General features: G+C 59.5%; 46 protein-coding genes, 2 tRNA genes and 1 pseudogene. 19 read left to right on the top strand and 30 right to left on the bottom strand.

Translation table 11 applies throughout. From position 1 onward, the window contains the following. Together J4D52_RS24505 and J4D52_RS24500 are read left to right on the top strand one after the other, a co-directional pair. The coding region (locus J4D52_RS24505; protein ID WP_207272164.1) for a heme-copper oxidase subunit III family protein at nt 1–612 on the top strand (612 nt) is incomplete at its 5' end. 21 nt (nt 613–633) lie between these two features. Further along, entirely contained in the window at nt 634–951 is a 318-nt protein-coding gene (locus tag J4D52_RS24500; protein WP_016702591.1) for a cytochrome C oxidase subunit IV family protein, read from the top strand. Between the two features lie 30 nt (nt 952–981). Here the strand turns inward: J4D52_RS24500 and J4D52_RS24495 are convergent, their stop codons facing one another. The 6 genes and pseudogenes from J4D52_RS24495 to J4D52_RS24475 form a co-directional block, all read right to left on the bottom strand. Further along, complete coding sequence (locus tag J4D52_RS24495) at nt 982–1,536, bottom strand: hypothetical protein (protein WP_102677366.1); 555 nt, start codon at nt 1,534–1,536, stop codon at nt 982–984. A gap of 404 nt (nt 1,537–1,940) precedes the next feature. Beyond that, nucleotides 1,941–2,540 carry an NAD(P)H:quinone oxidoreductase gene (gene wrbA, locus J4D52_RS24490; RefSeq protein ID WP_063427812.1) on the bottom strand — a complete coding sequence of 200 codons (600 nt, stop codon included), beginning with the start codon at nt 2,538–2,540 and terminating at the stop codon, nt 1,941–1,943. A 624-nt stretch (nt 2,541–3,164) separates the two neighbouring features. Continuing rightward, entirely contained in the window at nt 3,165–3,701 is a 537-nt protein-coding gene (locus J4D52_RS24485; RefSeq protein WP_063427813.1) for a hypothetical protein, read from the bottom strand. A 30-nt stretch (nt 3,702–3,731) separates the two neighbouring features. Continuing rightward, nucleotides 3,732–4,289 carry a hypothetical protein gene (locus J4D52_RS24480; protein WP_124304504.1) on the bottom strand — a complete coding sequence of 186 codons (558 nt, stop codon included), beginning with the start codon at nt 4,287–4,289 and terminating at the stop codon, nt 3,732–3,734. A 122-nt stretch (nt 4,290–4,411) separates the two neighbouring features. Next, nucleotides 4,412–4,645 (bottom strand): annotated as a pseudogene (locus tag J4D52_RS30665) (hypothetical protein); the annotation flags it as partial. A 128-nt stretch (nt 4,646–4,773) separates the two neighbouring features. Continuing rightward, nucleotides 4,774–5,790, bottom strand: a complete 1,017-nt coding sequence (locus J4D52_RS24475; RefSeq protein ID WP_102677364.1) for an AraC family transcriptional regulator — start codon at nt 5,788–5,790, stop codon at nt 4,774–4,776. An 822-nt stretch (nt 5,791–6,612) separates the two neighbouring features. Between J4D52_RS24475 and J4D52_RS24470 the strand changes: the two genes are divergently transcribed. Genes J4D52_RS24470 through J4D52_RS24455 form a run of 4 tightly spaced genes read left to right on the top strand, consistent with a single transcriptional unit; the run spans nt 6,613 to nt 9,668 of the window. After that, nucleotides 6,613–6,915: a DUF4031 domain-containing protein gene (locus tag J4D52_RS24470; RefSeq protein WP_082098029.1), complete on the top strand. Its 303-nt coding sequence runs from the start codon at nt 6,613–6,615 to the stop codon at nt 6,913–6,915. A gap of 26 nt (nt 6,916–6,941) precedes the next feature. Then, nucleotides 6,942–7,895: a thymidylate synthase gene (locus J4D52_RS24465; protein ID WP_158246972.1), complete on the top strand. Its 954-nt coding sequence runs from the start codon at nt 6,942–6,944 to the stop codon at nt 7,893–7,895. 1 nt (nt 7,896) lies between these two features. Then, on the top strand, nt 7,897–8,736 hold the full coding sequence (locus tag J4D52_RS24460; RefSeq protein ID WP_102677362.1) for a hypothetical protein: 840 nt from the start codon (nt 7,897–7,899) through the stop codon (nt 8,734–8,736). After that, entirely contained in the window at nt 8,700–9,668 is a 969-nt protein-coding gene (locus J4D52_RS24455; RefSeq protein ID WP_207272163.1) for a hypothetical protein, read from the top strand. The genes J4D52_RS24460 and J4D52_RS24455 overlap by 37 nt, the downstream gene beginning before the upstream one ends. Here the strand turns inward: J4D52_RS24455 and J4D52_RS24450 are convergent, their stop codons facing one another. From J4D52_RS24450 to J4D52_RS24395, 12 genes are all read right to left on the bottom strand, one after another. After that, complete coding sequence (locus J4D52_RS24450) at nt 9,669–10,754, bottom strand: ImmA/IrrE family metallo-endopeptidase (protein WP_158246971.1); 1,086 nt, start codon at nt 10,752–10,754, stop codon at nt 9,669–9,671. Next, the gene (locus J4D52_RS24445) at nt 10,747–11,085 is read right to left on the bottom strand and encodes a hypothetical protein (protein WP_146018005.1); all 339 of its coding nucleotides are present in this window, start codon (nt 11,083–11,085) and stop codon (nt 10,747–10,749) included. The genes J4D52_RS24450 and J4D52_RS24445 overlap by 8 nt, the downstream gene beginning before the upstream one ends. Nucleotides 11,086–11,580: 495 nt before the next feature. Continuing rightward, complete coding sequence (locus tag J4D52_RS24440) at nt 11,581–11,856, bottom strand: hypothetical protein (RefSeq protein WP_102677360.1); 276 nt, start codon at nt 11,854–11,856, stop codon at nt 11,581–11,583. Then, on the bottom strand, nt 11,853–12,833 hold the full coding sequence (locus tag J4D52_RS24435) for an integrase domain-containing protein (RefSeq protein WP_102677359.1): 981 nt from the start codon (nt 12,831–12,833) through the stop codon (nt 11,853–11,855). The genes J4D52_RS24440 and J4D52_RS24435 overlap by 4 nt, the downstream gene beginning before the upstream one ends. Before the next feature lie 906 nt (nt 12,834–13,739). Further along, on the bottom strand, nt 13,740–15,068 hold the full coding sequence (locus J4D52_RS24430) for a phage integrase central domain-containing protein (RefSeq protein ID WP_102677358.1): 1,329 nt from the start codon (nt 15,066–15,068) through the stop codon (nt 13,740–13,742). A gap of 164 nt (nt 15,069–15,232) precedes the next feature. Further along, nucleotides 15,233–15,308 (bottom strand) — tRNA-Thr (locus J4D52_RS24425). Nucleotides 15,309–15,387: 79 nt separating this feature from the next. After that, nucleotides 15,388–16,209 carry an FkbM family methyltransferase gene (locus J4D52_RS24420; RefSeq protein WP_102677357.1) on the bottom strand — a complete coding sequence of 274 codons (822 nt, stop codon included), beginning with the start codon at nt 16,207–16,209 and terminating at the stop codon, nt 15,388–15,390. A 354-nt stretch (nt 16,210–16,563) separates the two neighbouring features. Next, complete coding sequence (locus tag J4D52_RS24415; RefSeq protein WP_102677356.1) at nt 16,564–17,775, bottom strand: methyltransferase; 1,212 nt, start codon at nt 17,773–17,775, stop codon at nt 16,564–16,566. Between the two features lie 125 nt (nt 17,776–17,900). Continuing rightward, entirely contained in the window at nt 17,901–18,590 is a 690-nt protein-coding gene (locus J4D52_RS24410; protein ID WP_007922607.1) for an ABC transporter permease, read from the bottom strand. Then, nucleotides 18,587–19,282 carry an ABC transporter permease gene (locus J4D52_RS24405; RefSeq protein ID WP_092306006.1) on the bottom strand — a complete coding sequence of 232 codons (696 nt, stop codon included), beginning with the start codon at nt 19,280–19,282 and terminating at the stop codon, nt 18,587–18,589. The genes J4D52_RS24410 and J4D52_RS24405 overlap by 4 nt, the downstream gene beginning before the upstream one ends. 77 nt (nt 19,283–19,359) lie before the next feature. Further along, entirely contained in the window at nt 19,360–20,115 is a 756-nt protein-coding gene (locus J4D52_RS24400) for an ABC transporter substrate-binding protein (RefSeq protein WP_009046513.1), read from the bottom strand. A gap of 13 nt (nt 20,116–20,128) precedes the next feature. Then, on the bottom strand, nt 20,129–20,902 hold the full coding sequence (locus tag J4D52_RS24395) for an ABC transporter ATP-binding protein (protein ID WP_009046514.1): 774 nt from the start codon (nt 20,900–20,902) through the stop codon (nt 20,129–20,131). 565 nt (nt 20,903–21,467) lie between these two features. Between J4D52_RS24395 and gabP the strand changes: the two genes are divergently transcribed. Beyond that, the gene (gene gabP / locus J4D52_RS24390) at nt 21,468–22,865 is read left to right on the top strand and encodes a GABA permease (protein ID WP_063427824.1); all 1,398 of its coding nucleotides are present in this window, start codon (nt 21,468–21,470) and stop codon (nt 22,863–22,865) included. Between the two features lie 306 nt (nt 22,866–23,171). On the opposite strand, the gene J4D52_RS24385 is transcribed toward gabP, so the two are convergent. Both J4D52_RS24385 and J4D52_RS24380 read right to left on the bottom strand, forming a co-directional pair. Next, nucleotides 23,172–23,570 (bottom strand): hypothetical protein, encoded by a 399-nt coding sequence (locus J4D52_RS24385; protein ID WP_009046516.1) that lies wholly within the window; start codon nt 23,568–23,570, stop codon nt 23,172–23,174. A 104-nt stretch (nt 23,571–23,674) separates the two neighbouring features. After that, nucleotides 23,675–24,643 carry an alpha/beta fold hydrolase gene (locus tag J4D52_RS24380; protein ID WP_102677355.1) on the bottom strand — a complete coding sequence of 323 codons (969 nt, stop codon included), beginning with the start codon at nt 24,641–24,643 and terminating at the stop codon, nt 23,675–23,677. 350 nt (nt 24,644–24,993) lie between these two features. Between J4D52_RS24380 and J4D52_RS24375 the strand changes: the two genes are divergently transcribed. Continuing rightward, nucleotides 24,994–25,452 carry a hypothetical protein gene (locus tag J4D52_RS24375; protein ID WP_025808289.1) on the top strand — a complete coding sequence of 153 codons (459 nt, stop codon included), beginning with the start codon at nt 24,994–24,996 and terminating at the stop codon, nt 25,450–25,452. 88 nt (nt 25,453–25,540) lie between these two features. Here J4D52_RS24375 and J4D52_RS24370 read toward each other — a convergent pair. The 5 genes from J4D52_RS24370 to J4D52_RS24350 form a co-directional block, all read right to left on the bottom strand. Continuing rightward, nucleotides 25,541–25,616, bottom strand: a tRNA-Phe gene (locus J4D52_RS24370). Nucleotides 25,617–25,719: 103 nt separating this feature from the next. Then, complete coding sequence (locus J4D52_RS24365) at nt 25,720–25,992, bottom strand: oxidative damage protection protein (protein ID WP_007921798.1); 273 nt, start codon at nt 25,990–25,992, stop codon at nt 25,720–25,722. After that, complete coding sequence (mutY, locus tag J4D52_RS24360) at nt 25,989–27,056, bottom strand: A/G-specific adenine glycosylase (RefSeq protein WP_102677354.1); 1,068 nt, start codon at nt 27,054–27,056, stop codon at nt 25,989–25,991. The genes J4D52_RS24365 and mutY overlap by 4 nt, the downstream gene beginning before the upstream one ends. Beyond that, nucleotides 27,053–29,281, bottom strand: a complete 2,229-nt coding sequence (locus tag J4D52_RS24355; RefSeq protein ID WP_102677353.1) for an AsmA family protein — start codon at nt 29,279–29,281, stop codon at nt 27,053–27,055. Before J4D52_RS24355 ends, mutY begins: the two co-directional genes overlap by 4 nt. Nucleotides 29,282–29,349: 68 nt before the next feature. Beyond that, nucleotides 29,350–29,760, bottom strand: a complete 411-nt coding sequence (locus tag J4D52_RS24350) for an acetyl-CoA sensor PanZ family protein (protein WP_102677352.1) — start codon at nt 29,758–29,760, stop codon at nt 29,350–29,352. 401 nt (nt 29,761–30,161) lie between these two features. Here J4D52_RS24350 and J4D52_RS24345 point away from each other — a divergent pair, with 401 nt between their 5' ends. The 7 genes from J4D52_RS24345 (at nt 30,162) to J4D52_RS24315 (ending at nt 35,972) form a co-directional block, all read left to right on the top strand. Then, complete coding sequence (locus J4D52_RS24345; RefSeq protein WP_102677351.1) at nt 30,162–31,823, top strand: OFA family MFS transporter; 1,662 nt, start codon at nt 30,162–30,164, stop codon at nt 31,821–31,823. A gap of 277 nt (nt 31,824–32,100) precedes the next feature. Continuing rightward, nucleotides 32,101–32,694 carry an imidazoleglycerol-phosphate dehydratase HisB gene (gene hisB / locus J4D52_RS24340; RefSeq protein ID WP_007921806.1) on the top strand — a complete coding sequence of 198 codons (594 nt, stop codon included), beginning with the start codon at nt 32,101–32,103 and terminating at the stop codon, nt 32,692–32,694. Continuing rightward, nucleotides 32,694–33,332, top strand: coding sequence for an imidazole glycerol phosphate synthase subunit HisH (hisH, locus tag J4D52_RS24335; RefSeq protein WP_025808284.1), 639 nt, complete (start codon nt 32,694–32,696; stop codon nt 33,330–33,332). The genes hisB and hisH overlap by 1 nt, the downstream gene beginning before the upstream one ends. Next, the gene (locus J4D52_RS24330) at nt 33,333–33,593 is read left to right on the top strand and encodes a DUF2164 domain-containing protein (RefSeq protein ID WP_097306028.1); all 261 of its coding nucleotides are present in this window, start codon (nt 33,333–33,335) and stop codon (nt 33,591–33,593) included. It begins immediately after the preceding gene. A 42-nt stretch (nt 33,594–33,635) separates the two neighbouring features. After that, nucleotides 33,636–34,373, top strand: a complete 738-nt coding sequence (hisA, locus tag J4D52_RS24325; RefSeq protein WP_007921811.1) for a 1-(5-phosphoribosyl)-5-[(5-phosphoribosylamino)methylideneamino]imidazole-4-carboxamide isomerase — start codon at nt 33,636–33,638, stop codon at nt 34,371–34,373. A gap of 9 nt (nt 34,374–34,382) precedes the next feature. Further along, entirely contained in the window at nt 34,383–35,153 is a 771-nt protein-coding gene (gene hisF, locus J4D52_RS24320) for an imidazole glycerol phosphate synthase subunit HisF (RefSeq protein WP_007921812.1), read from the top strand. 63 nt (nt 35,154–35,216) lie between these two features. Then, the gene (locus J4D52_RS24315; RefSeq protein WP_025808281.1) at nt 35,217–35,972 is read left to right on the top strand and encodes an ABC transporter substrate-binding protein; all 756 of its coding nucleotides are present in this window, start codon (nt 35,217–35,219) and stop codon (nt 35,970–35,972) included. Between the two features lie 131 nt (nt 35,973–36,103). On the opposite strand, the gene J4D52_RS24310 is transcribed toward J4D52_RS24315, so the two are convergent. From J4D52_RS24310 to gpmI, 4 genes are all read right to left on the bottom strand, one after another. Further along, complete coding sequence (locus J4D52_RS24310; RefSeq protein ID WP_063427829.1) at nt 36,104–36,862, bottom strand: divergent polysaccharide deacetylase family protein; 759 nt, start codon at nt 36,860–36,862, stop codon at nt 36,104–36,106. A gap of 166 nt (nt 36,863–37,028) precedes the next feature. Next, a complete protein-coding gene (locus tag J4D52_RS24305; protein ID WP_025808279.1) occupies nt 37,029–38,339 on the bottom strand; it encodes a S41 family peptidase in 1,311 nt (436 codons plus the stop codon). A gap of 31 nt (nt 38,340–38,370) precedes the next feature. After that, nucleotides 38,371–39,657, bottom strand: coding sequence for a murein hydrolase activator EnvC (locus J4D52_RS24300; protein ID WP_102677350.1), 1,287 nt, complete (start codon nt 39,655–39,657; stop codon nt 38,371–38,373). Nucleotides 39,658–39,793: 136 nt separating this feature from the next. Continuing rightward, complete coding sequence (gene gpmI / locus J4D52_RS24295; RefSeq protein WP_025808276.1) at nt 39,794–41,323, bottom strand: 2,3-bisphosphoglycerate-independent phosphoglycerate mutase; 1,530 nt, start codon at nt 41,321–41,323, stop codon at nt 39,794–39,796. Between the two features lie 151 nt (nt 41,324–41,474). On the opposite strand from gpmI, the gene J4D52_RS24290 reads away from it, so the two are divergent. Genes J4D52_RS24290 through secB form a run of 3 tightly spaced genes read left to right on the top strand, consistent with a single transcriptional unit; the run spans nt 41,475 to nt 42,683 of the window. Next, nucleotides 41,475–41,888: a rhodanese-like domain-containing protein gene (locus J4D52_RS24290; protein ID WP_102677349.1), complete on the top strand. Its 414-nt coding sequence runs from the start codon at nt 41,475–41,477 to the stop codon at nt 41,886–41,888. A gap of 1 nt (nt 41,889) precedes the next feature. Further along, the gene (gene grxC, locus J4D52_RS24285; RefSeq protein WP_007930824.1) at nt 41,890–42,144 is read left to right on the top strand and encodes a glutaredoxin 3; all 255 of its coding nucleotides are present in this window, start codon (nt 41,890–41,892) and stop codon (nt 42,142–42,144) included. Between the two features lie 56 nt (nt 42,145–42,200). After that, nucleotides 42,201–42,683 carry a protein-export chaperone SecB gene (gene secB, locus J4D52_RS24280; protein WP_023970073.1) on the top strand — a complete coding sequence of 161 codons (483 nt, stop codon included), beginning with the start codon at nt 42,201–42,203 and terminating at the stop codon, nt 42,681–42,683. A gap of 219 nt (nt 42,684–42,902) precedes the next feature. Here secB and trmL read toward each other — a convergent pair whose 3' ends face one another. Further along, a complete protein-coding gene (gene trmL, locus J4D52_RS24275; protein WP_007930832.1) occupies nt 42,903–43,358 on the bottom strand; it encodes a tRNA (uridine(34)/cytosine(34)/5-carboxymethylaminomethyluridine(34)-2'-O)-methyltransferase TrmL in 456 nt (151 codons plus the stop codon). Between trmL and J4D52_RS24270 the strand changes: the two genes are divergently transcribed. Beyond that, nucleotides 43,357–43,797 (top strand): hypothetical protein, encoded by a 441-nt coding sequence (locus J4D52_RS24270; protein ID WP_025808273.1) that lies wholly within the window; start codon nt 43,357–43,359, stop codon nt 43,795–43,797. The two genes, trmL and J4D52_RS24270, sit on opposite strands and share 2 nt — an antisense overlap. Nucleotides 43,798–44,509 lie beyond the last annotated feature (712 nt).

Here is a 44,509-nt window from a genome sequence, read left to right as displayed (position 1 = left end):
GATCAGGATGCGTTCAAGCGGGTGCCCTGGGGCAAGGCGATGATGTGGATCTTCCTGCTCAGCGACACCTTCATCTTCACCTGCTTCCTGACCGGCTACATGTCGGTGCGCATGAGTGCCACCGCTCCCTGGCCGAACCCCAGCGAAGTGTTCGCCCTGACTATCGGTGGCGTTGAAATCCCCTTGATCCTGATCGCCATCATGACCTTCGTGCTGATCAGCAGCAGCGGCACCATGGCCATGGCCGTGAACTTCGCCTATCGCCGCGTGCGCGGCAAATGCGCAGCCCTGATGCTGGCTACCGCAGCCTTCGGGGCGACCTTTGTCAGCATGCAGGCGTTCGAGTGGAGCAAGCTCATCGCCGAAGGCGTACGCCCCTGGTCGAACCCCATGGGCGCCGCGCAATTCGGGGCCAGCTTTTTCATGATTACCGGTTTCCACGGGCTGCATGTATCGGTCGGAGTCATTTACCTGTGCATCGTCGCCTTCAAGGTATTGCGCGGTGACTACGAGCGCTCCGGCAACTATCAGATCGTCGAGATAGCCGGCTTGTACTGGCACTTCGTGGACCTGGTGTGGGTATTTATCTTCGCTTTCTTCTACTTATGGTGAGCCTGCAGAGGAGTACCGGCGATGGCACATGCACAAGGTCAGCAGCATCCAGTGAGCTTGTACCTGAAGATCTGGGGACTGTTGTTCGTACTCAGCACCCTGTCCTACCTGGTCGACTACTTTCACTTCCAGGGCTACTTCAGATGGTCGCTGATCCTGGTGCTCATGTTGTTGAAGGCTGGCCTGATCGTTTCCATCTTCATGCACATGGCCTGGGAACGCCTGGCGATGGTCTACGCCATACTCGTCCCGCCATTGTGCCTGCTGGTGCTGGTGGGCCTGATGGCAGCCGAGGCGGACTACGTGTTTTCCACCCGGGGGATTTTCCTCGGGCAATGACCGGCTTCCGCCTCCGGCATTCAAGCGTCGCTATATCGTGCGCTTGAACTGATGCCATTTCTGCAGCCAGGCCACTACCCAGTGAGGGGATGCCGCGCCGGTTCCGGCGAGCTGTAGCTGTGGGTGATGGCTGATGACCCGATCCAGGACCGTTTCCTGAGCGGGTTCTACATCCACGAAGAAGATGTGCTCGCCGTCCCTTAGCGTCTTTTTCAGATTGCTGAAGTGGGCATTGGGCACCTGGATACCGAAGAAGCCGCCTTCCCAGATACAGAAGCCCAGGATCACGATCGCCAGAAAGATGAACGGCACCCAGCCTGCCGCGGACTCGGTCCAACCTGCCAGATAGGCACCGAGCAGTACCAATGCCGCGAGCGGTATGCCAATGACCGCGCCAATCTCGCCAGAGTGGACGACATCCTGCTTCATGAGTGAGTTCACATCATGCAGGTGATGCTGTTCCACATCCGCATCCCGGTCGCTGAGCACATGAATCTGTTCGGTACTGATGCCGCTGGCTTCCAGCTCGCTTTCAACGGTTTCCAGATCGTCGAGATTATCGCTGATGTAAAAGTGTCGGTTCATGAGTCACCTCCTACTTCATCGTCGCAGAGGCCCCCATTTTTTCTGCAGTCGTTATATGAAATTCCAGACCGTTTTCCTGTCGCTCTGGATAACACCGCACGCTTGTTGCTAGCTAAAAAAGTATAGCACCCACCTTGGCAACGCCTTGCCAGCCGGGGGCTGCGGGCACATAGGGCAATCCGGGGGGGCGTGAATCCTTCTGTTCGATGGCAGGCGAAGTGGGGATTAGCAGTCGGTGCCCGCTGTCTCAGGAGGTAAGACTATGGAGCGAGACGGGACATTAGCCCAGAAACAACAAAGCCCTCGCATCGTTGCGAGGGCTTTGTTTTGTAGGGTGCCGCACCGGGAGTCGAATCCAGACACTGCTTATGCAGTGTCTGCCTCAGCGTACACCTGGCGATTTGTTACTTGCTCAGTTTGACCGCCAGTTGTGCCACGTACTGGCCCTGGTGACGAGCGATGTCCAATTCACGAGCATCAGGCTGGCGAGAGCCGTCACCACCGGCAATGGTGGATGCACCATAAGGCGTGCCGCCGCCGACACTGGAAGTATCGAACAAGGCTGGCGAGCTATAACCGATGGGCACAATGATCATGCCGTGGTGAGCCAGGGTGGTCCACGTGGAGGTAATGGTCATTTCCTGGCCACCACCGGTACCCGTCGAGGTGAATACACTGGCGAGCTTGCCAACCAGGCCACCCTTGGCCCACAGCCCGCCGGTCTGGTCGAGGAAGTTGCGCATCTGACCCGACATGTTGCCGAAGCGGGTCGGAGTACCCAGGATGATTGCGTCGTAGTCGCCCAGTTCGCCTGGTGTGGCAAGCGGAGCGCTCTGATCCACCTTCCCATGGGCAGCCTTGAAGGCTTCCGGGTCCATGGTCTCTGGTACTCGTTTGAGGGTGACCTCAACCCCGGGAACGCTCCGGGCACCTTCCAACACGCTCTGGGCCATTGTTTCGATATGGCCGTACATCGAATGATAAAGAACCAATACCTTAGCCATGCGTACTTCCTCTTGAGGTGTGTTTTGAGCTGACTGACTGCCTGTTAAATAGGCGACCAGATTAGTTATCCATCCCACCGTTTCACCCTGCATCTGCGTGAGTCGTGGCGCATGATCGATCTAATTGGCTTCTGTGAATATGAGAAAATATCGAACGGGATGTTCGAGAAAATTGATCGTTGTAAAACAACGGTAACTGATGAGGATGACTGTTCTTTTAGGAGCAGGTCATGAATGTTTTTACTTTTTGCGGCAGGAATACGTTTTTAATTGATTGAAAAGTATAAGAAATATATTTGGATTAAATAATTGATAGCACCCTTGATGGGGGCTTGGAGCGCGGCGTAGTGCTGAAGGGGATTTGAAAACGAGGAGGGGTGTCGGACAAGGCTCTTGGCGTGCCAGTTTACCAACCCTGGAAACGACAAAGGCCAACCCGAAGGTTGGCCTTTGACTTAATTATGAAAACCTCAGAATCGCCCACTAATACCCAACAGTGGCCCCTTCTGGACAATGTCGTAGACAAAACCGTCATGGCGATAATTCACCCCCATGGCCCGGTAACCGGCCACCGCAGAAAAGCCGGGCAAGAACTCTCAGCCCGCCAGCGCGGTCCTGCCAACATTAAGCAGCAGCCACTACAAAAGCATTCAATGCATACGTCGCCAGTACTTGCGCAAAGTTGCCACGCAACACTGTGGTTGTGGTTCCTTCATTCGAATCATAAACTTGCATTTGCGTGTCGCTGATGATGTAAATGCCGATGACATGCACATTATTTCCCGCCCAGATTTTAGTGCCGGTTCTGTAGGCCGAAAATTCGTTAGTAATCAGGGTCTTCGACTTATACGTGCCGTGTATCGCCTGCTCCGCCGCTGTTACTTGTGAGGCCAAACTATTCGATGCCGCAATCACTTGCTGAGCCAACTGAATTTTGCCCGGATCGTCAAAACTGCGAATATCGAACTGTGCCGGATGTTTGGCATTATTGAGCCAGGCGCTTGATAGCACCGCGCAAAACTGCCCTACATTAATCCAGTCGCCAGCAGGCATGGTCGATTGAATGGTGTAGACGACATTGGGCATGCCTAGTGTCAGCGGATTCACCCAAAGAAAAGGATTAGGAGTAGTAATGCTACCTACGGTGATGGTATTAGCCATGACTTTCCCTGTGCGTTATGGTGAGTAAAATTAAGGTGTCCAGCATGGCAAGCCTGCAGCATCCGCGATGTTATGCGCTGCCATTGTCAGGAAATACTGTTTTTTCGCTGCAACGGTCGCTGTCGGCGCTCTCCATGCATCAAAAATATTGGTATAGACCGTATCGTGGTTGACGGCTTTCAGACAGGTATAGGCAACTGTATCGAACTTACTACCGGGGTCATCCGGGCGGGTGTTGGTTCCCACGACCAGATTACCCTGAGTCCAGGCCAGTAACGATTGCCAGACTTCTACGGCTTCGGAATTTTGCGGCGCATGCAGCCCGGCGACCAATTGCGGTATATCCCCCTGGAATGAACCGAGATTGACAGTACGGGTGCCGATAATGGCAGTAATCAAGGTCGTTCTGTCTGCATCGCTGGTAAAGTTGGCGGTACCAAAGCTGACCAGTTCTTCCCACGGAATAATATGGTGGCGCGACAAGCCGGTAGCGATTGAATCACTAAAGGGATAACTGGGTCGGGCTGCCATAGTTGAACTGGATATAAAACTACATAACAAGGCAAAACAAAGCATTATTTTCTTCATGATGAACTCCTTTAAGTATAAGTACCGATGGCCGTAGCCCATCGATCAGACAAACTCGCTCTTACTCGAATAATCGAGTTTATAAAGCGACGGGCTCTGGCTTTGGAAAACTCCATTGGCCATTCAGTGTTCATTCGGATGACATCCTGAGCGTCGATGGCAACCGGTTCACGGATATGAACAAACCGACCCAAGCCTCCACTCTCCACACTCTTGTCCATGTAGAGGTCGGACTCGGCACGAGCAAAGTTATCGACCCCCACCAGCGTCGTCGCGTCAGCGGATGACTGAGCGTTTGCACTCGCAAAAGTGGCCAACGTCAAGGCGACGATGCAGGCCGTGGATGAGTCCGGCATGTAAGCCTCTAGGTCTTTTAAGTGGGCATTACCTTTTCAGACTTTATAAGAACACCCCGCTGGAAACTTGCCATTTGGTGCCAAAAGCACAGCGAGCAAGTGCCGCGAAGGCAACCTTTGAAAGGCGCTCAATAGTGGGGCGGGAGGGTCAGGCGAGGATGTTGGCGATCATCTTTTAAGAGGGCGCGGTAGCGCGACGGCGAGCTTCCGGTCCAGCGCTTGAAGGCTCGGGTAAAGTGCGCTTGATCACTGTAGCCAACCATGTAGGCAATTTCGGTTGCGCTGTACTTACCGCTGGCAATCAGTTGTAGCGCCTTGCTGCGACGGGTTTCGTCCCGCAGGTCTTCGAAGTCGATGCCGCAGTATTTGAGACGACGCTGTAGCGTTCGGGAAGACAATCCGATGTTTCTTGAAATAGCGGTAAGTTTGGATCGATCCTGATCCGCGATCCGCTCGATAAGCACACCGGCGGCTTCCGCGGTCGATTTCAAGGCCTCGGTGACTTTCCAGGCGTCATCCCGGATGGGTTGCAGAGGGGCGTCGAGCAACTCGCGATCGAATTCGATCATGTTGTGCTGCGCGTTCATGTGCAGATTCGGCCCCAGGTATTCTTCCAGCGCCTCATCTCCTTGTTGCCTCGGATTTTGCAGATGCACATGGATGGCGCATGGCTCACCGGACATGAGCGGCACTTTTCTCAGCAGCGCCAGAGTGCCGAGAATGACCTGCTTCGGATCCGCCCCGTGCTGTCCGGTGAATTGCTGGATCAGTTTCGCCGTACGGCCTTCGGTGACGATGCTTACGTCGCTTCCTTGATGCAGTAAGTCCGTATGGATCGCCGCCACTGCGCACGCCTGAGCGAGATTGGACGAGCCCAGGATCAACTCGCCCCAGGCGCCGAGTGAGCGTACTTCGACCAGGTGCCCCACCGTTGCCCCCGCGAAAGGGTCCTGTGCGACCGCGGCCATTTCATTGGCTATATGAAAGCAGGTCGTTCGCGGCACCCAGGCGTCCGAGTATTGAAAAATCTGAGGGGAAATACCGTAACGCCGCAAAAACTCCAGCGGCGACACCCCTCGCATGCTCAGATAGGGGGCTATTTGCCGAAGAGTGCTGAGTTTGATGGACGGCGCAGCATTCGTCATAAGCGTTCGCACCTGTTTTTAAAGGCAATGCACGTGAAGACCGTCTTAGCCCGCAGGGAAACACTAGCGCAAAACTTTTGCCAAGGTAGAGGCCGTCGCCGTCGAAAGCTTGTAGGCGCAGTTGGTGGGCTTGGCTGAGCGGCAAGCCGAATCGGAGAATGGAGCAGTGAGGCGCGACATAAGGGGACTCCCCTTTTATCGAATTGCCTTAGCCCCAAAACGAAAAAACCCGCCAGAAGGCGGGTTTTTCGGGGGTTCCAGAGATTTTGAAAGCTTTCTATGGAACCTTGTATGGTGCCGGCACCAGACGAACGGTAGCGGTCAGTGGGGCTAGGTTTTCTGCGGGTCTGGAGTTCGGTGGAAAATTTGGCGTACCCCAACTAGTAACTATAAATAAATCAGCTAGTTATGGCTTTCAGTGGAATCGAACTCGGGATTTTTTAGATGTCAGCACGTTGTCGGTCTGCAAGTAATTCAGAGCCGCATACGGAATGGTAAACCTCCCGAATTCGAACGTTGTTGATCATCCCCTCCGTCGAGAATAGGTAGGAATCCGCCAAAAGCTGCCGTGGCGACAGGCAGCACACGGCCAAAAGCAGTCATCGACCGTCTAAATATTCAGGGGCAATACACGCCGAATTTTCTCCAGTCAGTTTGTCATTGGCATGGGTATCAGTTGACACCCAAGCTTTAGACCTTTTCGACTATTCCGCCCCCTAATTGGCCATGCTACAGTCCAGCTATATCCCTTTACCACGGATGGAAATATGCGCATCTCCTTTCAAAAAAATTCGACCCACTCTCTTTCTGGATGCCCGATTCATGACCATCTACGTTGACAACGTCAAAGTGAAATGGGCAGGCAGCGAATGGTGCCATTTGGTCGCCGATACATTAGATGAACTGCATAGCTTTGCTTCACGAATAGGTCTTCGGCGCCAATGGTTTCAAAGCTCCGCCTCTTATCCGCATTACGATATTAAGTTAGCAGTTCGTACGAAAGCTATACAGCTTGGAGCGGTGCCAGGAACGAGAAAGCAGATAATTGAGTGCGCAAAAAAATTAAAGGTGGAGTATCAGATGCTTAAAACTGATTCTGCGCCGCAGCTGAACCTTCTGTTTTAAACACGAATTTCCAACTGGAGCTATCAGTGTTTATAAAAGGCGATACTGTTGATGATATTTTAAAGAAAATATTTAAAGAAATTCTTGACAACGGCACAGAGGCCGAGCCAACAAAAGGCAGAACAAAAGAGCTATCCGGCGTGCTGCTGAAGTTAACAAATCCTCTGGGAAGATTAAGCCGTACCGAAGGCAAGGGAAAGATCTTCAGTTGCTTGGGCGAACTCCTTTGGTATCTTTCTGGCTCGAATCAACTGAATCAGATTCAATATTATATTCAGGACTATCATAAGTACTCAGATGACGGCAAGACAATATTCGGAGCGTACGGACCAAAGTTATTCGGTGCTAACGGTCAACTTCCAGCAGTTATCGAGATTTTAAAGGAGCGAAACTCTACCAGGAAAGCAGTCGTGCAGCTATTTTCCAGTTCAGACATAAAAGCACCTCACAATGATATCCCTTGCACCTGTACGCTTCAGTTTTTAGTCCGAGAAGGCAAGCTCAGCCTCTACACTTCCATGCGCTCCAATGATGCTTTCAAGGGACTCCCCCACGATATTTTTGCGTTCACAATGCTCCAAGAGTTGGCTGCCCGTAAATTAGGTATACCCATGGGAGAATATGGGCACTACGTAACTAGCTTGCATCTCTACATGGTTGACGTGGAAAGAGTTGAACGTTTCCAGAATGAAGGCTGGCAGGAAAAAGTCTATATGCCCTCAATGCCCACTGGCGATCAGACTAGCAACGTCCTCAAGCTACTTAAACATGAAAGAGAGCTTAGAAGACTAAATAAAATAGCTACTGACAAGCATTCTGATGGTTACTGGAGAGACCTATCAATTCTTCTTGAGGTTTTTAATCTTGTGAAAATCAAGAGTTTCGCGCAACTGACATTCATTGCTCAGTCGATAGAGAACGATGAGCTAAGAAGTCTAGCTGTACGAAAAATAAAAATATCTCAAGGAAATGGAGTGTAAATTGCGAGCGCCCGATCATATCGAATCAACTTCTGATGCTCAACTGGTCATATTGAAAAAAATGATCAGCCTCATTTCTGAGCAACCACTGCATACATTGGATGTCATCAACTGGGCCGCCCCAATTCCTTACTTTGGTGACCCGTGCAAAGCGACAATCGCAACCGTCGGTTTGAACCCCAGTGACAGGGAATTCGTGTCGTCGGAGGGAACAGAGCTCAACGACTCATCTAGGCGGTTCCACACACTGACATCTCTTGGATTGGCTAGCTGGAATGAGCTGACGCTCGAGCAACTAGAGTCCATACACACTTCCTGTACGGAGTATTTTTCCAGAAACCCTTATGATGCTTGGTTCAAACCCTTGGACCTTCTGCTAAGTGGAACCAATGATTCATTTTATAGCCCGCTATTTCATGCTTGCCATTTAGATCTTATACCTTATGCGACAGGCATAAAATGGGCTTTTCTGAAAACTTGGCAACGCGATTCGTTGCTGACCATATCCGCCGGTTTCTTAGGTCAGGTTTTAAAATACTCCCCCATTAAGATGCTGGTTTTAAACGGAAAAACCGTGGTAGAAAATTTTGAACGAGCGTGCGACGTGTCGTTCCACAAAGAGCCAATGGAGGCTTGGTGCTTGCCGCGAAAGAACGGAAACCATATTAGCGGTTTTAGCTATGAGGGAAAAATTTCGCGGATGGCAGATATCAATATCGGGAAAGATGTGTATATATTAGGTTACAACCATAATATCCAAAGTAGTTATGGAGTGACCTCTTCAGTGCGTACGTCCATTCAGGAGTGGATCTCGCAGAAGGCCAAGGAGATTTTAAATTGATACAGCCTAGACAAGCCCTCAAGCAGACATTGAGCGCTAAACTCGATCAAGTCGTGAACGATGGTTTAATGCTCCCTGGGGTCGTAGCGTTAGAGAACAAAGCTGCACTTCTGGAACAACTGGTAGAAAGCATTAGGCGAGTCGACTACGTTGCTGCTATTGCTTCAAGGCCCATTAGTCCGAATCGTGCGGATCCAGGTAGTGACTACTTCGATCCGATACGCGCTGCCGTCTTGAAGGCGCAAGCAGGAGAATTAGAAGAGGCGAGCTGGCTAATTTTCTTGGCAACGCATTTTGGTAAAGCCAATCGAACAGGTTGGCTCTTAATAAAAGATGTGTACGGTAATCTCGGCGCTGGGCACAACTGGACCTGGCCTTTGGTAAGCACCGACCCCGTGGCCATGAGCACATGGATTGGTCGTAATCACGCTGTACTGAGGAGCGGTGGTCGAAAGTTTGGGAACCATCGTAAATATGAGTCTCTCGACCCGGCAAAGAGCAACTCAACAGGGGAGATCATTGAGAGCTATGTGAATTGGGTAATGCAGCATGGCTCCCATGCGGGCCTGTTCACTAACGCGCTGACCCAATCTGGTAATAACCCCAGAGCTGCGTTCGGCATGCTTTATCGATCTATGGGAGCTGTTAAGCGGTTTGGTCGAACCGGAAAGTTTGATTACCTTACCATGATTGCGAAGGTGGGAATTTCCACAATCGTGGCAGATTCGACCTACATGGCAGAGGCAACTGGCCCTCTCAAAGGAGCTCGCTTACTCTTTGGCGGTGCAACCACATCTAATTTGTCTGCTGTGGTGCTGGAGCAAAAGATACAGCATTTGGACAGCTTCCTTAGAGTTGGCATGCAGGTCATCGAAGATGCCCTGTGCAACTGGCAAAAATCGCCAGGCAGATTCCTGCGATTCAGAGGTTGATCAGATAGTGGACCATGAATATCGAACTTTCAATTTATTCATATGCCCTGACTTCAGTATCCGTTCATGCTGCATCTGTCCCACCACGATGCCGGGAGCAATGCCAACAGACTTGGAAAACTTTAGGATACTTCTGTAGTCGGCGGAATGAGCTCTCATACTCTCCCGAAAGCCCGTGGGGATAAGTGTGAGAGCTGCAAACTCATTGGCTTCTTTCTCTTCTTTCGTACATTCGAATCCTTCACCTTCCACAAAGGTCGACTTACGCCCATGAAGGACTAAGTGCCCAATTTCGTGAAACAATGAAAACCAAAAATGATCATCAGATAAGTAGCGAAAACTCAACATAATTAGCGCTTTATCTGCTGAAACAAATTTAGCCATCCCACTCGCAGGGCAACCATCTGGAGTTTTAGATATAACTAGTACAACGCCAGAATCGTTTAAGATGCCTTGAAGCTCAGGGATAAACAATGCAGGTTCGGGAGTATGCGTCAGAGCTCTGATAGTTTCAAGACTGCTCAGAAGTTGATTTCTATCCCAAGGTTTGCATGAAATTCTTGAAGCTTTGCTTTCTCCAAATCTCACCCATGCCGCCGTCGCACCGATTTCCTGATCAAATATCTGGCTCGTTCTGAAACGTGTTTCCTTGCTGAACTGTGCGCTGATATCCTTCCATGCACTGATGTCAGGTATACCGAAATAATCAAGACAATCAATAACTTTTTTTGACTTACTTTCCGAGTTTGAGATCCATCCAAAAGCTTGCATACTTTTGATTGGCAGATCAGCAAGCCAGCTATCTTCCGTTTTGCTAGTCTTTCTGTATATCCGAGATACGTCTTCGCGATATTGCTGTTCTCGTGTCAGCCAAAAATCAGCATCAGGGCCAATGGCCTCAGCTAATTTATGAGCTAGATGTTCGTTTATTTCATGGCTGCCATTGAAGAGAGCTTTGATTCCATCCAAATCGTAACCTATGTTATCTGCCAAACATTCCGGACTTATCTCTCGATCAGAAAGAATGTCCAGAATTGTTTCGCCGGGAGGTGAGATCCAGGTTGGCTGAAACATAGAGTTATTCATCATTATCATTTCCAATCTTCAACAATTTTACATCCGTTACTGAGCCCCAGTTTACATTACCGGAGGATAATATTGGGACTTGTTGATGAGCGGCACTGAATAAAAGATGGTGATTCTGATGGAGCTTAACCACCACCAATCCAGGTGGGGCGGCTTCAAGTTCGGCAGGTTTTCCGACGGGGAGGTAAAGGATGTTCGACGCCGCACGGATGTCCGCAAGCCTTCTGAACAGACTCTGGGCCACCAATGGCGGCAACTCCTGTAGGGCGATCACTTCGCTGGTGCAAAGGTCCCGAAGTGCCTCCGTCTCAAACGCCAATTTCAACGCCATTCTGTCCGATTCGTCCGTGATGTAAATGAAACAGTGGCGTAATGATACCCCTTCGGATGGGGAAAACACATCGCCTGTCGTGTATCGGTTCACAAAGAACGCGCCCCCATCATCCTGATCATCGCGTCTACAATCCCTGACCGGTTTGTTCCTCACCGTCGATCTTCGTAGCTCCATCACGCGTCCGGGTGAAGTTAGACGCGCCCGGCATAGACTCCGATGGTATAGCAACCCATCAGGCTCTCCGCCAGTCTCAGGGTAGGATCAACGTTTGTACCTTCTAAGAGTTGCTCGTTGTGAACGTCAGCTACTGGCCGAGGCTGTGTAAAAACTTTTTTGAGCGCGACAGGTACTCAAAACCGGACTGGAAATCGCGCTTCTACGCGAAATTCACATCTGCTGACGTGCCGATAAATTTCAGATTTAACGTAGACACGCACACTTCAATTTTGGTGAAGCGTTTTTACACACTCTGGGCCGTTTTCTGACCTTCGTTTAGAGGTTGAACCGCCAGGATTTTCCTAAGCGATGAGTGAGTAATTGCATGGTCAGCAAATAGTAATAGCGCGTCGATTGAGTGTGCTGGTTTAGGTGGTGATTCAAAAACCACGCAAGGTGTTTTCTCTGCCAAGTCCATGGATTGTTGCGTTGCCAGCGCTCAGCGATCGCTGTTTGGATGGCCTTCGCCTGGCGCAGGTGGCGTTGGCGCGTGGTGTGCGACCCGGTCAGGACGCCCGTCAGGAACAGATCCATATCGAATACCGTGCTCATGCGCGACCACCAATGTAAGCGGCCACCACGACGATACGGTTGTGCCCCAGCTCATAGCTGATTTGTACTAGGGCTTCCTGATCGAGACGTCGGTCGAGTTGATAGCAATGGCCACCGTTGATGGGGGCGGGATGGTGGGTGATTTGCTCATAGCGTTCGCACGCATAGGCTGCCCTCAATTCGTGGAAGCCTTTGAGGTTGTACTGATGGAGGATGTCCCGTGCAGGACGGACGATTCCCCGTTGGAAATCGAGGTAGGTTTCGTTCGGTGCAAGTAGGTTGCGGCTACCGTCGGGTGAGACCTGTTCGGCGAATCTCAGCGCCTCGCGAATATGATCATCCGCCCTGATCCAGCGAGGTGCCGAGGCACCTGAGCGGCCCCCCTTGGTGCCATTCTGGATGTTGATCTTGCCGTATTGTTCGGCCTCACGTTTTAAGCGCGGAAGGTCGGCCAAAATCGCCTCGCGTAAGCGCATACCGGTTGCTCGCGCCAACTGAGCGATGGCCGCGGCGCGCGGCATTTGGTGTTCGCAAAGCACCTCTACGATTCGCTTCACCTGTTCGCGGTCTTGGCCTTGCGGCACCGAACGACGAACACTGGTGCGCTGCATTCCAAGCGCCTTACTCGGGCTCGGCACTTTCACATACTGATCACCGCGAAGCGCGGCCATGGTCCTATTCACACTGGACAACCGGTTTTGCGCAGTCGCGATGGCCAGTTCACCTCGTTCAACTTGTTGGCGCAGATGTCCGGCGTAGTCCAGCAAGGTCTGCCAATTAATCTGCCGCGCATCGTTAAATCCTGGTCCATCCTCCGACCGACACCAGCGCACGAACGTCTGCCAACGATCACTGTGTGCTTTGACCGTCCCGTAATGCCCACCGCCAAACCGGTCTTTCAGTGCCTGCGGCCCGGCATAGCTCAATTGCCGGCCATAGCCAAAATTACGCCCCTCCCGTCTGCCGACCAATCCCATGACCAAACTCCTCTGTAAGCCACACTTGTAAAACCTTCCCCACGTCATCCCGCCAAGAATGTTGAGTGTTGTCAGGGATCAAGGCCCCTGCGACCTGTGAGGGTTGTCCACTAACGCGGGACTGGCGGCTCCTTACGACCGGGAGCTTGGGCATCTCATGATCTGGTCTCCTGAGCACCTCCGCGGAAGTGGGCGGGTGGAGGCTGCGTTGGCTGACAAGACCGGCGCCGCGAGATCTTGAGTCAGGTGAAGGCAGTGAGGCGATGACCGGGGCATGCCTGACTGTCAGTCAGGTGCAGTCCATTCCTTGGGCTGCGGCACCATCATCTGCATCGCTGTTGCTGGTGGCTTCGGTGTTTGTCACACCGATTGTCACGAGGGGGAATGCCGCAAAGCCTTGTACGAGTTGGGCTGCAGCAGCGGTAGGAGCGCCCGTCTCTTTCCGGAAGAAAGAGACGGGCGCAGGGTTGGCGCAATGAAATGGCCAAAAGGATAGGTTGCTGCAGGGCAGCTATAAAGGGGTATGAGTTGCCGCATTGGGCACTCTGGTAGAAGTAGGCATCCATCACATTGCTGTGACCGTGCGAGCCGCCGGACGCTAATCGCACTTTGGGAGAACCACCACGGTGTGGCGTAGCCTTAAAGGTTCTGGCTACCTGGGTTGCTGTCAAAGACAGCGCTTTGCCCGATCTTTTCTACGCCTGTGGATAATTTGGGTCAAGGCTCGAATTTTCGGGAATTCTGCGGCTGTGGATGAAATTATCCACCGGTGGAAATCTATGGTTTTCCACAGACAATTTGCGTGGGCTTTAGATTTTTTAAATGAGGTCCATCCAAGCAGGGCGGCTTTGCAGCCCCGCTTGGATGGACCCGCGTGGAAGGGCGGACAACGGTGATCTCACAGGCTTACCCACGTTTGGATGCTCCACGGCTATTTTGTAGGGCCGTGATGTTGTCGCCGACTGGGTGAGCAAATTCGTGGGGCGTCACATGCCCATGGCGGTTGGCGTCGATGTAGTTGCTCCACCACGCCATGATCAGCCTGCGCTGTTCGAGGAATTCGGCCTTGTGGATATACGCGGCGCGCACGCGGTTGCGTTCCTTGTGACTCATTTGCCGTTCAATGGCTGCGTCGGTCCATAACCCGGACTCCAGCAGGGCGCTACAGGCCATGGTCCTGAAGCCGTGGCCACACACGTCCTTGCTGGTGTCATAGCCGACGTTGCGGAGCATGGTGTTCACCGTGTTCTCGGACATGGGCTTCCAATACTTATGGTCGCCCGGTAGCACTAACTCTGAAAAACGACTGAGGCTGCGTAGGCGCTCCAGTATTTCGATGACCTGCGGCGAGAGCGGAACCATTTGAATGTCGCCGTTCATTTTGGTCCCGCGTGTGGAGTTGCGTACCCCTTCAATCGGTGCGCGGGTATCGGGGATTTCCCACATGGCGCGTTGGAAGTCGAACTCACTCCATCGAGCAAAACGCAGTTCGCTGGAGCGGACAAATACATGCAACGTCAACAGGACGGCGAGGCGCGTCAGCTCGCGGCCGTTGTAGTTGTCGATACGGTGTAGCAGTTCGGGTAGGCGGTTGAGGGAGAGGGCCGGGCGATGGATTGTGCGCGGCGCGTGAATCGAGCCTGCCAGATCCAGTGCAGGATTAATGGTGATCTGCCGAGCCCTTTTGGCCCCGCGCATGATGGTGGATAAGTAGTTCTGTACCCTTAACGCCACATCCATGGTGCCGCGTTCCTTGATGCGCTGGGTGATCTCTAGCAGGTCGTGGGTATCGAGTTCTGCGATGGGGCGTTGGCCGATCAGCGGGAAGACGTGGGTGCGCAGTCGGCTCATTACGGTTTTTGCGTGGCCTTCGGTCCAGCGGCGAGACATATCAGCGTGCCACTCCAGGGCAACGGTTTCGAAAAGCAGTGCCGCCCGCTGGGCTACGATCTTGGCCTTCTTCTTTTCTTCCATTGGGTCGAGGTTGTCGAGCAACAACGCCTTGGCTTCGTCTCGCTTACGTCGTGCGACGGAAAGGGTAACGATGGGGTAATTGCCGATGATGAGCGTACCTTCCTTGCCGCTGGGCTTGGTGTACTTCAAACGCCAGGTCTTCACGCCATTGGGTTTGACGAAAAGGTACATGCCACCGCCGTCGAACAGTTTGTAGGCGCGTTCGCGGGTTTTGGCCGTGCGGCATTGCAGGTCGCTGAGGGGGATCGCTAGACGTGGCATAGGGGTACGCGCTCCTGACCGGGAAATCGCAGTACCCCTAACATACCCTCGGGGAAGGGGGATTTTGTTGGATCCCGACAGAGGGTCCTGGAACGAAAAAACCCGCCAAAGGGCGGGTTTTCGGGGCTTCCAGAGCATTCAGTGGAATGCAATGGAGCCTAATGTGGTGCCGGCACCAGGAGTCGAACCCGGGACCTACTGATTACAAGTCAGTTGCTCTACCAACTGAGCTATACCGGCGTGTCAGGGCGACGATTATAGCGATTGGCAAGGTTCTGTAAACCCCTGAAATCTGACTATTTTTGCTTTGTGCCGGGCTCTAGCCGCGGACCAGCACTTTCTTGAGTTTTTCGATGGCGCGCCACGAGCGGCTGTTGCGCAGGGCGTGGAGTTCGGCTTCGGCGCGGTCGGCGCGTTGGCGTTCGGCGATCAGGGCCTGTTCCAGGTCGGTGTCGGGGGCGACGAAGCTGTGGCCGGGGCGGAACTGGAATTCGTCGAGGTTGCACGGCGGGAGGTCGAAGGCGCCCTTGAGGTTCAGGTGTTCTTCGGCCAGGTAGAAGGTGTTGATGCCATCGAACACCACCGGGTGGTAGCCGGCGCCGGTAACCAGGGTTTCCCAGGTCTGGTCGCGGTTCCACGGGGTTTCGATCAGCAGGATCCACGGCCGCCAGCGGCTGAAGTCCATGCTGCGCAGCACGGTTTCTTCGTGACCTTCGACGTCGATCTTGAGGAAGTGGATGGGGCCGTCGACGTGGGCTTCGCAGATATCGCTCAGGGTGCGCGAGCTGACGATCTGGGTTTGCACCGGCATGCCGGCGTCCTTGTGCTGCTGGGCGATGGCGGGGTCGAGGGTGGACAGGCCGGTGTCGGCGATGCCGTAGAAGGTCAGGGCCTCGGCGTTGTCGCCGGCCGCGCATTGCAGGTTGCTGTCCCGAGGGCGCTCCTGGCACAGGGCGTCGTAATAGCTGGGTACCGGTTCGACGTTGATCCCGCTCCAGCCACGGTCGTAGAAGGCGCGGGTCACGGAGTCCGTAGTGGGATGGTTGGCGCCGACGTCGATGTAGAAGCCTTTTTCGACATGTTTGAGGGCGCGCCACAGGCGGATGTCTTCGAAATTCTGTGCATAAGAAATGAACGTCACTGTCTTTTCCCGTCAGTCACAAAGGTTCTGGCTCGGACGCGCCCGCGAGCGCCTGCGTCTGTATAACAAGCGCCGTCGCCAGGCGCAATTTGTCGCCTGCCAGGTGCCGGTTTTCGGCGGTTATGTCCTTTGGTGTTAAGGCTTATGCACAATCGATTGCCGTTGCGCGGCGATTCCGGCCGATTTTGTGGATCCGTTCTCAATTCGCCGCAACTGGCTGTTTTTTCGTTGATTTATTTTTATGAACAAAAAATGACCAGCTATGGATCAGGCCTGTAGCAGGCACTTTCAGCGGCTTTGTCATGAATTCATCAACAGAGTTATCCACAGGTTGGATGGGGTGGTGGATCCAAGTTATCCACGTTCCGCCAGCAGCATCAGGTTGCGTGGGGTGAGCGGTGCCGGGCAGAACAGGCCCAGTTGCACGCGGTAACCCTGCTCCTGCAAAAACAGCCCGCGATCGAGCACCAGCCACAGCTCCAAGGGGCGGCGGAACAGGCCGCGCAGCAGCTCCAGATTGCGCACCTGGGCCAGGCGTTGCCAGCCGGCGGCTTCCAGTGCCGGCCAGTCCTGCGCACCGACTGTGGATAAGTGCTTGAGGGCGGCCAGGTCGCGGCAGTAGTCGGTGAAGGGTTTGTCCAGCCAGCTGGCGGGCAGCGACGGCGTGGGCAGGTAGTCATCGACCCCGCGCAGTTGGCGTTGCAGCAGGTCGAAGGCCAGGCGCCGGGCCATGGAGCTGTCGCGCTGGCGGCGTACCCGGGCGCCGGCGGTGACGGTCTCGCTCAGGGGCAGGCCAAGGTCGTCGAGGGACAGTTGCAGCGCCGAGCCCTTGGCAGGGCCGGAGAGCGGCTGGTACTCGGCGTGGCTGATGCGGTTGTAGCAGCAGGGCGCTATGGCCAGTTGGCGACAGCCGCGCTCGCTGGCCAGTTGCATCAGGCGCACATGCAGGTCGCCACAAGCATGCAAGGCCACCGGGGTGTGTTCGGCGCTCAGGCGGGTAGCGGCGTCGGCGGCGAGCACGTCCTGCTGCAGGTGGTTGACCGACAGCCGATGGTGTTCGCTCAGTTGCCGACCGCTGGCGACCAGGGCCGGATCGTATTCCAGGCAGGTCAGCTGTTGCCCGGGTTGCAGCAGGCGGCGGCCGAGGTGGCCCTTGCCCGAACACCAGTCCAGCCAGTGGCCGGGTGCCTGGGTGAATTCCAGGCAGGCGGCGAAGGCTTCGATCTGTTGCCATTTACGCCCGGGCACATCGACGTTGAGGCGCTGGCGGGCGGCTGGCACCTCGTGTGTCGGCAGCTCGGCCAGGGCGCCCAGAGTGGCGGCGGTTCGCGCCAGATCAGGGAAGGGCGCGGGAGCATCGAGCAACTCGGGGTGATTATGGCTGGCCTCGGCATCGTCTAGGCTGCGTTGGCGCAGCCACTGGGCGAGTTCGTGGTGCTGGGCTTCCCAGGGCAGCTGTGGCTCGGTGAAGGGGCGTGGGCGCCAGAGCTGTTGATGGTCGAGCAGGAAGCGGTCCAGGGCCTGGAAGCGGGTGAGGAGTTCGGGGCCTTGGAGGATGGAGGACATGCTGGGCAGCTCAGGGTGTGGTCGGTAGGAGCGAGGCTTGCCCGCGATAAGAACGTCGCGGATTGTCTGAAACACCGCGTTATCGTTTATCGCGGGCAAGCCTCGCTCCTACAGAAGCGGTGCGTTCAGCGGCCTTGGCACTGCTCGACGCGCAGCCAGCGTTCCAGCAGCTTGAAGCCTTGCACCAGCACATAGGACATCAGCAGGTAGAACACCCCGGCGGCGAAGAAGATCTCCACCGGCAGGTAGGTGCGGGCGATGATGGTGCGGGCCATGCCGGTCAGTTCCAGCAGGGTCACGGTGCTGGCCAGGGCGCTGGCCTTGAGCATCAGGATCACTTCGTTGCTGTAGGCCGGCAGGCCGATGCGCGCTGCCCGGGGCAGGATGATGTAGAACAGCGCCTTGGGCTTGGACATGCCCAGCGCCCGCGCGGCTTCGATCTCGCCCGGCGGGATGGCCTGGATCGCCCCGCGCAGGATCTCGGCGATATAGGCTGCGGTGTGCAGGGTCATGGTGGCGGTGGCACACCAGAACGGATCGCGCAGGTACGGCCACATCGCGCTGTTACGCACCGCGTCGAACTGCGCCAGGCCGTAGTAGACCAGGAACAGCTGCACCAGCAGCGGCGTGCCGCGGAAGAAGAAAATGTAGGCATAGGGCAGGGCGCGCACGTACCACAGGCGCGACGAGCGGGCGATGCCCAGCGGAATGGCCAGCAGCAGGCCGGCGATGACCGCGATGGCCACCAGCTCCAGGGTCAGCGTGGCGCCCTGGGCCAGCTTGGGCAGCCACTTGATGATCACTTCCCAGTTCATTGGGCGCTCCTCGCGAAGCCGCGTGCGGCGCGTTTTTCCAGGAAGTGCATGCCGGTCATGGCCAGCACGGTCAGGCCCAGGTACATGAAGGCCGCCACCATATAGAAGGTGAAGGGTTGCTTGGACACGGTCACGGCGATCTGCGAGTGCCGCATGATTTCTTCCAGGCCGATCACCGACACCAGCGCGGTGTCCTTCATCAGGATCATGAACAGGTTGCCCAGGCCCGGCAGGGCGATGCGCCACATCTGCGGCATGATCAGCTTGGTGAAGATCCGCCATTTCGACAGGCCCAGGGCCACGCCGGCCTCACGATGGCCCTTGGGGATGGCGAGGATCGCACCACGAAACACTTCGGTGGCATAGGCGCCGAAGCACAGGCCGAGGGCGATGACCCCGGCGGCGAAGGCGTTGAGTTCCAGCTCCGGGTTGCCGAAGAACTCACCCAGGGCGCGCATCAGGTTGACGGTGCCGAAGTAGATCAGCAGCACCCAGAGCAGCTCGGGAACGCCGCGCACCAGGGTCGAATAGGTGCCGCCAAGCCATTGCAGCGGCTTGTAGGGGGAAGTCTTGGCCAAGGCGCCGAGCAGGCCGAGCACCAGCCCCAGGCACAGCGCGGAAAGAGCCAGCTTGACGGTCATCAGCGCGCCAGCGGCAAGCGCCGGGCCGAATCCGTAGAGATCGATATTCATGGATGGTTATTCAAGTCGCGGCAGGCTTTGCTAAGGACCGGCGCCCTCGGGGAGGGCGCCGGGCAGGCCAGTCAGTATCAGTAGATGCTGAACGGGAAGTACTTGTCGTTGATCTTCTTGTAGGTGCCGTCAGCCACGATTTCTTTCAGCGCGGCGTTGAGCTTCTCGCGGATCGGATCGTTCTTGCGCACGGCGATGCCGATCTTGTCGCTTTCTTCAACCGGGTCGCCCTTGAACTCGTAAGGCTTGCCCGCTTCGCTTTTCAGCCACTCGTAGTTGACGTACTTGTCGGCCAGGATCGCGTCCAGGCGGCCGGAAGTCAGGTCGAGGAAGGCGTTTTCCTGGGTGTCGTAGAGCTTGATGGTGATGTCATCGCCCAGGTTGTCTTCCAGCCAGGTACCGGCCAGGGTGGCACGCTGCGCGCCGATGATCTTGCCCTTCAGGGAAGCCTTGTCGGTCTTGAAGTCGGCCTTGTCTTTAGGGGCGATGAACTGCAGCTTGTTGGAGTAGTACGGGTCGGTGAAGTCCACCGCCTGCTTGCGCTCGTCGGTGATCGACATCGAGGAGATCAGGAAGTCGAACTTCTTGGCGTTCAGGGCCGGGATGATGCCGTCCCAGTCGGAGGTGACCACTTCGCACTCGACTTTCATCTTGGCGCACAGGGCATCGCCGATGTCTTTGTCGAAGCCGACGACTTGGCCGCTGGCATCCTTGTTGTTGAACGGCGGGTAGGCCGCTTCGATGCCCATCTTCAGTTTGTCGGCGGCCATCGCATTGGCCGAGAACACCAGAGTGGCGGCAGCGGCCAGGAGGAATTTCTTATAGCTCTGCATGCGTGTTGCTCCGTTAGCGGTTGCTGGACATGAATTGTTTGCAGCGCGCCGAAAGCGGGTTCTCGAACACCTGCTGTGGCGATCCTTGCTCTTCCACCAGGCCCTGGTGCAGGAACACCACTTCACTGGAGACCTGACGGGCAAAGCTCATTTCGTGGGTGACCAGCAGCATGGTCCGGCCTTCTTCGGCCAGGGCGCGGATCACGTTGAGCACTTCCTGGACCATTTCCGGGTCCAGTGCCGAGGTCGGCTCGTCGAACAGGATGACTTTGGGCTGCATCGCCAGGGTGCGGGCGATGGCGGCTCGTTGCTGCTGGCCGCCGGAGAGCTGGGCCGGGTATGCATGGCGCTTGTCGGCGATGCCGACCTTGGCCAGCAGCGCTTCGGCCACTTCGATGGCTTCGGCCTTGCTCTGGCCGAGCACCCGGCGCGGGGCCTCGATGATGTTGTCGAGCACGCTCATGTGCGGCCAGAGGTTGAAGTTCTGGAACACGAAGCCGATTTCGCTGCGCAGGCGGTTGATCTGCTTGCCGTCGGCGGCAACCAGTTCGCCGTTCTTGGCGGCCTTGAGCTTGAGTTCTTCACCGGCCACCAGGATCTGGCCCTGGTGCGGGTTTTCCAGGAGGTTGATGCAACGCAGGAAGGTGGACTTGCCGGAACCGGAGGAACCCAGGATCGAGATCACATCGCCGTCGCGTGCGGTCAGCGAGACACCCTTGAGTACCTCCAGCGAGCCGTAGCGTTTGTGCAAGTTGCGGATTTCAAGCGCGGGCGTGGCCTCAGCCATGTGCGGTCCTCATGAGTTCATTGTGCTCCTGCTGGTAGCGGCTTTCCTGGCGAGGCGCCAACCTAGCATAGCGTTCGAATGACAGCCAACAGCGCTTCAGGGTGTAAGCGGACGGCGTGTGACAGGTTGTCGCATCGGCACAGCAGACTGTCGCCCCATCAACAACCGAACGCCCGTTTGAACCCTGTTCCCAGCGGGTGTCGCGTAAAAAAAGGCGCGATGGTGCCAGCTTTGGCCGGGTGTTGGAAGGGTAAAACGGCCAAAGGTTGCGTATCCGCCCTCTATTTGTGCATCGCACACTTTTTATGTGTGTTTCTGGTGCGCTGGTTCGTTCTACAAATGGGTGGTGCGGTAACGTTCTGGCGCAAGGCCATTAATCTCAAGGACTTGCGATCATCCGTCGGTCGCCTTCGCAGGCCGCGCCGGCTGGGAGCCTGTAACATTTTGGCGCAAATCTTGCGTAAGAAATAAAGAACGCCCTGTTGGATTCTTTTTACGACTGCCTGTGTGAAAGGAAAAACCAGACCGGGTGGACGCTTTCGCTTTCTTCGCAAAGGTAGTTTCAATGAGCAGTACGCAGACCTCCAATGACCTCGAACAGGGGCTCAAACCGCGGCATGTGACCATGCTGTCGATCGCCGGGGTAATCGGCGCCGGGCTGTTCGTCGGTTCCGGCCACGCCATCGCCGAAGCCGGCCCTGCGGTGCTGCTGGCCTATGCGGCCGCGGGCACCCTGGTGGTGCTGGTGATGCGCATGCTGGCCGAAATGGCCGTCGCCTCGCCGGACACGGGTTCCTTCTCGACTTATGCCGACCGTGCCATCGGCCACTGGGCCGGTTTCACCATCGGCTGGCTGTACTGGTGGTTCTGGGTACTGGTGATTCCGCTGGAGGCCAACGCCGCCGCGACCATCCTGCATGCCTGGTTCCCCGACATCGCGATCTGGGTGTTCACCCTGGTGATCACCTTGCTGCTGACCGCCACCAACCTGTTCAGCGTGAAGAACTACGGTGAGTTCGAGTTCTGGTTCGCCCTGATCAAGGTCGTGGCGATCATCGGCTTCGTGGTGCTCGGCCTGCTGGCGATCTTCGGCCTGCTGCCGACCAGCAATGTCAGCGGCGTGTCGCACCTGTTCGATACCCAGGGCTTTTTGCCCAACGGCATGGGCGCGGTACTCGCCGCCATGCTGACCACCATGTTCTCGTTCATGGGCACCGAGATCGTCACCATCGCCGCGGCCGAATCGAAGAACCCGGGCCAGCAGATCAGCAAGGCCACCAACTCGGTGATCTGGCGGATCGGCCTGTTCTACCTGGTGTCGATCTTTATCGTGGTGTCGCTGGTGCCATGGAATGACCCGAGCCTGGCCCAGGTCGGTTCCTACCAGACCGTGCTCGACCGCATGGGCATCCCCAACGCCAAGCTGATCGTTGACCTGGTGGTGCTGGTGGCGGTGACCAGCTGCCTGAACTCGGCGCTCTACACTGCCTCGCGCATGCTGTTCTCCCTGGGCAAGCGTGGCGACGCCCCGGCCGCGGCCAAGCGCACCAACAGCAGCGGCACGCCTTACTGGGCGGTGATCCTGTCCACCGCAGCCGCCTTCCTTGCGGTATTCGCCAACTACGTGGCGCCAGCCGCGGTGTTCAATTTCCTGCTGGCCAGCTCCGGCGCCATCGCCTTGCTGGTGTACCTGGTGATCGCGGTATCGCAACTGCGCATGCGCCAGAAACGCACCGCGGCCGGCGAGAAGATCGCCTACCGGATGTGGCTGTTCCCGGGCCTGACCTACGCGGTGATGGTGTTCATCGTCGGCGTGTTGACCATCATGCTGTTCCAGGATGCCCATCGTATGGAAATCATTGCCACCGGCCTGCTGAGCATCACTGTGATCGCGGCGGGCCTGCTGGTGGCCCGTCGGCGCAAGCTGGAGAAGCAGGCGGCCGGTGTATTGAGCCGCGCCTGAGTCTTTCCCGCTAAGCAAAAAGGCCGCTGTCAGTGATGACGGCGGCCTTTTTTGTTGCCTGTACCGACGCTTTCGCGGGCAAGCCTCGCTCCTACAGAAGAAGGTGATCCGTAGGAGCGAGGCTTGCCCGCGATGACGATTGAACATTCGACGCAGCAGTGAGGGTCATGCATGACGCGTTGTAGCCACTGCCTAAGGCTGCGAAGCGGCCGTCTGCGGTGTGCCAGTCGTTACCGGTTTGCCGGCTTTGCTGCCGGTGCCCGGCCGATTGCAGGCTGCGCCGGCGGCTACAGATCGTGTTGAGCCTTATTTCTGCATCAGCGCTTCCGAAGCGGCCAGGTAAGCGGCCTGGAACTCCGGGCTTTCGATCCAGGCCAGGGCGCCGGCCTCGTCGGTCTCGGTGGACCACTGGCGGTACTCGATCAGGGCGGCAAGGATGAAGTCCATGGCGCCTTCCTCGCCTTCCTGCTCGTAGACGATCTCCAGCAGCGGGTCTTCCAGGAACGCCGCGCACATCGCCTGCTGGCTGGTCTTCTCGGCGTCGATCATTTTCTTGAACAGTTCGGTCAGGTCCACCGATTCGAAGTCGATGCGGTCGTCGTTCGGGTCCAGTTCCACCGGCGCGGCGTTGCGCTGGGTGCGGTTCTGCTTGGCCTTGGTTTTCGCCCGCTGGGCTCTTTTGTGTTGCTTGTTCGCAGATGCCATGGGCGTCGTACCTTTTGCGCAAATAGGAGGGCCAGGCATCGATACCGCGTCCGGCCTGGCTTTAAGGCGGCAGAGGATGCCAGTAAACGCGCCGCCTGGCACGCTCAATGGCTACCGCTGATCAGGCGTCCTGGCGCATCCGTGGGCAGCGCCGCGTGTTGCAGCCAGGCCAGGGCGATCGGCCACAGGCGGTCCTGGTAATGGCTGCGGAAAAACGCAAAGTGCCCGACTTCCTGCTCGCCGATGTCCTCGGGCTCGATGCGCCAATGGCTGCGCTGGCTGGAAGTGAAGTAATCCAGCAGGCGCTCGATGGCCGGCACGGTGCCGTAAGGGTCGTCGCTGATGCTGATGGCCAGCAGCTGCGCCTTGACCTTGGCGAAGGGCAGCGCCGGATCCCGGCGCGCCAGGTGGCGCCCGCTAGGCCGCCGTTGATAGTGCGCGGTGGGTGTGGCCCAGTCGCGCACCACGCCGGCGGGGGTGTCCTCCAGCCAGCCCAGGCGCTTGCCGGGGAAGTAGCCGTAAATCGCCGTCAGCAGCGGCATCACCACATGCCATTTGCCTAGCATGCGCCAGCGGTTTGCCGGGGCGTAGTCGCGCCAATAGGCAAACTGCGCGCCCACCGTTACCACGCGGCGGATCAACTGCCCGGACGCCCCCAGCCCCGCCGCACAGCCGCCGAAGCTGTGCCCGACCACATCGATGGGTTGGCCGGGGAATTCCCGCTGCGCGCGTTGCAGCATGGCTTCGAAGTCCAGGCTGCCCCAGTCCGACCAGGATGCCTTCAGCTTGCGCATCGAGGCCGGTCGCGACTCGCCGATACCGCGGTAGTCGTAGGTGATGACGTCGAAGTCATGGCTGAACAGGTAATCGGCGAACCGCGAATAGTGCCGGCAGCGCACGGAGGTGGCGGCATTGATGATCACCACCGGGCGTGCTGGGTCCGGTTCGGCGTGGCGCCAGGTGAAGCCGCCCAGCATGAAGCCGTCGGCGGCGGGCTCGCGGAAAGCCGTGCCGGGGCTGCTGGTCGCGGTGCTGGCCGGGTGCAGGGGCGAGGGCGGGGATTGCACGGTCATCGGCGCGTATTCCTTTGCGGGCGAAAAGGCGTGTCGGCTCTTTTTGGGTGCAAGCATTAATAACCGCCTTGTCCTCGGCCTGGCAACCGCCGGGATAGGCGCCGCGGCTAGGTACTTTTGGTTAAAAGCATCACACCGAATCGATCTAAACGGCCCGGAATCGGGGCGTACACTGACTATCAAGGCCTGCGGGCAAGCCGCCTGACGGGCTTTTCATTCGAGCATCGCTTGCTGAAACGTGGCTGAGCCATTCGAGAGGAAAGGGGAGACCCGGACGCTACCGCGCTGGGGCCGGACTCTTGGCGGTGGCATCCCATTCAGTGGTTCGAGACGAACCGGGAGTGCTCATCATGAAATCCTTTTTTTCGTGTGTCGTAACAGGCGTTCTCGCGGCGTTCCTGTCACTCGCACCGTTCAGCGTACAGTCCGCCACCCCCAGCAACGAACCCATCGACCCGGCGGGCGTGCAACTGGAGCCTCAGCAGCAGAACGGCATTACCTATCTGTCCGGCGGTATCGGCCTGGACGAATCGCGGACGCTCTTGCAGACCAAGGGGTACAACCTGCACATGACCTTTTCCGTCGGCCCGGAAAACAAATACACCTCGGATGTCGACCTGGCGATCCAGAATCCGCAAGGGCAATCGGTCCTGACCCTGAATCAGGTGGGCCCGATCGTCTTTGTGCAACTGCCGGCCGGCAAGTACCAGGTTGTCGCCACCCGTGGCGGGCGTACCGAGCGCAACACGGTGGATATGAAGGTAGCGGGCATTCGCGACCTCAACCTGCATTGGAATGAAGGTTATTGAGCGAGTAGGAAGGGCGCAGACAAGTGCCAGTTAATCGCAGGCAATAAAAAAACCCCTGAATCTTGCGATTCAGGGGTTTCGGTATTAGTGGTGCCCAGAGACGGAATCGAACCGCCGACACGGGGATTTTCAATCCCCTGCTCTACCGACTGAGCTATCTGGGCAACGGGGCGCATTAAACGGGTTTTTCGGGGGGGCGTCAAGCAAGTTTTGAAAAAAAGTTTAATTATTACCGCCGCTTACGTTCCCACCCCGATTTGAGTGCAATTACTCGGACGGCGGCACGTAGCCGTCGGCCTTGGCGTATTCCTCGCCGGAGAAGAACTTGTCCATCTCGCCCTGCAGGTATTTGCGGTCTTCGGCGTTCATCATGTTCAGGCGTTTTTCGTTGATCAGCAGGGTCTGGTGTTTCTGCCAGTCGGCCCAGGCCTTGGCGGACACATGCTCGAAAATTTCCTGGCCCTTGGCGCCCGGGTACGGAGGGCGCTCCAGGCCCGGCAATTGTTCTTTGTACTTGCGGCACATTACGGTGCGGGTCATTGCAACTCTCCTGCGTTCAATACGTCGGCCGCGCGTTTGAGCAGTTTTTTCACCGGGGCGGCAAGGCCCAGGCGCGGCGGGGTGGCGAGGTTATACCAGAGCCAGTCGGCCTCGGCCACGTGATGGGCGGCGGCCTGGACCTGGACCAGCCAGGGTTCGATGGCCAGCTGGAAGTGGCTGAAGGTGTGCACCAGCCCGGGCATTTCCTGTTGCTTGCCCAGCTCCAGCGAGTGCTGCGAAGCCAGGTGTTCCAGGTCCGCCAGGTCGTCCAGCTCCGGCAGGCTCCACAAACCGCCCCACAGGCCGCTGGAAGGCCGGCGGTACAGCAGGATGGCGCCTTCGTGGTTGGCCAGCATCGGCATCAGCGTGCGTTTCTGCGGGACGGCCTTGCGTGGCTTGGGGATCGGGTAGCGGGTTTCCAGGCCCAGCATGTGCGCTTCGCAGCCTCTTTCCAGGGGGCACAGCAGGCAGCTGGGCTTGCTCCGGGTGCAGAGGGTGGCACCCAGGTCCATCATCGCCTGGGTGTAGTGGTTCACCCGGGTCTGCGGGGTAAAGCGCTCGGCCGCGGCCCACAGCTGCTTGGCCACCTTGGGTTCGCCCGGGTAGCCCTCCTGCGCGGTAAAGCGCGCCAGCACCCGCTTGACGTTGCCGTCGAGGATCGGCGCGCGCAGGCCCATGCTGATACTGGCGATGGCGCCGGCGGTGGACAGGCCGATGCCCGGCAGCTCGGTGAGCTTTTCCACGTCGCGGGGAAACTCGCCGCCGTATTCGGCGACCACTATCTTCGCTGTCTTTTGCAGGTTGCGGGCGCGGGTGTAGTAACCCAGGCCGGTCCACAGGTGCAGCACTTCGTCTTCCGGTGCGGCGGCCAGGGCCTGGACCGTCGGCAGCGAGGCCATGAACCGGTCGAAGTAGTTGAGCACGGTGCTGACCTGGGTCTGCTGCAACATGATTTCCGAGACCCATACCCGGTACGGGTTGATCTCCTGCTGCCAGGGCAGGTCATGGCGGCCATGGCGGTCGTACCAGTCCAGTACCGCCGGTGCGAACTGCTCGGCCCTCATCGTTTGAACAGCCCCTTGAGTGCGTTTTTCAGTTCCGGGCTGACCTTGTCGCCGAGCTTCTCATCGAGCTTTTCGCTGAGGCGATCGCCGGCCAGCTTGGCCGCGACCTGGCCCAGGCCGTCACGGTCCAGACGGCAAGCCTTGGCGCCCAGTTCCAGCGGGCCGCGGCAGCGCAGCGGCAGTTCGATACCGACAAAACGTTCGCCGACCTGGCAGGCCGGGTCCGGCATGTCGCTCTTGTCGCCTTCGACGACTATGCCGACGCGGTAATCCATGCCCAGTACGCGCAGGTCGATGTCGCCATTGCCTTTGACGCTCATGCCGGGGATGCGCACTTTCAGGTCCGGGTTGCTGGCCACGCCGTTGCGCAGGGTCAGGTTGCCCTTGAGTTCCTGGAAGGGAGTGTCCTTGCCCCGTGGCTCGCTGCTCAGGGTCTTGCGGTTCAGCGTGGCGATGCCCTGGCACACTTGCTGTTCGAGGTTGGCATTGAGCAGCACACCGTTGTTGACGACGAAGCTGGCGTTGCCGTTGAGGCTGTCGACCAGCGCCTTCTGGCTGTTGCCGCTGCTGGTCAGGTTGCTGTCGAGGGTCACCAGGCCCTTGACCGGTGGGGTCTGCCCCTGGCTTTCGAGGATGCGCTCCACCGGCACCCGGTTGATCTTGGTCTGCAGGCTCAGCTGTGGCGTCGGCTGACGCACGTCGAGGTTGCCGCTGGCCTCGAAGCTGCCGTTGTACAGCTCGCCGCGCAGGCCTTCGAGTTTCAGCAGGCCGCCCTGGCCGTTGGCCTTGAGCGTGGCGTTCTGGATCGGCAGCTTGTCCAGGGTCAGCTGGCCGAAGCTCAGGTCGGCGTTCACATCCAGCTTGCTCAGGCGCTCCACCGGCAGCAGGCGCTCGGTGCTCCAGGCGCCCTTGGTCGGCGCGTCCGGCAGCGGCGAGTTGCCGGGCCCGGCGACGGCGCTGGCTTCGCTGCTCTGCACTTCGGCCTTGCGCGCCACCGCGGCGCTGTTGGCTTCGGCGGACTTCGGCGGCAGGTAGCGGTCGACGTTGAAGGTGTCGGCCTTGAGCTGGGCGCGCAGCGCTTGCTTGGCCAGGTCTTCGATCGCCAGGCGGCCGCTGATGTTGCTGTCGTCGAGTTTCAGGTTGATGTTTTCAAAGGCGACGCTGTTCGGCGTGGCGGACAGGCGGCTGACCAGCTCGACCTTGCTCAGGCTGCCCTCGGCCATGGCCGGCAGGGTCTGGCCGATGCTGTCGATGAACTTGGCCAGGTCGAACTGGGCGATGGAGATGCCGCCGTTGAGCTGCGGAGTCTTGTCCAGGTCGTTGACCTTGAGCTCGCCGATGGCGCGCAGTTGGTTGAGCGAGAGCTTCAGGCTGTTCCACTCGGCAACATTGGCGGCCTGGTCCAGCAGCAGCTGGCCCTGGGCGGCGAAGGTCAGGGTCTTGCCTTGCAGCGGATCGCCGGCGGCTTCGCCGGACAGCTTCATGTCTTCGAACTGGTAGCGCTTGAGCGCGCGGTCGAAACGCAGCTCGCCCTTCAACTCGGTGCGCACGCGCACGGCCGGCTGGGTGCTGGCGAGGAAGGCAGTGAGCTTGACCGGGGTATTGGTCGCTTCGTGGATCGGCCCGGTGCTCAGCTGGATGCTTTCAGCAGTGAACTGCTTGCCGCTCTGTTCGTCGTTGTATTCCACCCGGGCGTTGTTCACGGTCAGGCTGTCGATATCCAGGCGGATCGGCTGCGCCGGTTTTTCCGTGGTGGCCGGGGCGGCGGCGGTGGTTTCGCCGGTGCTGGTGGCCGGGGTTGCGGCCTGCTTGTCGGCGGGGGCGACCTTGCCGATATCTTCCCAGTTGCCGTGCCCATCCTTGTTACGGGTCAGGCGCAGGTTCAAGCCTTCGACACGCACATCGCTCATCTGCACTTCGCGGCGTAGCAACGGCAGTACGCGGACTGACAGGCCGAGCATCTGCAGGTCGGCGAACGGCTGGGTCGGGTTGGCCAGGGTGGCGACGCCGGCTTCATGCAGTTCCAAGCCGAGCCAGGGGAACAGGCTCCAGCCGATATCGCCATTGAGCGTCAGCTCGATGTGGGCCTTGTCGCGGGCTATCTGGCGAATTTCTTCTTTGTAGTCGTTGGGATCAAACAGGTGAGTCAGGGCGAAGCCGAGAGCCACGATGATCAGCAACAGCCCGAGAAGTACCAGACCCAGGATTTTGCCGAACGCTTTCATGGGCGAGTCCTTGTAGTGTCGAATTCGAATTTAGCCAGGGAGTATAACGCCCCGGGCCTGGCCACTGGTCACTGATCGCTTTGGAGCACATCCAGCGGTATCTGCAGCTTGGCCGCCAGCCCCTGGGCTTCGAGGTGCCCGGCGGGGGCCAGCAGGCGCAAGGTGGCGCCGTGCCGGGCGGCCATTTTCTGTGCTTCGCCCACCAGTCGCTCGGCCACGCCACGGCGCCGGGTGATCTTGCGCACACACAATTGGGACAGGTGCCAGACGCCTTGGTGTCGTTGCAGGCGCGCGGCGCCCAGCAGGCGGTCGTTGAAGCGCCCGGCGATCAGGCTGCCGTCGCCCAGGGCGGTTTCGAGCAGTTCCTGGTCATCGCGCTGCGGCGCGAACAGCCAGGGTGGGGCATCGCGGTAGATCTTCTGCAGGTCCTGCTGATCCTGATAGCTGGCTTGTTTCAGCGACTCGACAACGATGGGCATGGGGGATCCTGTGCAGAGCGAAGGAATGGCTGGCCATTATCGGCAGCAGCGCGCGGGCTGGCGAGGGGCAGGCATCGTCGACGGGGCCGCGCAGGCTTCTGTAGGAGCGAGGCTTGCCCGCGAAGCGTTCTGCCTGACACACCGCATAACGCCCATCGCCGGCAAGCCTGGCTCCTACAGGAGCGTTATTGCCATCTTGCGGAGCAGATGATGCGGAAAAGGTGATGGCAGTTTGCTCTTTCTGTCACGAGCAAATGGTAATCTCTCGCAGTTCATCTGCCCTTCTGCGACTAAAAGTCGCACTCTATGGAGCTTCACTCGATAAAACGGCCACGTCTGCGTGCAAAGGTCGTGAGTGAAGAGTGGCCGGCGAATAATTCCAATAATTGGGGGAAACATTCATGAGCACTAGCACCGAGGCGGGCGCCATTGCCGCCCAGCCGGCGTTCTTGTCCAAAGAACGCATCATCGCCAAGCCCGGTTTCAACCGTTGGCTGGTTCCACCGGCCGCTCTGGCCATCCACCTGTGCATCGGCATGGCCTACGGCTTCTCGGTGTTCTGGTTGCCGCTGTCCAAGGCCCTGGGCGTGACCGCTCCGGTGGCCTGTGCCCCGGACATGAGCTTTATCGCTCAGGTCTTTTCGTCCCAGTGCGACTGGCCGATCTCGATGCTCGGCTGGATCTACACCCTGTTCTTCATCTTCCTCGGCTGCTCCGCGGCGATCTGGGGCGGCTGGCTGGAACACGCCGGCCCGCGCAAGGCCGGTGTGGTGTCGGCGCTGTGCTGGTGCGGCGGCCTGCTGATTTCGGCGCTGGGTATCTATACCCACCAGATCTGGCTGATGTGGCTCGGCTCCGGCGTGATCGGCGGTATCGGCCTGGGCCTGGGCTACATCTCGCCGGTGTCGACCCTGATCAAGTGGTTCCCGGACAAGCGCGGCATGGCCACCGGCATGGCGATCATGGGCTTCGGTGGTGGCGCGATGGTCGGTGCGCCGCTGGCGGCGGCACTGATGAGCCACTTCGCTTCGCCCACCGGCGTCGGCGTCTGGCAGAGCTTCCTGGTGATGGCGGCGATCTACTTCGTGTTCATGATCGGTGGCGCACTGTCGTACCGCGTGCCGCCGACCGGCTGGAAGCCTGAGGGCTGGACCCCGCCGGCGAAAAAAGCCGCGAACGCGATGATCACCCACCGTCACGTACACGTGAACGTGGCCTGGAAAACCCCGCAGTTCCGCCTGGTATGGCTGGTGCTGTGCCTGAACGTTTCCGCCGGTATCGGCATCCTTGGCATGGCTTCGCCGCTGTTGCAGGAAGTCTTCGCCGGCAAGCTGCTGGGCAACGAACTGGCCTTCGGTCAGCTGGATGCCTCGCAACTGGCGTCGATCGCCGCGATCGCCGCTGGTTTCACCGGCCTGCTGAGCCTGTTCAATATCGGTGGCCGCTTCTTCTGGGCGTCGTTCTCCGACTACCTGGGCCGCAAGAACACCTACTTCGTGTTCTTCGCCCTGGGCTTTGCCCTGTACGCGCTGATCCCGAACCTCGGGCACCTGGGCAACGTCGCGCTGTTCGTGGCGGCGTTCTGCATCATCCTGTCGATGTACGGCGGCGGTTTCGCCACGGTTCCGGCCTACCTGGCGGACCTGTTCGGCACCCAGATGGTGGGCGCGATCCACGGTCGCCTGCTGACTGCCTGGGCGGCGGCGGGTGTGCTTGGCCCGGTGCTGGTGAACTACCTGCGTGAGTATCAGTTGAGCATCGGCGTCGAGCGCGCCGCGGCCTACGACATCACCCTGTACATCCTCGCCGGCCTGCTGGTGCTGGGTTTCCTGTGCAACCTGCTGGTGCGTCCGGTGGCCGACAAGTACTTCATGACCGACGCCGAACTGGCCGCCGAACAGGCGCTGGGCCATGACAAGGGCGCGGACAGCACCACCGTGTTGGAGTGGAAAGCCTCGTCCGGCAGCGTGCCGCTGGCGGTCGCCGCCTGGCTGGTGGTGGGCATTCCGCTGGCGTGGGGCGTGTGGGTCACCCTGCAGAAGACCGCGGTGTTGTTCCACTAAGCACCTTTGCGCCTGGCACTGCTGCCAGGCGCACAGCCTTTCCTGTAGGAGCGAGGCTTGCCCGCGATCGGGGGGGCGCGCGGTGTGCCAGAGATACCCGGTCAGCATTCATCGCGGGCAATCGAGCGTCGACCGGCCGCTCCTACATGTCATGACAGGTATGTCCCCGGCTTTATTGGGTTCAGCCCGTCAGGATCTTGTCCTGCGTGTTCCTGTTTAGCCGCCGTCCGGCCTATAATGATCGCCTTTTTCGCCCAATGATTTTGCGGAGCTGGTGATGGCCGAACGTAAGGCGTCCGTCGAGCGCGACACTCTGGAAACCCAGATCAAAGCCTCGATCAACCTGGATGGCACCGGAAAGGCCCGATTCGATATCGGGGTTCCCTTCCTTGAGCACATGCTGGACCAGATCGCCCGTCACGGGCTGATCGACCTGGATATCGAAAGCAAAGGCGACTTGCATATCGACGACCACCACACCGTGGAAGACGTCGGTATCACCCTGGGTCAGGCCTTCACCAAAGCTATCGGCGACAAGAAGGGCATCCGTCGCTACGGCCACGCCTACGTGCCGCTCGATGAAGCGCTGTCGCGCGTGGTGATCGACTTCTCCGGTCGCCCTGGCCTGCAGATGCACGTGCCTTACACTCGCGCCACCGTGGGCGGCTTCGATGTCGACCTGTTCCAGGAATTCTTCCAGGGCTTCGTCAACCACGCCAACGTCACCCTGCACATCGACAACCTGCGTGGGCACAACACCCACCACCAGATCGAAACCGTGTTCAAGGCTTTCGGCCGCGCACTGCGCATGGCCGTGGAGCTGGATGACCGCATGGCAGGGCAGATGCCTTCGACCAAGGGCGTGCTGTAATGCAGACGGTCGCGGTTATCGATTACGGCATGGGCAACCTGCACTCGGTGGCCAAGGCCCTCGAGCACGTCGGCGCCGGCAAGGTGCTGATCACCAGCGATGCCAATGTGATTCGCGAAGCCGACCGGGTGGTATTCCCCGGCGTCGGCGCGATTCGCGACTGCATGGCGGAGATCCGTCGCCTGGGCTTCGACGCGCTGGTGCGTGAAGTCAGCCAGGACCGTCCGTTCCTCGGCATCTGCGTGGGCATGCAAGCCTTGCTCGACCACAGCGAAGAGAACGACGGCGTCGACTGCATCGGCCTGTTCCCGGGCCAGGTGAAGTTCTTCGGCAAGGGCCTGCATGAAGACGGCGAGCACCTGAAAGTCCCGCACATGGGCTGGAACGAAGTGAAACAGGCGGTGAGCCACCCGCTGTGGCACAACATCCCGGACCTGGCGCGCTTCTACTTCGTGCACAGCTACTACATCGCCGCCGGCAACGCGCGGCAGGTGGTCGGTAGTGGTCACTACGGTGTCGATTTCGCCGCGGCGCTGGCCGAAGGTTCGCGTTTCGCCGTGCAGTTCCACCCGGAGAAAAGCCATACCCATGGCCTGCAATTGCTGCAGAACTTCGCGGCGTGGGACGGTCGCTGGTAAATGGCGGTCAAGAAGACCAAGGCGCCGATCCTGACCCTCACACCCGAGCAGGAGAGTGAGGCCAATCACAAGATCCAGCGCTTCATGGAAGATCGCTTCGAGCTCGACCTGGGCTCGTTCGAGGCGGCCGAGATTCTTGAACTCTTTACCCGCGAAATTGCTCCGCACTATTACAACAGGGCGATTTTCGATGTGCAGGCCCAGCTCAAAGAGCGGTTCGAAAGCATCGAAAGCGACCTGTGGGCGCTCGAGAAAAACTGATTTCCGAGTGAAGCTGAACAATCGAATTTGAAGGTTTGCCAGATGCTGATTATCCCCGCTATCGATCTCAAAGACGGTGCCTGTGTACGTCTGCGCCAGGGCCGCATGGAAGATTCCACGGTGTTCTCCGATGACCCGGTGAGCATGGCTGCCAAGTGGGTGGAGGGCGGCTGCCGCCGTCTGCATCTGGTCGACCTGAACGGCGCTTTCGAAGGCCAGCCGGTCAACGGCGAAGTGGTCACCGCCATAGCCAAGCGCTACCCGAACCTGCCGATCCAGATCGGTGGCGGCATCCGTTCGCTGGAAACCATCGAACACTACGTCAAGGCCGGCGTGAGCTACGTGATCATCGGCACCAAGGCGGTGAAAGAGCCTGAGTTCGTCGCCGAAGCCTGCCGCGCCTTCCCGGGCAAGGTGATCGTCGGCCTGGACGCCAAAGACGGCTTCGTCGCCACCGACGGCTGGGCCGAGGTCAGCAGCGTGCAGGTCATCGACCTGGCCAAGCGCTTCGAAGCCGACGGCGTGTCCGCCATCGTTTATACCGACATCGCCAAAGACGGCATGATGCAGGGCTGCAACGTACCCTTCACCGCTGCCCTGGCCGCTGCCACCAAAATCCCGGTGATCGCTTCCGGCGGTATCCACAACCTGGGCGACATCAAGGCCCTGCTGGACGCCAAGGCTCCGGGGATCATCGGCGCCATCACCGGCCGGGCGATCTACGAAGGCACCCTCGACGTCGCCGAGGCGCAAGCCTTCTGCGACTCGTACCAAGGCTGAGGACTCACCATGGCGCTGGCTAAACGCATCATCCCTTGCCTGGACGTGGACAACGGCCGGGTGGTCAAGGGCGTCAAGTTCGAGAACATCCGTGACGCCGGCGACCCGGTGGAAATCGCCCGTCGCTACGACGAGCAGGGCGCGGACGAGATTACCTTTCTCGACATCACCGCCAGCGTCGATGGTCGCGACACCACGCTGCATACCGTCGAGCGCATGGCCAGCCAGGTGTTCATCCCGCTGACCGTGGGCGGTGGCGTGCGTACCGTGCAGGACATCCGCAATCTGCTCAACGCCGGTGCGGACAAGGTCTCGATCAACACCGCGGCGGTGTTCAACCCCGAGTTCGTCGGCGAAGCGGCGCAGCATTTCGGCTCGCAGTGCATCGTCGTCGCCATCGATGCGAAGAAGGTTTCCGGGCCGGGCGAAACTCCGCGCTGGGAGATCTTCACCCATGGCGGGCGCAAGCCTACCGGGCTGGACGCGGTGGAGTGGGCGAAGAAGATGGAAGGCCTGGGCGCTGGCGAGATCCTGCTGACCAGCATGGATCAGGACGGCATGAAGAACGGCTTCGACCTGGGGGTGACCCGCGCCATCAGCGATGCCCTGGGCATTCCGGTGATCGCCTCGGGGGGCGTCGGCAACCTGCAGCACCTGGCCGACGGCATCCTCGAAGGCCACGCCAGCGCAGTGCTGGCGGCGAGCATCTTCCACTTCGGCGAGTACACCGTGCCTGAGGCCAAGGCCTACATGGCGCACCGCGGTATCGTCGTCAGATAGCCACTGGACAGCATGGCGGGCTCGCGGCACTCTTGAGCACGCCATGGATTCCGGTAGCCCGTCATGTTCAAACGTCTTCTTCTTGTTCTTGCCAGCGCTTCGGTTCTCTTCGCCGCAAGCGCTCGCGCAGCGCAAACGCCGGACACCTCCCTGGTGTTGCTGACGGAAAACTTCCCCCCCTACAACATGGCCAAGAACGGCAAGAACTTCGCCCAGGGCGAGAATATCAACGGCATCGCCGTGGATATCGTCCGCGAAATGTTCAAGCGTGCCGGGATCAATTACAGCCTGACCCTGCGCTTTCCCTGGGAGCGCATCTACAAGCTCGCCCTGGAGCAGCCGGGGTATGGCGTGTTTGTCATGGCGCGGCTGCCGGACCGGGAGCCGCTGTTCAAATGGGTCGGCCCCATCGGCCCGGACGACTGGATCATGCTGGCCCGGGACGACAGCAAGATCGCCCTGCAATCCCTGGAGCAGGCGCGCAAGTACCGGATCGGCGCCTACAAGGGCGACGCCATCGCCGAGACCCTGGCCAAGCAAGGACTCAAGCCGCTGGTGGTGCTGAGGGACCAGGACAACGCCAGGAAGCTGGTGGGCGGCCAGATCGACCTATGGGCCACCGGCGACCCCGCCGGGCGTTATCTGGCCAGGCAGGAAGGCGTGACCGGGCTCAAGACCGTGCTGCGCTTCCACAGCGCCCAACTGTACCTGGCGCTGAACAAAGAAGTACCGGACGAGACCGTCGCCCGGCTGCAGGCCGCGCTGGACCAACTGCGCGAGGAAGGCGTGGTGGAAGAGATCATGGGGCGCTATCTGTAGGCAGACGCAGCTGAATATCGCGGGCAAGCCTCGCTCCTACGGATTCAGGTGGTTTGCGGCAATCGAGCCAGACGCCGCTTCTGTAGGAGCGAGGCTTGCCCGCGATGCATTCGAACGTCCGCCGCCAATCCTCAGCGGTAAACCCCATCCTTGCCGTGCCCAACCATCGCCCTGTTGCTGCGCACGCTGATCATCAACTCGATATCGATCCAGTCGATGCCCTGGGCCTTGAGCCTGGGCAGTTCGCGTTCGAGCACGGCCAGGGTCTGCGGGTAGGGATGGCCGATCACCACCGCCGAACCCTGCTTGTGCGCCAGGTTGATCGCGGTCTGCAACTGGTGGCTGATGGCGTCTTCGGTGCGTTCGTCGTCGAGGAACACATCGCGGGACACACTGGCCAGGCCGATCTTCTGCGCTTCGGCGGCGGCCACGGTCTTGGCGCTGGTGCGGCTGTCGACAAAGAACTTGTGGCGGCGCTGCAACTCGGCCATCAGCCAGGCCATGGCCTGGGGCTGGGAGGTCATGCGGCTGCCCATATGGTTGTTGATGCCGCTGGTGTAGGGCACGGCCTTGAAGGCGGCGTTGAGGCGTCTTTCCAGCTCATCGATGGGCAGCTCGGGGTGCCAGGCGAAAGGGCCGGTGGCCGGGTCCATGGGCATGTGCAGGATGACGATCTTGCCGGCGCGATGGGCTTCGCGGGCGAACTCGGCGGCGTGGGGCGTGTCGGGCATGATCGCCGTGGTCACCGGGCCGGGCAGGGCGAGTACGCGGCGATCGCGGGGCAGGTTCTGCCCGAGGTCGTCGATGATCAGGCTCAGGTAGGCCTTGCGCGGGGCGGGCTCGGCGGCCTGGGTCGAGGTGAAGGCGAGAAGGCACAGAAGCCCGATCATGAGCCTCCACGACAACCGTGGGTGGGGTTGGCGGTGGTTGGTCATGGGGATTTGAAGCATAAGGTTCGGGTAAGGCCTTGGCGGGGTGTGGCGATCATGATGACGCCATCGCGAGCAAGCTTCGCTCCTACAGAGGAGGCGGCGGGCTTGCTCGCGATGGGTTCCATCACTTGCTGCGGGTGATGCTCAAGCCCTTGAGCAGGCTGAGGGCCTGGGCCAACTGGTAGTCATCGTCCTGCGGCATCGGCTTGGGCTTGCTGCCGGAAGCGGTCGGCTTGTCGGCGCCGCCGTTGCCATTGCCCAGGTGACCTTGCAGGTCGGCTTCCTTGAAGTACTCGTTGTCCTGCGCTTCGTTGGTGATCTTGGCGCGGCGCACCTCGATGTCCGGCACGATGCCCTGGGCCTGGATCGAGCGGCCGTTCGGGGTGAAGTACAGCGCGGTGGTGATCTTCAGCGCACGCTCGTTGTTCAGCGGCAGCACGGTTTGCACCGAGCCCTTGCCGAAGCTGGTGGTGCCCATCAGCACCGCGCGTTTCTGGTCCTGCAGGGCGCCGGCGACGATCTCCGAAGCCGAGGCGCTGCCACCGTTGATCAGCACCACCATAGGTACCGCTTCGCTTTCGTCCTTGCCGGTGGCGGAGAAGCGCAGCTCGGAGTTGGCGATGCGGCCCTTGGTATAGACGATCAGGCCCTTGGTGATGAAGTGGTCGACCACTTCCACCGCCGATTGCAGCACGCCGCCGGGGTTGTTGCGCAGGTCGAGGATGATGCCGTTGAGCTTCTTGCCGTTGTCCTTGCGCAGCTTGGCCAGGGCCTTGGACACTTCCTCGCCGGTCTTGACCTGGAACTGGGTGATGCGGATATAGCCGTAGCCCGACTCCAGCAGTTGGCTCTTCACGCTCTTCACCTGGATGGTGGCGCGGGCCAGGGTCACGTCGAACGGCGCACCGCCGTCGCGTACCAGGGTCAGGGTGATCTTCTGGCCGATCTTGCCGCGCATCTTGTCCACGGCTTCGGTCATGCTCTGGCCGCGGGTCGGCTGGCCATTGATCTTGACGATCAGGTCGCCGGCCTGGATGCCGGCCTTGGACGCCGGGGTGTCGTCGATCGGCGACACCACCTTGATGATGCCGTCTTCGGAGCCGACTTCGATGCCCAGGCCGCCGAACTCGCCGCTGGTGCTTTCCTGCAGCTCGGCGAAGTCTTCAGGGCCCAGGTAGGCCGAGTGCGGGTCGAGGTTGCTGAGCATGCCCTTGATGGCGTTTTCCAGCAGGGTCTTGTCGTCGACAGGTTCGACATAGGCGGCCTTGATCCGGTCCATGACCTCGGCGAAGGTGCGCAGCTCTTCGAGCGGTAATGGCGCCTTGGTGGTCGTGGCGGCTGTCGATTGAGCGGTTTCGGCGGCAAACGCCAGGGGCGCACCGATCACCAGAGCGATCGTCAGGGCCAGCGAGGTGAGGCGGGACAAATGCAGCATGTCGAACGAACTCCTGAATGAGATGGCGCGCTTATCCTTGCGCGCGGCACCATTGTGCCGGGTCGCTTGGGCGACCCTGCTGGCGAATAGCGAAGTACAGCGCAGGCGCGCCCTGTCCGCCACTGCTACCCACAGTGGAGATGGACTCGCCGGCCTTGACCACATCGCCCGCTTCTTTAAGCAGCGTCTGGTTGTGTCCGTAGAGGCTCAAGTAGCCGTTGCCATGGTCGAGGATCACCAGCAGGCCGGCGCCGCGCAACCAGTCGGCGAACACTACGCGGCCGCCGTGGACGGCATGCACCTGGCTGCCGGCCGAGGCGCTGATCATCACCCCGTCCCACTTGGTCCGGGCATCGTCGCCGCGGCTTTCGCCGAAGCGCGCCAGCAGTCGACCATCAACCGGCCATGGAAGTTTTCCCCGGGATGAAGCAAAAGGGCCTCCATAGGAGGCGCCTGCGCTGGAAACCAAGGGGCCGGGCGTCGCTCGGGGCGGCTTGCTCGGGCTGTCGTCGGCATTGGCCTGGGCCTCACGCAAACGCTTTTTTTCGGCTTCCTGCTGGGCGATCAGCGCTTTCTGTCGCGCTTCCTCTGCCTCTCGGGCCTGGCGGGCCAGGGTTTCCTCGATGGTTTTCAGTACCTTGCCCAGATCGGCCTGGTCCTGTTCGCGGGCCTTGAGCTTGTCGCCACGGGCCTTCACGTCGTCATTGAGCTTGGCCAGGGCCACCTGGCGTTCCTTGCGGACCTTGTCGAGCTCTTCACGCTGGGTGTCGAGGCTGCTTTTCTGCACCAGCAGCTGGGCTTGCTGCAGGGAGATTTCCTTTTCGACATTGGCCAGCTGGCGCAGGGTCTCGTTGAAATTCTTCAGCTGCTCCAGGCGGGCCTGGCTCAGGTAGTCGTAATAGGTCAGGGTGCGGGCGAATTTTTCCGGGTTCTGCTGGTTGAGCAGCAGCTTGAGGTACTCCTGACGGCCGTTCTGGTAGGCCGCGCGGGCCTGGATGGCGATCAGTTGTTGCTGTTCAATGCGCGCGCTCTGGAGTTTTTTTTTCTCCTCATCGAGACGTTGCAGCTCGGATTCGCTTTTCTTCAGCTCTTTCTGCAGGGCATCGACCTGCTTTTCCAGCTTGCCCATCTCGGTTTCGGTGCCGCGCAGGTCTTTCTGCACGCCGGATTTTTCTTCCTGCAGCTTGCCCAGCAGCTTTTTCAGCTCGGCAATATCCTGACGCGTGGCGTCCAACTGTTGTTGGGTTTGCGCGCGCTCGTCGGCGAAGGCCGGTTGGAGCAGGCAGATCAGAGCAAGGGTAATCAGGGCGCGAAGCATAGAGGCGGGCGACACCAGGGAAAGGGACAGCCTAGTATGCCCGCCCCTCGCTGCAAAAAAAACGCCTCAAAGCCAACTGCTTTGAGGCGTTCGTCATAAAAAGCCGTTTCCGGCCCATTATTCGGCGTTTTTGATATCAGACCAGTATCGAAGTGCCAGTCATTTCGGCAGGCTGCGGCAGGCCCAGCAACTTGAGCATGGTCGGCGCCACGTCAGCCAGGACTCCGCCTTCGCGGACTTTCAGGTTGCGCTTGCCCACATAGATGAACGGCACCGGCTCGCTGGTGTGGGCGGTGTGGGCCTGACCGGTGGAGGCGTCGGACATCTGCTCGACGTTGCCGTGGTCGGCGGTGATCAGGGCTTCGCCGCCGACCTTTTCCAGGGCCTCGACGATGCGGCCGACGCACAGGTCCAGGCATTCAACGGCCTTGACCGCCGCGTCGAACACGCCGCTGTGGCCGACCATGTCGCCGTTGGCGTAGTTGACCACGATTACGTCGTAGCGCTGGTTTTCGATGGCCTCGACGATCCGGTCGGTGACTTCCGGCGCGCTCATTTCCGGCTGCAGGTCGTAGGTGGCGACTTTTGGCGACGGGATCAGGATGCGTTCTTCGCCCGGGAACGGCTCTTCGCGGCCACCGGAGAAGAAAAAGGTCACGTGGGCGTATTTTTCGGTTTCGGCGATGCGCAGCTGGGTCTTGCCGTTTTTCGCCAGGTAGTCGCCCAGCACGTTTTCCAGGCTGCCCGGGGCAAAGGCCGAAGGGGCCGGAATGCTCGCCGCGTATTGGGTCAGCATGACGAAACCGGCCAGTTTCGGCTGGCGGGCGCGCTCGAATTCCTTGAAACCGTCCTCGACGAACACCCGGCTCAGCTCGCGGGCGCGGTCGGCGCGGAAGTTCATGAACACCACGGCGTCGCCGTCTTCGACCTTCACCGGCTCGCCAAGGGTGGTGGCCTTGACGAATTCGTCGCTCTCGCCACGCTCGTAGGCAGCCTGCAGGCCTTCCTGGGCGGTGGCGGCGTTGAATTCGCCCTTGCCGTCGACGATCAGGTTGTAGGCCTGGGCCACGCGATCCCAGCGGTTGTCGCGGTCCATGGCGAAGTAACGGCCGATCAGGCTGGCGATGCGGCCCTTGCCCAGGGTCTTGAAGGTTTCATCCAGCAGTTCGATCGACGATGCGGCGCTTTTCGGCGGGGTGTCGCGGCCGTCGAGGAAGGCGTGCAGGTAGATCTTCTCGGCGCCACGCTTGAAGGCCAGTTCGGCCATCGCCACCAGATGGTCCTGGTGGCTGTGCACGCCGCCATCGGACAGCAGGCCGAGGATGTGCACGGCCTTGCCGGCGGCCACGGCTTTATCCACGGCGGCGCAGATGGTCGGATTCTCGAAGAACTCGCCATCGCGGATGGCTTTGGTGACACGGGTGAAATCCTGGTACACCACGCGGCCGGCGCCGAGGTTCATGTGGCCGACTTCGGAGTTGCCCATCTGGCCGTCCGGCAGGCCGACATCCATGCCCGAACCCGAGATCAGGCCATTCGGCACGCTGGCGTACAGGCGGTCGAGGACCGGCTTCTTGGCCGCATAAATAGCGTTGGATTCGTGGCTCTCGCTGTGACCGAAGCCATCCAGAATCATCAGGACCAAAGGTTTAGGCGTGGTAGTCATAGATTCCACTCGTGGCTGGATTGGGAGAATGTTGGAAAAAGGGAGTGGCAGTTTAAAGCCAAGTTCCATCGGCGTCACCGCCGGGCGGGGTTTGGCCGACCCGGAGGGCTGTGTATACTGGCCGACATTTTAACGCCCTGGAACCTCCTTGATGGTTGCTCACCTGATTCAATTCGCCACTGAACACTACTTGCTCGTCGGCGCCTTCGTCATCTTGCTGGCTCTGTTGATCGCTCACGAGTTGAGCCGCGGTGGCCGCAGCCTCAGCACCCGCGAACTGACCGCGCTGGTCAACAGCGAGCAGGGCGTGGTGATCGATATCCGTCCGTCCAAGGACTTCGCCGCGGGCCATATCGTCGGCGCGTTGAACATCCCTCAAGACAAACTGGCCGCCCGCGTGGGCGAGCTGGACAAGCACAAGGCCAAGACCATCATTCTGGTCGACGCCCTGGGTCAGCACGCCGGCACCCACGCTCGCGAGCTGATGAAGTCCGGCTTCACCGCCGCCAAGCTGTCCGGCGGCGTTGGTAGCTGGAAAGCCGACAACCTGCCGCTGGTGAAGTGATATGGCTGCTGTCGTCGTCTATTCCAGCGATTACTGCCCCTACTGCTCGCGGGCCAAGTACCTGCTCGAGAACAAAGGCGTAGCCTTCGAAGAGATCAAGGTCGACGGCAAGCCGCAGGTTCGCGCCGAAATGGCCCAGAAGGCCGGGCGCACGTCCGTGCCGCAGATCTGGATCGGCAGCACCCATGTGGGCGGTTGTGACGATTTGTTCGCCCTGGAGCGCGCCGGCAAGCTCGACGCGCTGCTCGCGGCCTGACTACCCCCCCAAGATCAGCAAACCCTACATGACCCCGAGATCAAGAAGGATCTGAGATGACTGACCAACAGAACACCGCTGCGACCGAAGACGAATCCGCACCGCAATTCTCGCTGCAGCGCATCTATGTGCGTGACCTGTCTTTCGAAGCTCCGAAAAGCCCGGCGATCTTCCGCCAGCAGTGGGAGCCGAGCGTCGGCCTGGACCTGAACACCCGTCAGAAGGCGCTGGAAGAAGGTTTCCACGAAGTTGTGCTGACCCTGTCGGTCACCGTGAAGAACGGTGACGAAGTGGCGTTCATCGCCGAAGTGCAACAGGCCGGTATCTTCCTGATCAAGAATCTGGACGACGCTTCGATGAGCCACACCCTGGGCGCGTTCTGCCCGAACATCCTGTTCCCGTACGCTCGCGAAGCGCTGGACAGCCTGGTGACCCGCGGTTCGTTCCCGGCCCTGATGCTGGCTCCAGTGAACTTCGACGCACTGTACGCGCAAGAGCTGCAACGCCTGCAGGCAGCCGGTGAAAACACCGTTCAATAAGCCGCTGGGTTCCATGAAAAAAGCGCCGTTTCAGGCGCTTTTTTCATGTTTGGGCCCAAGGTTTCGAGGCTGACGCCGATAGCCGGCGCCGACCTGTAGCCGCTGCCGAAGGCTGCGATCGTCTCCGAAGGAGGCGCAAGGTCCTGAGAGCGCTGAAGGCCTTCGGCCTTATCGCAGCCTGCGGCAGCGGCTACAACGCGTCGCGCAGAGGTGGGTGGCTTATTTGAACCCTAGCTGGCGCCAGGCTTCGTAGACAGCCACCGCCACGGTGTTGGACAGGTTCAGGCTGCGGCAGCCTTCGCGCATGGGCAGGCGCAGGCGTTGTTCGGCGGGCAGGGCGTCCAGCACTTCGGCGGGCAGGCCGCGGCTTTCCGGGCCGAACAGGAAGGCATCGCCTTCGGCGAAGCTGGCGTCGTGGAAAGGTCGCGAGCCCTTGGTGGTGAAGGCGAACAGGCGCGGATGGCCTAGGCTTTCAAGGCAGCTGGCGAGGTCGGCATGGCGCTGCAGGGTGGCATACTCGTGGTAGTCGAGGCCGGCCCGGCGCAGGCGCTTGTCGTCCATTTCGAAACCCAGTGGCTCGATCAAATGCAGGTGGCAGCCGCTATTGGCGCACAACCTGATTACGTTGCCGGTATTCGGCGGAATTTCTGGTTGAAAAAGGATGACGTGAAACATGCACGGCTCCGAAGAAAAAGACAGGCCGCATTCTACGCCTGAAGCGGACTCCAGGCCGAAGCTAATGCTGCGGGTGTTCGGCTCGCTGGCGATCTTTGGCGTGATGGTCGGGCTGATGATCGGTCGCCTGACGACCCCGGACCCCACCGAGTTGCAGGAGGTGCAGGTCCAACCCAATGCCCTGGTGGTGTGGTTCAACAACGAGCCCAAGGTCCATGGCGAGCACGTCGACGGGGCCGTGGCGCTGCTGTTCGAGGCCGAGGGGCGGGCGCAGAAGGGCCAGTTGAAGATCAACGACAAAGATGCCAACTGGCGGGTGCGGGCGGCTGAGGAAGGCTTGCTGCTGAACGTGGTCGCCGCGCGGGCGCTGCACGCCGAGTGGTCGGGCAGCGAGGTCGATGGGCGCTGGCGCCTGGAGCTCCAGCTGCGCGAGGAATAAAAGAGGGGATTCCCGGCCTGCCTGTACCAAGGTCCCCAAAAGCGTGAGGGCTGGGCGCTGATTGCGCCGGGCCCGGTGTAAAGAGGGGAAGCCCCGGCCTGCCTGTACCAAGGTTCCCAAAAGCGTGAGGGCCGCGCTGATTGCACTGGGCCCGGTGTAAAGAGGGAATCCCCGGCCTGCCTGTACCAAGGTTCCCGAAACGGGTGGGGCTCGTCGCTGTGAGCGTGATGAGCCCGGGTGTTAAAGAGGGAATCCCTGGCCTGCCTGTACCAAGGTTCCCCAAACCGGGTGGAACCCGTCGCTGCGAGCGGTATGGGTTCCGGGTGTAAAGAAGGGGATTCTCGGCCTGCCTGTACCAAGGTCCCCAAAACGGGTGAGTGACTGCACTCGTAATCTTGTCTTTGCAGGGGGCGTGCCAATTTCGGCTTAAACGGTTAAGCGAATTTTCAAGAAATGCTGAAAGCCCCGGTTTCCGGGGCTTTCATCGTTCTGTGGATTTGTTCTGGCGAGAAACATCGAGGTCGCCCGCGGTGAAACCCCAGGTCTGTTCGCGCATTTCGGCAGTGCAGGCTCACCATTGCGGTGCACAAAAAGCATCGCGGGCAAGCCTCGCTCCTACAGAACACCTTCATCTGTAGGAGCGAGGCTTGCCCGCGATTGGCTCTGTCACTCGACACAGCACGAATGCCTTGCGCCGTAGCCGCTGCCGAAG

Source organism: Pseudomonas sp. GW460-12-10-14-TSB1 (genome assembly GCF_017349775.1).
GTDB classification, from domain to species: Bacteria; Pseudomonadota; Gammaproteobacteria; order Pseudomonadales; family Pseudomonadaceae; genus Aquipseudomonas; species Aquipseudomonas piscium.
The sequence above is the reverse complement of the archived record's forward strand: the minus strand, read 5'-3'. Positions and strand labels throughout refer to the sequence as shown.

Excerpts from the sequence above, each read along its gene's own strand:
- hisH (WP_025808284.1), top strand. The coding sequence starts at position 32,694 with ATGCAGACGGTCGCGGTTATCGATTACGGCATGGGCAACCTGCACTCG.
- grxC (WP_007930824.1), top strand. The coding sequence starts at position 41,890 with ATGGCTGCTGTCGTCGTCTATTCCAGCGATTACTGCCCCTACTGCTCG.
- J4D52_RS24415 (WP_102677356.1), bottom strand. The coding sequence starts at position 17,775 with ATGTCCTCCATCCTCCAAGGCCCCGAACTCCTCACCCGCTTCCAGGCC.
- J4D52_RS24395 (WP_009046514.1), bottom strand. The coding sequence starts at position 20,902 with ATGGCTGAGGCCACGCCCGCGCTTGAAATCCGCAACTTGCACAAACGC.
- gabP (WP_063427824.1), top strand. The coding sequence starts at position 21,468 with ATGAGCAGTACGCAGACCTCCAATGACCTCGAACAGGGGCTCAAACCG.
- hisF (WP_007921812.1), top strand. The coding sequence starts at position 34,383 with ATGGCGCTGGCTAAACGCATCATCCCTTGCCTGGACGTGGACAACGGC.
- J4D52_RS24315 (WP_025808281.1), top strand. The coding sequence starts at position 35,217 with ATGTTCAAACGTCTTCTTCTTGTTCTTGCCAGCGCTTCGGTTCTCTTC.
- mutY (WP_102677354.1), bottom strand. The coding sequence starts at position 27,056 with ATGAGGGCCGAGCAGTTCGCACCGGCGGTACTGGACTGGTACGACCGC.
- J4D52_RS24365 (WP_007921798.1), bottom strand. The coding sequence starts at position 25,992 with ATGACCCGCACCGTAATGTGCCGCAAGTACAAAGAACAATTGCCGGGC.
- hisA (WP_007921811.1), top strand. The coding sequence starts at position 33,636 with ATGCTGATTATCCCCGCTATCGATCTCAAAGACGGTGCCTGTGTACGT.
- J4D52_RS24475 (WP_102677364.1), bottom strand. The coding sequence starts at position 5,790 with ATGACGAATGCTGCGCCGTCCATCAAACTCAGCACTCTTCGGCAAATA.
- hisB (WP_007921806.1), top strand. The coding sequence starts at position 32,101 with ATGGCCGAACGTAAGGCGTCCGTCGAGCGCGACACTCTGGAAACCCAG.
- J4D52_RS24495 (WP_102677366.1), bottom strand. The coding sequence starts at position 1,536 with ATGAACCGACACTTTTACATCAGCGATAATCTCGACGATCTGGAAACC.
- J4D52_RS24385 (WP_009046516.1), bottom strand. The coding sequence starts at position 23,570 with ATGGCATCTGCGAACAAGCAACACAAAAGAGCCCAGCGGGCGAAAACC.
- J4D52_RS24400 (WP_009046513.1), bottom strand. The coding sequence starts at position 20,115 with ATGCAGAGCTATAAGAAATTCCTCCTGGCCGCTGCCGCCACTCTGGTG.
- J4D52_RS24440 (WP_102677360.1), bottom strand. The coding sequence starts at position 11,856 with ATGAGCACGGTATTCGATATGGATCTGTTCCTGACGGGCGTCCTGACC.
- J4D52_RS24485 (WP_063427813.1), bottom strand. The coding sequence starts at position 3,701 with ATGGCTAATACCATCACCGTAGGTAGCATTACTACTCCTAATCCTTTT.
- J4D52_RS24355 (WP_102677353.1), bottom strand. The coding sequence starts at position 29,281 with ATGAAAGCGTTCGGCAAAATCCTGGGTCTGGTACTTCTCGGGCTGTTG.
- gpmI (WP_025808276.1), bottom strand. The coding sequence starts at position 41,323 with ATGACTACCACGCCTAAACCTTTGGTCCTGATGATTCTGGATGGCTTC.
- J4D52_RS24305 (WP_025808279.1), bottom strand. The coding sequence starts at position 38,339 with ATGCTGCATTTGTCCCGCCTCACCTCGCTGGCCCTGACGATCGCTCTG.
- J4D52_RS24310 (WP_063427829.1), bottom strand. The coding sequence starts at position 36,862 with ATGATCGGGCTTCTGTGCCTTCTCGCCTTCACCTCGACCCAGGCCGCC.
- J4D52_RS24330 (WP_097306028.1), top strand. The coding sequence starts at position 33,333 with ATGGCGGTCAAGAAGACCAAGGCGCCGATCCTGACCCTCACACCCGAG.
- J4D52_RS24405 (WP_092306006.1), bottom strand. The coding sequence starts at position 19,282 with ATGAATATCGATCTCTACGGATTCGGCCCGGCGCTTGCCGCTGGCGCG.
- J4D52_RS24445 (WP_146018005.1), bottom strand. The coding sequence starts at position 11,085 with ATGGCGTTGAAATTGGCGTTTGAGACGGAGGCACTTCGGGACCTTTGC.
- J4D52_RS24470 (WP_082098029.1), top strand. The coding sequence starts at position 6,613 with ATGACCATCTACGTTGACAACGTCAAAGTGAAATGGGCAGGCAGCGAA.
- J4D52_RS24450 (WP_158246971.1), bottom strand. The coding sequence starts at position 10,754 with ATGAATAACTCTATGTTTCAGCCAACCTGGATCTCACCTCCCGGCGAA.
- J4D52_RS24380 (WP_102677355.1), bottom strand. The coding sequence starts at position 24,643 with ATGACCGTGCAATCCCCGCCCTCGCCCCTGCACCCGGCCAGCACCGCG.
- J4D52_RS24435 (WP_102677359.1), bottom strand. The coding sequence starts at position 12,833 with ATGGGATTGGTCGGCAGACGGGAGGGGCGTAATTTTGGCTATGGCCGG.
- J4D52_RS24500 (WP_016702591.1), top strand. The coding sequence starts at position 634 with ATGGCACATGCACAAGGTCAGCAGCATCCAGTGAGCTTGTACCTGAAG.
- wrbA (WP_063427812.1), bottom strand. The coding sequence starts at position 2,540 with ATGGCTAAGGTATTGGTTCTTTATCATTCGATGTACGGCCATATCGAA.
- J4D52_RS24290 (WP_102677349.1), top strand. The coding sequence starts at position 41,475 with ATGGTTGCTCACCTGATTCAATTCGCCACTGAACACTACTTGCTCGTC.
- J4D52_RS24430 (WP_102677358.1), bottom strand. The coding sequence starts at position 15,068 with ATGCCACGTCTAGCGATCCCCCTCAGCGACCTGCAATGCCGCACGGCC.
- J4D52_RS24410 (WP_007922607.1), bottom strand. The coding sequence starts at position 18,590 with ATGAACTGGGAAGTGATCATCAAGTGGCTGCCCAAGCTGGCCCAGGGC.
- trmL (WP_007930832.1), bottom strand. The coding sequence starts at position 43,358 with ATGTTTCACGTCATCCTTTTTCAACCAGAAATTCCGCCGAATACCGGC.
- J4D52_RS24350 (WP_102677352.1), bottom strand. The coding sequence starts at position 29,760 with ATGCCCATCGTTGTCGAGTCGCTGAAACAAGCCAGCTATCAGGATCAG.
- J4D52_RS24375 (WP_025808289.1), top strand. The coding sequence starts at position 24,994 with ATGAAATCCTTTTTTTCGTGTGTCGTAACAGGCGTTCTCGCGGCGTTC.
- J4D52_RS24300 (WP_102677350.1), bottom strand. The coding sequence starts at position 39,657 with ATGCTTCGCGCCCTGATTACCCTTGCTCTGATCTGCCTGCTCCAACCG.
- J4D52_RS24270 (WP_025808273.1), top strand. The coding sequence starts at position 43,357 with ATGCACGGCTCCGAAGAAAAAGACAGGCCGCATTCTACGCCTGAAGCG.
- J4D52_RS24480 (WP_124304504.1), bottom strand. The coding sequence starts at position 4,289 with ATGAAGAAAATAATGCTTTGTTTTGCCTTGTTATGTAGTTTTATATCC.
- secB (WP_023970073.1), top strand. The coding sequence starts at position 42,201 with ATGACTGACCAACAGAACACCGCTGCGACCGAAGACGAATCCGCACCG.
- J4D52_RS24345 (WP_102677351.1), top strand. The coding sequence starts at position 30,162 with ATGAGCACTAGCACCGAGGCGGGCGCCATTGCCGCCCAGCCGGCGTTC.